Raw genomic sequence first — 48,185 nt, 5'->3', positions numbered from 1 at the left:
TTCTCGCCCTCGTTTTGGTCGCGGGGCGGGAGGAGTTCAAACACGTCGGGCTGTATTTTTTTATCGTATTTTCGTTTTTCTGTACCCCCGGCGGGGGGGGGGCGGGGGGCCGGGCCCGCCCCACTCCGCAGGCAGGTCAGGCGAGCGGGAACTCGTCGAAGAGCACCACCGCCGAGTCCGGCTGACGGGTGTCGAAGCGGTACGAACGCACCACCCCGGCCGCCGAGTCCAGCAGTGAGAACACCGTGATGTCGTTGCTCGCCACGTAGGGCAGCGGCTTCCCGGCGGCGTCGGTCAGCGGCGCGACGGTCGGCACCACCGGGGTCAGGCCTCCCGGGTCGCCCTGCCGGACGTGGTCGGGGCTCTCCGGCAGGTTGCGCGATGTCCCGCTGGACGGGTCGTACGCGCCGTAGCTGTTGCCGACGTTCGAGGTCTCCAGCCAGTTCACCCCGTCGGCGTTGCGGAACCGGTTCCACAGGTGCGAGTGGCCGTTGTGGACCAGGTTCACCCCGCCCGCCGAGAAGAGCGGCTCCAGGTCACGCAGGATGTGGTCGTCGGCGAGCGGGTAGCGGTAGCGCACTCCGGTCACCGCGCCGGTGGCCGGATTCCGGGTGATCTCCTGCACCGGATCGGTGAACGGCGGCGCGGAGTTGTCCCCCAGGCCGTGGCCGGGGTGGTGGTACATCACCACCCGGTACTTCGCCTGCCGGGCCGCGCTGGAGGCCAACTCCTTCTCCAACCAGCGGTACTGCCGCGAGCCCTTCTTCACCGGCTCGAAGATGAACTGCCCGTAGCCCCACTTCGCGTCGTCCGCCAGGTCCGCCGGGTTCTCGGAGAACTTGCCCCGGGTGTTGGCCGCCCCCGACCGCCAGATCTGGGTGGCGAAGAGGGTGACCAGGTGCACGTCGCCGATGGTCCGGGACCACCAGCGCGGCCCGCCCTCGGCGCTGCGCGGGTACGGGAAGATCTCCTCGTAGGTGGTGACGTCCCAGGAGTGCTCAGCCAGCCAGGTCTCCTCGTCGATGCCGCTCGGGCGGGTCTCCCGCCAGCGGCGGCGGGCCACCTCGATCGGCTGCGGGTCGTTGAACTGGCTGTCCAGGCCGGCCGTGTCGGACCAGCGCCCCATCACCTCGTGGTTGCCGATCGCCGGAAAGATCGGTGAGTGCTGGACCAGCGGCGCGCCCCGGTAGGTGCGTCCGGCGACGACGCGCTCGGCCCGGCCGGTCAGCCCGGCGAAGAACGCCAGCCCGGTGGTGCTGTCGAACCACTCGCTGGCCCGGTCCGGCACGTTGACCAGGTCCCCGGCGACGAGGATGCCGTCCAGGCGCACCCCGGCGGTCTCGGCGACCTTCTCCAGGTTGGCCGGGGTCATCGTCTTGAGCTGGTGGTCGCTGGTGAGCAGCAGCCGCACCGGCTTGCGCCGGGGCACCGCCGGGGCCAGGGAGTACGCGGCGGTGACCGTGGCCCGTCCCAGGTGGTCGACGGAGACCACCCGGTACGGCGTGCGCTCGCCGGACCGCAGGCCGGTCACCCGGGCCAGGTGCCGGTACACCGGCCGGTCCAGCACCGCGCTGTACGTCCGGCCGGGGACCGCCGAGGAGGCGTCCTCCCGGGTACGGCTCAGTCGGGTGGTCTCGGCGGCGACCCGACGCCAGCCGGAGCCGGCGGCCCGGCGGCCGGTGGCCGCGTCGAGGGCGGCCCCGTCGTCGAGCGTGGCGACCGCCGAGCCGACCAGCACCACCTGGGTGGTGCCGTGCTCCTCGGTGTGCCAGACGACGTGGACGCCGCTCGACTGCGGGTCGAGCAGGTACGGCTCGCAGAGCAGCGGCCGGCCGCCGAGGCGCGGGGTGGGAGCGTCGTCCGGTTCGGTGGGGCGCGGCGCGGCGACGGCGGGCGCGGCCCCGCCGCCGACCACACCGGCGGCCACGGCGGCACCACCGGCGAGGGCAAGGACGTTACGGCGGGTGAGACTTCCGGAGTCGTCGTCGGTGGCGGAGCGGTCAGTGTGGTTCTCGGTCATGACCTGCACCTCAGCAAAGAGGTCTGACCGGCGTACCCCGTGCGGGTGAACGGCACCGCGCGGCCCGGTGAACCGGTCTGCGCCGACCACCGGCGATCCGTCGACCGCCACGGGGGGTGACCGGCCGACGCCGCCACCGTCGCCGCACGGCCGACGCCCGCAGATCCGGCATGGAATGTTGCCCCGTGCATCTCCCGCTGTTCACATCGATGCCGATAGCATCGCTGGGCATGAATATTAGGAGCATCACACGCTCGCGAACCGGACGGATGATCACTGCCGTCGCACTGACCGTCGCGGTGGCGGTACCCGTCGTGGTGACCTCCGCCTCGGCCGCGACGGCTCTCACCGTGGCCCAGGCGCTCGCCGCCCAGGACGGCCGCACGGCGACCGTGACCGGATACGTCATCGGCCAGCCCACCTCGACCACGACGGTCCTCCGGTCCGGCTTCACCGCCGACACCGCGATCGCCATCGCCGACTCGACCGCCGAGACCAGTGCGAGCCGGATGCTCTACGTCCAGGTCACCAGCGCGTACCGGAACACGTTCGGGCTGCTCACCAACCCGGACCTACGCGGGAAGCAGGTCACCACGACCGGCACGCTGACCGCGTACTTCAGCCACGGCGGGCTGAAGAGCCCGACCGCGATGAGCCTCGGCGGCACCACCGCGCCGTCGCCGACGTCGTCCCCCACGCCCCGTCCGACCAGCACCGCCCCGGGCGGCGACTACGACCCGACGTACTACGCCGACGCGATCGGCAAGACCGGCAGCGCGCTGCGCAGCTCGCTGCACTCGATCATCAAGGTGCAGACGAAGCTCTCCTACGACCAGGTGTGGGAGGCGCTCAAGGACACCGACCAGGACCCGGCGAACACGAACAACGTCATCCTCCTCTACACCGGACGCTCGCAGAGCAAGAGCACCAACGGCGGCGGGGCGAACGACTGGAACCGCGAGCACGTCTGGGCCAAGTCGCACGGCGACTTCGGCACCTCGACCGGCCCCGGCACCGACGTGCACCACCTGCGCCCGACCGACGTCTCGGTGAACTCGACCCGGGGCAACAAGGACTTCGACAACGGCGGCAGCCCGGTCGGCGAGGCCCCCGGCAACTACACCGACGCCGACTCCTTCGAGCCGCGTGCCGCGGTCAAGGGCGACGTCGCCCGGATGATCATGTACATGGCCATCCGGTACGAGGGGAACGACGGCTGGCCGAACCTGGAGCTGAACAACTCGGTCAACAACGGCAGCGCGCCGTACCACGGGAAGATGTCGGTGCTGCTCCAGTGGCACCAGGCCGACCCGCCGGACACCTTCGAGAAGCGTCGCAACCAGCGGATCTACGAGCAGTGGCAGGGCAACCGCAACCCGTTCGTCGACCACCCGGAGTGGGCCGCCTCGATCTGGGGCTGACCCCCGCTCGCGGCCGGTCCCGGACCCCCGCTCCGGGACCGGCCGTGGCACATCGACGAAAGCCGAGGCTTTACCGCGTCGAGATCGACTGTTATCTTTCCGGAAATCGCTGCAAGTTCTTGCGGCACCCGGACCTCGGACGTCGGAGAAGGCCCATGCCCGCACCTCGCGCCCGGCGTACCCGGGCCGCCCTCGCCGCCGGACTCGCCGCCGCGCTGACCGCCGTGGCTGCCCTGGTCGCGCCCATGGTCGCCGCGCCGCCGGCCGCCGCCGCGATCGACGCCCGCGCCCTCGGCGCACGTTACGACAGCAGCGGGTCGCGGATCACCTTCCGGGTCCACTCCGCCGCCGCCACCCGGATGACCGTCAACGTCTACGCCACTCCCACCGGCACCGGCGAGAACGCGAGCTATGTGCTCACCCGGGACTCCTCCGGCGTGTTCGGTGCCACCGTCGAGGTCGCCGCGCTGCGGGCCGCCGGCGTCACCGGCACCGTCTACTACGGCTACCGGGCCTGGGGGCCGAACTGGCCGTACAGCAGCGCCTGGACCAAGGGCTCCTCGGCCGGCTTCGTCGCCGACGTCGACGCCGCCGGCAACCGGTTCAACCCCAACAAGCTGCTGCTCGACCCGTACGCCCGGGAGATCAGCCACGACCCGCTGCGGCCCGGCATGACCACTTCCACGACGTACGCCTCCGGGCCGGCGTACCGGACCATCGACAGCGGCCCGCACGCGGCCAAGGGAATCGTCCTCGCCGCCACCACGGCGAACGTCGGCAGCAAACCCACCCGGGCGCTCAAGGACGACCTCGTGTACGAGGTGCACCTGCGCGGGCTGACCCGCAACGACCCGTCGGTCCCGGCCGCCTACCGGGGCACCTACCGGGGGGCCGCGCTGAAGGCCGGCTACCTCGCCTCGCTCGGGGTGACCGCGGTGGAGTTCCTGCCGTTGCAGGAGACGCAGAACGACACCATCGACGTCGACCCGACCAGCACCGCGGGCGACAACTACTGGGGCTACATGACCCTGAACTACTTCGCCCCGGACCGCCGATACGCCTACGACCGCTCCCCCGGCGGGCCCACCCGTGAGTTCCAGCAGATGGTCAAGGCGTTCCACGACGCCGGGATCAAGGTGCTGGTCGACGTGGTCTACAACCACACCGGCGAGGGCGGGGTCTACAACGCGGGCGGGTCGAACGTCTACGACATCGTCTCCTGGCGCGGGCTGGACAACCCGACCTACTACTCGCTCACCGCCGACCGGCAGTCCTCCTGGGACAACACCGGCGTCGGCGGGAACTACAACACGTACCACCCGGTCGCCCAGGACCTGATCGTCGACTCGCTGGCGTACTGGAAGAACACGCTCGGCGTCGACGGGTTCCGGCACGACCTCGCCTCCGTGCTCGGCAACACCTGCCAGCACGGCTGCTTCAACTACAACAGGACCGACCCGAACACCGCGCTCAACCGGATCACCCGGGAGATGCCGCCCCGCCCGGCCGGCGGTGGCGCGGGCGTGGACTGGATCGCCGAGCCGTGGGCGCTCGGCGACGGGACGTACCAGGTCGGCAACTTCCCCGTCGGCTGGTCGGAGTGGAACGGGCAGTACCGGGACACGCTGCGCCGGGACCAGAACAAGCTCGGCGTCACCGCGGTCACCCCGGGCCAACTCGCCGACCGGTTCGCCGGCTCCTCCGACCTGTACGGCGACGACGGCCGTCGGCCGTGGAACTCGGTCAACTTCATGGTCGCCCACGACGGGTTCACCCTGGCCGACCTGTACGCCTGCAACGGCAAGAACAACAACCAGGCGTGGCCGTACGGGCCCTCCGACGGCGGCAGCGACGACAACATCTCCTGGGACCACGGCGGGAACGCCGCCGACCAGCGCCGGGCGGCCCGCAACGGACACGCGTTCCTGATGCTCTCCGCCGGCACCCCGATGATCACCGGCGGGGACGAGGTGCTGCGCGGGATGCGCTGCAACAACAACCCGTACAACCTGGACTCGTCGGCGAACTGGCTCGGCTGGAGCCCGACCGCCGACCAGACCACCTTCCGGACCTTCGCCTCCCGGCTGGCCGCCTTCCGCCACGCGCACCCGGCGCTGCGGCCGGCGAACTTCTACTCCGCCGCCGACACCAACGGCAACGGGATGCCCCAGCTCGCCTGGTTCACCCCGGCCGGCACCAGCCCCGACGGGGCATACTGGGGCAACGCCGGCAACCACGCCCTCGGCTGGCGGATCGACGGCACCGAGTTCGGCGACCCGGCGTCGGCCGTCTACGTCGGTTACAACGGCTGGTCCGGGGACGTGAACTTCACCCTCCCGTCACCCGGTGCCGGGAAACAGTGGTACCGCGTCACCGACACCGCCACCTGGGCGGAGGGACCCAACCAGGTCGCCGTACCCGGGTCGGAGGCGCTGATCGGCGGCCAGGGCACCAGCTACCTGCTGCGCGGTCGCAGCCTGCTCCTCCTGGTCGCCCGCTAGGGAGATCGCGCCTCGTCGCAGGTGAACCGGACGACGACCGGGGTAGGACAGCCCGGAAGACCGCACGAGGCGCAGAGGGAGCGGCATGGCCACCAACACGATTCCGGACATCACGCTCAACGACGGCAACACCATCCCGCAGCTCGGCTTCGGGGTGTTCCAGGTCGAACCACGGGACACCGTCACCGCCGTACGCGAGGCGCTGCGGGTCGGCTACCGGCACATCGACACCGCCCAGATGTACGGCAACGAGTCCGAGGTCGGGCAGGCGATCCGGACCTCCGGGCTGGAACGGGAGGACGTCTACGTCACCAGCAAACTCAGCAACGCCTTCCACCGTCCCGACGACGCCCGCAAGGCGATCCAGTCGACGCTCGACGAACTGAGGTTCAACTACGTCGACCTGTTCCTGATCCACTGGCCGCTGCCGACGCTCTACGACGGCGACTTCGTCTCCACCTGGAAGGCGCTGGAGGAGTGCCGGGCGGACGGCCGGGCCCGCTCGATCGGCGTGTCGAATTTCCAGGTGCCGCACCTGGAGCGGCTCGCCGCCGAGACGGACACCCCACCGGCGGTGAACCAGGTCGAGGTGCACCCGTACTTCGGCAACGAACAGGTCCGGGCGTACGGGCGGGAGCACGGCATCGTCACCGAGGCGTGGTCGCCGATCGCCCAGGGCAAGGTGCTGGGCGACCCGGTGGTCACCGAGATCGCCGGGCGGCTGGGCCGCAGCCCGGCCCAGGTGGTGCTCCGCTGGCACATCCAGCGCGGTGACGTCGTCTTCCCCAAGTCGGTCACGCCGGAACGGATCGCCGAGAACATCGCGATCTTCGACTTCACGCTGGACGACGACGACATGTCCCGGATCAGCGCTCTCGACCGGGGCGAGACCGGCCGCCAGGGCGCGCACCCCGACACCTTCGACTGGATGCCCGCCTGAGCCCCGGGCTCAGCCTGCCTCGGGCTGCCCCGGCGGTCGATCCGGTCCGGTGGTGAGGTCCAGCCGCCAGTCGTGTGAGCGCATCAGCTGACCGGGCGGGAACTCGAAGTCGGTCTCGCCGAGCAGGGTGAACCCGGCCTTGCGGCAGACCGCGTTCGACGCGACGTTGTCGACCGACGGGAAGGCGTGGGCGTAACGGTGCGTACGTCGGGCGCGGACCTGGGCGACGGCGGCCCCGAGCGCCGCGGTGGCCAGTCCCCGCCCCTGGTACGCCGGCAGGATCGACCAGCCCATCTCGTAGACCGTGTCGCCGTGCCAGACGCGTTCCCAGTAACCGATGCTGCCGACCGCCTCGCCCTCCGGCAGCGACACCACCCGGAACATGCAGCCCTGGCCGGTGCCGGCGAAGTCCACGTACCTCCGGTGCCGGGCGAACACCTTCTCCTCACTCTCCGGGCCGCCGACGTGCCGTTTCATCTCCGGCGTGTTGATCTGCCGAAGCAGGTCGAGGTCGTCCTCCTGCCACGGCTCGATGCGAACCAGGTCCACCACGGCTCCTCCCGTCGGATTCGTCTCCCGACAGTGAAGCCCATCCTCCCGGCGACATCGGTGCCGCCCCCGCGACGGGAGCGGCACCGACGTCGGATCCGTCCTCAGCGGTCGGCGCAGATGGCGTACGACCGCAGGTCCCAGTTGCCGGCGAAGGCGTCCTCCTCGTACGCCCCGGAGATGACCGACGTCGGGGCGGTCGCCGCACCGCCGTTGGGGCTGAAGTCGTCCACCACGGCCTCGCCGGTCGCGCCGTTCACCTCGAACCCCGCGCCGGTCAGCAACGTGCCGTTCGGGCAGGTGGCCGTGACGTTGCGGAAGTCGTCGGAGTTCAGCGCGCTGGTGGCGGCGACCCGGATCAGGCCGGGAACCGGGTTCGCGCAGAGGGCGTACGCGGTGGCCGTCCAGTTGCCGACGAAGGTGTCCGACTCGTACGCCCCCACGGTCACCGCCGTCGGCGCGCTGACGACGCTGCCGTTGGGACGGAAGTCGTCCACGACGCCCTCACCGGTCACCCCGGTCAGCTCGAATCCGGCACCGGTCATCACCTTGCCGGTGGGACAGGCGGCGGTGGCGCTGTGGAAGGGGTTCGAGTCCGTGCTGCTCGCCGCCGAGATCCGCACCAACCCGGCCAGCGGGTTCGCGCAGACGGCGTACGCGGTGACCATCCAGTTCGCGGTGGTCGGGTCCGCCTCGTACGCCCCCACCGTCAGGGCGGTGGGAGCGGTGGCGGGCCCACCGTTGGGACTGAAGTCGTCCACCACCACCTCACCGAGCCCACCGGTGATCTCATAACCCGTGCCGACCAGTACCTTCCCGACCGGGCAGGTGGCGGTGACGCTGCGGAAGTCGTTGGAGTTGCTGGGACTGGTCGCGGAGATCCGCACCAGCCCGGGGACAGCGGCCGAGGCCGGACCCGCCGGAGCGGCCATAACCGCGACGGCGACACCGAGCACGAGGACGAGCCCTCGGGTTCCGAGGCGCCGGAACCCTGTCTGATCTGACATGCGTTACTCCTGTTCCGTCCCCCGGTGACCGCGTGTGTCGCGGGGTGCCGGGGATCGTGGCCGTGGCGCATTGACGTGGGGTGACCAGCCGGCCCGGAGCCGGCTGGGGATCCGACTACAAGGGGTCACCGAAGGCGCGGTGAAACGGCGTCACATCGTCGCGCAGATGGCGTAGGACCGAATCGACCAGTCGTTGCTGTAGGGGTCCTCCTCGAAGGCGCCCGTGATGATGCTGCTCGGTCCGGTGGCCGGGCCACCGTTGGGGGTGAAGTCGTCCACCGCGACCTCACCGAACCCTTCCCGCACCTCGTACCCACCACCGACCAGCACCTTGCTGGCCGGGCAGTTGGCCGTGGCGCTGCGGAAGTCGTCCGAGCCGCCGGTGCTGGACATGGTGATCTGCACCAGGCCGGGGAGCGGATTCGCGCAGATCGCGTAGGCAGTCAACGACCAGGGGCCGGAGAAGGGGTCCGCTTCGTACGCCCGCACGTCGACCGCGGTCGGAGCGGTGATGGACGTGCCGTTGGCACGCAGGTCGTCCACCATGGCCTTGCCGACCACCTCCTGCATCTCGAAGCCGGCGCCGGTCAGCTGCTTGCCCGTCGGGCAGGTGGCGATGGTGGAGTGGACATCGGACGAGTCGCCGCCGTTGGTCACCGAGACGCGTACCAGCCCGGCCACCGGGTTGGCGCAGACCGCGAAGGCCTGGACCATCCAGACGTCGGGGAACTCGTCGACCTCGTACGCCCCCACCGTGATCGCGGTCGGTGCGGTGGTGGGACCGCCGTTGGGACGGAAATCGTCGATCGTCACCTCACCGGACGCGCCGACGATCTCGTACCCCCCGCTCAGGAGCACCTTGCCCACCGGGCAGACGGCGGTGGCGCTCTGGTAGTTGTTGGAGGTCAGGGTGCTGGTCGCGGAGATCCTCATCAGGCCGGGGACGGCGGCCGATGCCGGGCTCGCGGGAGCGACCACACCCACGAAGGCACCGACGAGCACGAAGACGAACGCTGGGGCTCCGAAGCGCCGGAAGCGTGTCTGATCTGACATCGTTGCTCCTTTTCGTCCGTCCGGTCGCGGCACCACGTGCCCCGGAGACCGGACTTCTTGGCTGACCCGATTACCGCGAGCAGTCGGACGCCCCGGCGTCATTCGAGCAATGACCACGCCAGACGATCGACTGCTCCTCCCTCGTCCGACACCACCCGCATGTCGCACAGCCGGCTCGGAAGCCGGAACGCGGGTGGCCGCCCCCGCTCGGGGAGGGTGAACTGGTAGCGACCACCGTGGTCATGGTCGCTCCGACGGCGTTCAACGTCGTCACTGCGAGGGTGCCCGGAGTTGACGGCACCGTGTCGCCCGAGGACTGCGTCCACTCACCCGACGACGGCAGACCGGGTGCACTGTCGAGCCCGTTCCGGCTGGCCCACGGTGTGCGTCCCCTACGGTGGACGGCATGAGCCGCGCACCCGTGCTGCACCTGGTCGTCTCCGCCGCCGGCCCCGCCCGTGGCATCCCCGCCCTCGTCGACCTGCTGATCGCCGACGGCTGGACGGTCTGCCTGATCCTCAGCCCGACCGCGGCGACCTGGCTCGACCGCGAAGCCCTCGCCGAGGCGACCGGCCACCCGGTGCGCGTCGAGTGGCGGCTCCCCGGCGACCCCGAGCCGCACCCCGTGGCCGACGCCGTCGCGGTCGTGCCGGCCACCTTCAACGTGATGAACAAGTGGGCGAACGGCATCAACGACAATGTCGCCCTCGGCGTCCTCAACGGGGCGCTCGGCGCCGGCCTGCCGGTGCATGCCTTCCCGTACGTCGGCCGTGGCCTCGGCAACCACCCCGCCTACGCCGGCAACCGCCGCCTGCTGGAGCAGGCCGGCGTCGTCGTCACCGACCTGCCCGACCCGGACCGGGAAGGCTGGCAACCGGTCGTCGGCATCCTCCGCCCCACCCGTGTACGCCGCTCCGCCGCGTGATGCACCTTCTCCGACCACGGCAAAACCCTCTACAGATCCCCACGATGTGTAGAGGGTTTTGTTGGTGCGCGTCCGGACCCAGGTCGCGCAGCGTCAGTGGGCGTCGGGCAGGTGGATGCGGTGGGCGGGCACGCCTCGCAGTGTCCACGTGCACGACACCCTCGCGGACCACCCGGTTCTTCGTGACCCACGTGATCCCGCCGACGGTGACCGCTCGCGCGAGCGGCGACAACAGAGCGCCGAGGCTGGCCGCCGTCATCAGATACGAAACCTGGCGACTCAACGGCCAACCTCCCGATTGACTTGATCTACGGATCAGCCTCGCGACCCTATGGCCCGACCGGGCACTGTGGAACGGACAGAATGTGCGAATCCTGCCGGTACCGCTTCAGGGCCGAGAGGATTCCCTGGTTGGCTTCCCAGCCGTCCGGGAACTTGACCGGAACGTTGAGGTGGACCGGCTCGGTGGACGGGTGGGCGTCCAGCAGCTCCGCGATCCCGGCCCGTGCGACCACGATGCAGGCGTGCCGATGCCGGGACGTCAGCACGCAGAGTCGCCCCGACTCCAGGTGGAACGCGGTCGCGTCCCGCCGGCCGGAGAGCGGGTGCAACACGATCGTGACGTCGTACTCGCGGCCCTGGAGCCGGTTGGCGGTGTCGACGGTGATGCCCGCCCCGGCCTCGCCGAGCCGCGCGCGGATTGCCGCGACCTGGTCGCGGTGCGCGGCCCCGACGGCGATCCGGGACGCGTCGACCGGGGACGTCTCCCCCGACGAGTACGCCACCGCGCCGCGTTGCAGCACCCGCAGCGCCAGCGCGGCACACGCGGCTGCCGCCTCCCCGTCGGTGCGCGGCGTGTGCCGGGCCGGCAGCTCGTGCAGCGCCCAGCCCGACGACGCGGCCAGCTCCACCGTCGCGTCGAGCGCGTCACCCGGCCCGGCCTCGGTGAACGTCAGAACCCGGTCGTCCGGCCCGGTCCCGGCGCGGAATCCGGTGAACGGATAGAAGGCCGCCGCCACCACCGGGGCCGCCGAGGCGGGCAGCCGCCACGACACCGGCAGCCGGTGCACCGGCAGGTCGGGGTTGTGCCGCAGCAGCACCGCCACGGCGGACTGCATCGGATCCCAGGTCAACCCGGTCCAGCGGGCGGTCTCGACGGTCGAGAACGGATCGAGCTGGCCGGGATCCCCCACGAACAGGGCCCGCTCGAACCTGCCGGCCACGCGCAACAGGGCGTCCGACCGCATCTGGTACGCCTCGTCCACGATCGCCCACGGCCAGGAGCCGTCGGCGACGGTGGCCCACTTGGCGGCCGTACCGATGATGACGGCCGGACCGCCGAGGTCGGCGACCTTCGCGGCGACCCGGACCGTCTCGTGGGCCCTGATCCGCTCGGTCGGCCGGTAGTCGGCGGCCGACAGCCGGCCGATCGGCAGTTCGGCGGCCTTTCGGGCGAGGCGGTCGATCAGGTCGTCGACCTGCTCGTTGGTCTGCGCAATGATGATCAGCGGCTCGCCGGCCTCGGCCAGCTCGACGGCGGCCCGGACGACGAGCGTCGACTTGCCGGCCCCGGGCGGCGAGTCGACCACCACGCCCCGGTGGTCGCCCGAGCGCAGGTCGGCCAGGACGGCGGTGATGACCCGCTCCGCCTCGACCCCCGGCGGCAGATCCAGAGCAGTCCGCATCGTCCCCACTTTCCTCAAGGCGGCCCTGGTGACCTTACCGATGAGCAGGCCATAGACCGGATTCCTGTGCAATGCGGCCAACCTGCTCCCGAGCGGCCCTTGCCGCGCGTGCAGTGGAACCGACACCTCCAGGCCGACCGGGAAGCCGAGGGAGCCACGCCGGAAAACGGGACGCTGTCCAAGATCCGACATCTTGGGCGCATCCTCGGTGGGACCTGGCACTTTCCTCAGCGGCGCGGAGCCAACTCGCATCTTCCCTCGGTGACCGGCGCAGCACAGGGCAACCTCAAACACGACCCCTCGTTATCGTGTCGGCTTCCCAACCCTCACTTCACAAGGACGGCACGTGGGCATCATCCGGGAGATGCAGCGGGCGCATGCACGCCAGGTGCGCGCACAGCGGCAGGCTCAGGCTGCCGCCCACCGGCATCACCAGCAGTTGGTCCGGGCGGCGGAAAGCGCCCGAAAAGCTGCAGAGCGCGCAGCGGCGGCAGACGCGCGGGAACGCAAACGACTTTACGTTGAGGCGCGCCTGGCCGAGGTCGCCGCGAACAACTCAGAACTGCTGGGCCACCTTGAGGAGCTCGACAATCTACTCACGGCTACCCTTACCGTAGATGATCATATCGACTTTGGCAGATTGAAGAAGTCGGTAGAGCATCCGGCCTTCAACCCAGGCTCCCTCGGCAACCCGTTACCACCCCCTGATTGGCGCCATTTCGAACCGCCGCAGCCCAGTGGGCTCGGCAAGCTGTTCGGCGGACAGGCGAAGTACCAGCAACAGGTGAACCTGGCTCAGCACGCGTTCGGTCAGGCTCAAGCGCAGCATGCCACAGCCGAGGCTGACCGACAGCGGCGGCTGGCCGCCGCGTACCAGCGGTACCAGCAGCATCGCGAGAAGGTTGAGGCAGAGGTAGCCACACACAACGCGGAGGTTGAGCGGTTCGCAGCGGCGGTCGCTGCGGGTGATCCGGCTGAGGTCGTCGAGTACTTCGGCATGGTGTTGAGCAACTCCGTGTACCCCGACGATTTTCCTCAGCAGTACCGACTGGCCTACGTGCCGGAATCGCGTCAGCTCATCGTCGAATACCACCTTCCGACCATGGAGGTGGTGCCCGCCATACGCGAGTACCGTTACGTGAAGGCACGAGACGAGATCACCACAACCGCTCGTCCTGCCAAGGAGATCAGGGAACGGTACGCGGACATCGTCGCCCAGGTGACGCTCCGCACGGTGCACGAGATGTTCGAAGCCGATCGGTCGGGGCTCGTGGAAACGGTTGTCTACAACGGCATCGTTCACACGACAGACCCGCGCACCGGCGCTGCCGTCCGCCCCTGCCTGGTGACACTCCGCACCACCCGCGAGGTGTTCGCCGAGCTGAACCTGAGCAAAGTCCAGCCCACGGCGTGCCTTCAGCATCTGAACGCCTCCGTCTCGAAGCGTCCAGAGGCCCTGGCTCCGGTGCGGCCGGTCCTCGAGTTCGACATGGTGGACAAGCGTTTCGTTGACGAGGTCGATGTCCTGGCGGATCTCGACCAGCGACCCAATCTACTCAAGCTGACTCCCACGGAGTTCGAAAGCTTGATCCAGAATCTCTTTGCCAGGATGGGTCTGGACACCAAGCAGACTCGGCCCTCGCGGGACGGCGGCGTCGACTGTGTCGCCTACGACCCCCGCCCGATTTTCGGGGGCAAGGTGGTGATCCAAGCCAAGCGGTACCGCAATACGGTCGACGTCTCGTCAGTGCGAGACCTCTTCGGAACCGTACAGAACGAGGGTGCCTCCAAGGGGATCTTGGTTACCACCAGCGGCTATGGTCCAGCGTCGTACGATTTCGCCTCGGGGAAGCCGCTGGAACTCATTGACGGATCCAACCTGCTTTACCTGCTCGCCGAGCACGCGGAGGTGAAAGCCCGCATCGATCCCAGCGAGCTCGACTGATTCGATGGTTTCGCTGCAGGTTCTCCCGCCGCATCGGGCACAGATCATGCACTTCACCCACATCCACAACCTGCCGGCGATCCTGGCCGCCGGGCGACTCGTCGCCGACAACGCGGTGGGTGAGCGCCTGGCAACCGATGTCGGCTCCGCCGCCATCAAGGCGAGCCGCCGAGCCCGGCAGGTGCCCTGCCCACCCGGCGGCGTCGTCGCGGACTTCGTACCCTTCTACTACGCGCCACGCTCCCCGATGATGTACCGCATCGCCTGTGATCACCGCGACGGCAAACCCAACTGTTACCCCGGCGGGGATGATCCCTTGGTCTACCTCGTGAGTTCGGTCGACCGAGTCCATGCCGCCCGGCTGAGCTGGGTCGCCAGCGACGGCAACTGCGCCGCGGCGCTCACGTCCTTCTCCAACTCGCTGCCAGATCTGGCGGAGCTGGTTGACTGGCCGCTGATGCGGGAAGGCGTCTGGAAGAACACCCCAGACGACCAGGACCGGATGCGGAGGCGGATGGCCGAGCTACTCGTGCACCGGGAGTTCCCGCTCGACCTGATCCTCGGCTACGCCGTTCGGACGCAGGCTCGGGAGGAGCAGTTGAGGCAGGTCCTCCGCGACGCCGGCATCATCAACGCGTACGTTGGTGTCAGACCGGACTGGTACTACGGCTTCGGGCGAAGGGAGGTGCAAGGGTGATAGTCATCAGCCACGGAAACCTGCTCACCGCCGAAGCGGAGGCCCTGGTCAACACGGTCAACACGGTCGGCGTCATGGGAAAGGGAATCGCCCTCCAGTTCAAGCGCGCCCACCCGGCCAACTACAGGGCGTACCGCACTGCTTGCGCGGCGAAAGATGTCACATTGGGCAGGATGTTCGTCTTCGACTCCGGCCTCGTGGGCTGCCGCCGCTATGTGATCAACTTTCCGACCAAGGGCCACTGGCGGGCTAGCTCCAAGCTGTCTGACATCCGCGCGGGTCTCGTTGACCTGATACGAGTGGTACGCGAACGGCAGATCAGCTCGGTCGCGGTGCCGGCTCTCGGCTGCGGCAACGGCGGACTCGAATGGGACGAGGTCCGACCGCTGATCGAGCAGGCTTTCGCTGAATTACCCGAGGTCCGAGTCCTTCTCTTCCCGCCTGAGGGGCCTCCCGAGCCAGCCGACATGCCTGTCGCCACCGAGAAGCCACCACTGACCCGAGGGCGTGCCACCCTGCTCCGCGCGATCGACCAGTACCTGGAACGGTCTCAGGCCGTGGAACCGAGGGACGGCATCACCACCCTGGAGATCCAAAAGATCGCCTACTTCCTCCAGGTACTCGGGGAGCCGCTGCGGCTCTCGTTCGTGCGAGGGCAGTACGGTCCATACGCGGAACGGCTGAACCACGTGCTCGACCTCCTCGAGGGGCACTACCTGATCGGATTCGGTGACCGCTCCGCGCGAACGGAGGAGTTGCGGCCGATCCACGTCACAGAAGGGACATCGGAAGCCGTTTCCACCTGGTTCGAGGTACACAGCCCGGAATCCTCCGATTCGATCGAGCGACTCGTCGAACTTGTGGACGGCTTCGCTGCCCCGTACAGCTTGGAACTGCTCGCCACCGTCCACTACGGGGCCCGGGTTGACCCGGCGACCAACGACCTGGGCGAGCTGATTCACCGGGTTCAGGCATGGAGCGGGCGGAAGGCCAGGCTCTTCACGTCTGCCCACATCACAGCCGCCTACCAGAGGTTGCAGTCCACGAAACTCTTGCCAACCCTGGTGACCGCGTCGTCCTGACCACCGAGCGGCTCGTCGGCGGTACGGTGCGGGAGTGGAACAGCGGATCAGCCTGATCACCCTCGGCGTCGCCGACCTGGCCCGCGCCCGCGCCTTCTACGAGCGGCTCGGTTGGCACGGTCAGGAGGTCGAGGAGACCGTCTTCCTCCAGGCCGGAGGCCTCGCCGTCGTGCTGTGGAGTCGCGGGAAGCTCGTCGAGGACGCCGGTGTCACCGACCGGGGCGACGGTGGCTTCGGCGGGATCACCTTGGCGCACAACGTCCGTACCCGGGACGAGGTCGACGAGGTGCTGGCCGAGGCGGCCGATGCCGGGGCGACGATCACGCAACCGGCCCGGAAGACCTTCTACGGCGGTTACGCCGGCTGCTTCGCCGACCCGGACGGCCACGTCTGGGAGATCGCCTACAACTCCGGGTTCACGCTCGCCCCCGACGGCTCGCTCACCCTGCCCGACTTCGGCCAGCCCTGACCCGGAACGGCGTTCCCGGGCGAAGCCGGCTACGGTGCCCCGGTGATCGAACCGGCCCGGGGCATCTACGAACATCTGATCACCCGTGAGCTCGCCGAGCGCCTTCATCACCTTGATCCTGCCCAGGTCCAACACCGTCGCCTCGATCCCGCCGACGCGCACCAGATCCTCACCCGGCACCTGGCCGCCCTGATCAGCCGAGCCCTGAACGCCGTCCCCGGCGGGGACGATCGGCTCACGCGGCAGGTCGAGTTGGCCAACCGCCTCGCCGACGTGATCGCAGAGCTGGATCCCGGCGCGGCCGATCACGGCGACCAGGTGACCGACGCCCAGAACCTGCTGCACGCCATCGCGGCCCCGCCCGTCGCGCCCGCACAGCCGATCTTCCCGCCGCGTCCCGCCACCCCGCTCTCCACCGGTGCCCTGCTGGTGAACGGGCAGCACCAGCCCCGGATTGGGCACGAGGTCGTCCACGAGATGGCCTCCGCCGACCATGTCGACCTGCTCTGCGCGTTCATCAAGTGGCAGGGGCTGCGGATCGTGGAGCCGGCCGTCCGGGAGCTGATCGGACGCGGCGGCCGGCTGCGGGTGATCACCACGACGTACCTGGGGGCCACCGACCAGCGGGCGCTGGACCGGCTGGCCGAGTTGGGTGCCGAGGTCAAGGTCTCCTACGAGACGCGGACCACCCGGCTGCACGCCAAGGCGTGGCTGTTCCGCCGGGCCAACGGCACCACCACCGCGTACGTCGGCTCGTCGAACCTGTCGAGGACGGCACTGGTCGACGGGGTGGAGTGGAACGTGCGGATCGCCAACCTTGAGCAGCCCCACGTCATCGACACTTTCACCGCCACCTTCGAGGACTACTGGAACGACCCGGCGTTCGAGAGCTACCACCCCGCAGCGGACGCGGACCGGCTCAGGGTGGCGCTGCGCGGTGAGCGTCCCGACCCGGCGTCCACCCAGATCGCGAACCTGGACGTACGCCCGTACCCGTACCAGGCGGAGATTCTGGCCGGCCTGGACGCGGAGCGGCAGGTGCACGGCCGGCACCGCAACCTGGTGGTGATGGCGACCGGCACCGGCAAGACGGTGGTGGCCGCGCTGGACTACCGCCGCCTGCACCGCAGCGGACAGGTCGACTCGCTGCTCTTCGTGGCGCACCAGGAACAGATCCTGCGACAGAGCCTGGCCACGTTCCGCCAGGTGATGGGCGACGGTAGCTTCGGCGAGATGCTGGTCGCCGGCGACAAACCACGAGACTGGCGGCATGTGTTCGCCTCGATCCAGTCGCTGCACCGGCGGGAGGTCGTCCCCGGGGCGTACGACATGGTGATCGTGGACGAGTTCCACCACGCGGAGGCGCCGACGTACGCCCGACTGCTGGAGCGGCTGCGACCGCGCGTCCTGCTCGGGCTGACGGCGACCCCGGACCGGGCCGACGGCGGCGACGTACGGCGGTGGTTCGACGGCCGGGTCGCCGTGGAGCTGCACCTGTGGGAGGCCTTGGAGCGGCAGTTGCTCGCCCCGTTCCAGTACTTCGGGGTGCACGACGACGTCGACCTGTCGCACCTGCGCTGGAAGCGCGGCCAAGGCTACGACCGGGCCGATCTGGAGGGTGTCTACACCGGTAACGACGCGCGGGCGCGGCTGGTGCTGCGGGCGGTGCGGGACGCCGTCGACGTGGACCGGATGCGGGCGCTCGGGTTCTGCGTCAGCATCGGGCACGCCGAGTTCATGGCCGACTGGTTCACCCGGCACGGCGTCCCGTCGGCGGCGGTGACCTCCGGTGTCGGCCGGGAGGCGCAGCACGGGCTGATCCGGGACTTCCGGGCCGGGACGCTGCGTGTCCTCTTCACCGTCGACCTCTTCAACGAGGGCGTCGACCTGCCGATGGTCGACACGATCCTGATGCTGCGGCCCACCGAGAGCGCGACGATCTTCCTTCAGCAGCTCGGCCGTGGCCTGCGGCTGGACGACGACAAGCCGTGTCTGACGGTGCTGGACTTCATCGGCGGGCAGCACGCCAACTTCCGCTTCGACCTGCGCTGGCGGGCGCTGACCGGGGTCAGCCGGCGGGCCGTCCGGGAGGCCGTCGAGCAGGACTTCCCGACGCTGCCGAGCGGCTGTCACATCCAGCTCGACCGGGTCGCCAAGAACATCGTGCTCGACAACCTGCGATCGGCCCTGCCCACCTCTCGCAAGGGTCTGGTCGCGGAGCTGCGGCAGCTCGGGGACGTCAGCCTGGCCGGGTTTCTGCGGGAGACCGGGCTGGAGGTCGAGGACGTCTACCGGTCCGCGTCGCTCGGCGGCTGGACCGGGCTGCGTCGCCTCGCCGGCATCGAGACGTCGACGCCGGGACCGGACGACCGGGAGCTGGGCCGGGCGATCGGTCGGATGCTGCACCTCGACGACGTCGACCGGCTGGACCTGCTGGCCCGGGTCGCGGCGGGCGACCGCCCGGAGCCGGGGCGGCGCTGGGACATGCTGCACTTCGACCTGTGGGGGCCGAACGCCCCGCTGTCGTCGCGGGAGGAACGGCTGGTCCGGCTCTGGGCGGAGCCGGCCCGCTGCGCGGAGCTGCGTCAGGTGGTCGAGGTGCTGCGGGAGCGGATCCACCGGGTCCCAGGGCCGTCGCCGTCGTCCGGCGTGCCGTTGCGGGTGCACGCCCGGTACAGCCGCAACGAGGCGTGCGCGGCGTTCGGCATGCCCAATCCGGGATCGCTGCGGGAGGGGGTGAAGTGGCTGGCAGCGGAGCGGGCCGACCTGTTCTTCGTCACGCTGGTGAAATCGGAGCGCCACTACTCCCCCACCACCATGTACGCCGACCGTGCGGTCACCGACCGGCTGTTCCAGTGGGAGTCGCAGAGCACCACGTCGACCGCCTCACCGACCGGGCAGCGGTACGTCCACCACGCCGCCCAGGGCTCGACGGTGCACCTCTTCCTGCGGGAGAGCCGGGTCGCCGACGGTGACCTGGGCGCGCCGCCGTACCTGTACGCGGGGCCGATGACGTACCGGGAGCACAGCGGGGACCGGCCGATGCGGATCCTCTGGGAGCTGGCCCACCCGCTCCCGGCCGACGTGTACGCTGCCGCCCGCGCCATCGCCGCCTGAGCCGTCCACTCCGGACGGCTGGCATGATCACAGGGTGGCGAGCAGCGGGGACATCAGGCACGAGGTGCTGGCCCGGCTCACCGGGTTGCGACTGCACCAGCACCGGGGCCGGCGGGCGCCGCACAAGCCTCTCCTGGTGCTGCTGGCCCGCGCGGTTGAGCGACCTGATCGCCGAGTTCGGCCCGGCGTCGCGTACCGGGCGGACGCAGAGCGCCGCATACCCGTTCACCCGGCTCCGGACCGACGGGGTGTGGCTGCTCGACCGGGACGTACCGATGGATCTGATCACGCCGCTCACCGGGCGGAACCCGAGCGGCCGGCTGGCGCCGGAGCTGGAGACGGCACTGCGCCGGGACCCGGCGTTGCTGCACACGGTGGCCCGCACCCTGGTGGAGAGCCATTTCCCGACCACCGTCGCACCGGACGTGCTGCTCGCCGCCGGACTGGACCCGGAGGTGGTGCTGGCCGCCGGCACGGCGGTCGGCACCACGCGCGGCCGGCGGCGGGATCCGCGCTGGCGGGGCGCGGTCCTGGCGGCCTGGGACCGGCAGTGCGCCTTCTGCGGGTACGACGGCCAGCTCGGCTCCGCCTCGGTCGGCCTCGACGCGGCGCACATCCGCTGGTTCGCCTACGACGGGCCGGACGAGCCGGGCAACGGGCTGGCCCTGTGCGTACTGCACCACAAGCTCTTCGACCTCGGTGTGATGGGCCTGGACCTGGCGCTGCGGATCGAGGTGTCGGACGCCTTCACCGCCCGTACGCCGGCCGGCCGGGCGGTCTACGAGTTACACGGACGCGAGGTGCGTCCGGGTCGTCCGGGCAACACCGGCCCGGCCGCCGAACACGTCACCTGGCACCGCCGCGAGGTGTTCAAGGGCGCCCCGCTGGCCGTCACCGCGCGGTGACGTCGCCCAGCCGGTCAGGGGGCTTCGACAGCGGAGATGCGGTACTTGTGGACTGAGGCGTCCCGGACCGCCACGGTCTGCTCGTCGCCAGCGCCAGCTGCCCGGCCGGCCGGAGCGCGCTGCTCGCCCGGCAGTACTTCTTCGGCGGGGCCTGGGCCACCCGCCTTGTCCGCGTCAGCTTCGGTCCCGGCTGCTGATCGAACGACACCGTACGGATGCCCGGCGGCACCAGGCCGTCGGGCATCCTCGGGACCACGAGCGTCGTCAGGTGGACGCCCGACGCCGGAAGGCCCGGCACACCCTTCAGGACCGGGTGATCGCGTTGGCGTGGATCGCCTCGCTCAGGTACGCGGTCAGCCCCGGCCTGATCGCCTCGTAGTGCGCGGTGAACCGGGGGTCGGCGAGGTACATGTCGGCCAGTCCGGTCTGGATCTCGTAGCTGCACTCGTAGTACCAGCGGCTGATGTGCGCCCGGTGTTCCTCGGCCAACTCCATCGCCGCCGGGCTGTCGGCCGGGGCGCCGGACTCCATCACCGCCACGATCCGCCGTCCCCAGTCCGCCGTCTCCTCCTTGACCCGCAGCCAGTCGGCCTTGGTGTAGCCGGCGGTGCGCCGGGTCGACTCCCGGTACGCCTCGCTGCCGCCCCAGCGCTGTTCCGCCTCCTCGGCGTGCGCGTCGGGGTCGAAGTCACCGAAGACCTCGAACCGCTCCTCGGGCGTGAGTCGGATGTTCATCTTCTTCGCCTCCATCGCGAACTCGATCGCCGTCACCATCTCCGCCAGGCGCTTGATGCGTACCGTCAGCAGCTCGTGCTGCCGGCGCAGGTGCGCCGCCGGATCGGCACCCGGGTCGTCGAGGATGGTGGCGATCTCTTCCAGCGGGAACCCCAGCTCGCGGTAGAAGAGGATCTGCTGGAGCCGATCCAGGTCCGCGTCGTCGTAGCAGCGGTACCCGGCCGGGGTGCGCCCGCCCGGCGAGAGCAGCCCGATCTCGTCGTAGTGGTGCAGCGTCCGCACGGTCACCCGGGCCAACCGGGCGACCTCTCCCACCGTGTGCGTCATGGTTCCTCCCTTCACCGGAACCACGGTCCCGCCTCCCGTCACGTGAGGGTCAACCCCGGCCGGAGAGATCCCCACCACCACCGACACCCCCGCTTCCGTCGGGAGGCGGGACCGGGGGCGTGCGACTGGCGGGCAACACGTGAACTTCCGCCAAGCAGCGGTACGTCCGGCACGTCGAGCCGCTTCGACGGTGCGCCTCATCGGCCGGAAGACCCGGGCGCCCCAGGGAGACTGGGCGCGCCGCCGTAGCTGTACGCGGGGCGATGGGGTACCGGGAGCACACCGGGGACCATCGGATGCGGATCTGGGCGTCCGCCCATCCGCTCCCCCGCCGACACGGACGCCAGCACCCGCGTCGTCGCTGCCTGAGTCCCCTCCGGACGCCGGTGGGGTCACGCCACCCGCCGACCGCTCTCCTGTGGGGCGCTGGCACCCGGACTGGTGATGCCGCCGGAACCGACGCCCCGCTCGTCGGATGTCGACTGAGGACGGTTCTCGCCGCTATCCGCGACTCGGGTCGGCCTACTCACGGGACACAATCCTGGACATAGGCGCTCTTGACTGTCCATTACCACTGTGAGTACTCTACCCACCACAGGGAGTAACGGATTGGTTCGGTGCGACGGGATGTGAACCGGTAGGGATCAACCCAGGATCCGCTACCTGCTGGCCCGGAAAAATCGATTCTGTATGTCGGTGGAGCATTTCCGCGCACCGACAGGGCTCGCGCGTGCCCCTGAGTCTGCGCACTCGGGCAGCCGCTGCTCGTGTCCGGAATCGACACGGACCGGCCGCACCGCAACTGCCTCCGACCACCACGTCGTGAAGGAGAACGATGCGCAAGCCCAGAGTCCACGCAAAACTTCGCCGGCTCCTGGTCGCCCCCCTCGCTGCCGGCGCGCTCCTCCTCACCATTGTCGCCGCTCCCGCCCAGGCGACGCCAGCCGTAGACGAGAAGGTTGCCCAGGAGTCCGCAATCACGCGATCCGCGACGACCGTCCGGCCTCCGGTCGGTGCCAATCCCAGCGAAATCGCGGCGCAACGCCAGAAGCGTGAGAACAGGTGGGCGGGCGAAATCCCCGTTCGCCCGGAAAACTCGACCGCCAAGGTCACCGGAGAGTTCTGGTCACTTCAACTCAACCTGTGTAACGGCGGTACGGCGGGTTGCTACCGCCAGGGTCAGGCGATCATCGAGGGCGGCGACCTGATCTACTACGTCGCCCCCGACGTCGTCACGCTCAACGAGGTCTGCTCCTCGGACGTCGACGGCTACCTCTGGGAATCTCTCGCGTACGCCTGGCCGAACGACACGACCTACCTCTTCTTCTCCCCGGCCTACAACGCATCCTCGCAAAGCGACTACCAGTGCACCGACGGGCGGGGCGCGTACGGCAACGCGGTGATCGGTCGATTCCCCGCCGGCCACGACCAGGGTGCCTTCGCATACTCCGGGCGTTACACCCCGCAGGACTCCAAGAACGAGAAGCGCACGTTCGGCTGCGTCTATGCCGTCAATCTGCACCTCGCCTGCGCCACCCACCTCTCGGCGGAGAGCGAGCCCATCGCCCTCCAACAATGTCAGATCATGATGTCGACCGTCGTGCCCTACATCCTCTCCCAGGAGGGCTTCACCGGCCGCACCATCATGGCTGGCGACCTCAACATGGAATACGACACCTCCGACCCGGAGAACGTCCAGAACTGCGTCCCTTCGGGGTACACCCGCAAGGGCGACGGGGGCGTCCAGCACACCATCTACTCGAACGACCACGCCTTCATCAGTTCGCAGAGTTTCGGCCTCACCAACACCGACAAGGACGGGTGGCTGGTTCGGCTGAACGCCCTGTAGGCACGACGGAGAGCACCTAATCCGGTGGCCGCGTCGGACAGGGCACCTGACTGTCGGGGCATGCCGGGCACGGGCGCCCACCGGATCCGGGAGAAGTAGCGGTGGGACATGGTGACGAAGTCGACACTTCGTCACCATGTCGCTTGTGCGCCCTCCGACGATCACCAGCCGACGGTGAAGACCGCGTCAGCGGGAAACCCGCTCGGCGGTGTCGGGGTCGACCGGTTCCGCTGGTCGGTCGTCGGCGGTGTCCCGCCCCCCGTGCCTCCGGGCCTGTCGTGCCGCCCACCAGCGTTCGCCAGGCGCGACGACGAGGAAGACCCCGATCACGTACGCCCAACCGACCAGTACGTCGATGACGTAGTGCTCACCCGCGTAGACCAGGGTGAACGTCATGGCCAACGGGTACGCCAGCATCAGCGGCCACCAGCGCCGACGTACCGAGGGCAAGAAGAACAGGACCACGAAGAGGGCGAACGCCGTGTGCAGCGACGGGATGGCGGCCACCGGGTTGGCGGCGTGCTGACCCAGGTTGAGGAGGTTGCCGGCACCGTGCAGGCCGAACGCGTGCCAGCCCCGGGTGGAGACCCGGGCCACCTCGTCGGCCAGGTGACCGTACTCGGCCGCCCACCACGGTGGGGCCGCCGGGTAGAGGAAGTAGGTGACCAGTCCGGCCGCGCTGAGCAGGAACCAACGGCGCATGAACGCCGCCCAGCGGGACCTGGAGGTCAGCCACAGGATCACCGCCGCGCCGAGCGAGGCGAAGAAGTGGGAGAAGTACACCCAGCTGATCAGGACGTCGTACCAGAGGATCTGGTCGGGGTGGTACAGCCGTTCCTGGAGCCAGACCGTCGGCACCTGATCACCGATGAGCCAGCCGAACATCCACAGGTCGGCGTCGATAAGCTCGGTGACGTGCGGGCGGGTGTTCTCGTCGTAGGCGAAACCGCGCGAGAAATTGTAGACGGCGAGCAGGATCACGACCGGTAGCCAGTCACGGGCGAAGCCGATGTGCACTCGCCATGCCAGGTGCGGACGCCACGCCACGGTGAGCGCCCAGAGCCAGAAGAATGCGTACAGGGGATCGGTGGGCAAACCAATGATCAACCAACCGGCGACGAAGGCGACGGTCCACACCGCCATGGCTCGGGCCCGCCGACTACCCCATACGGAAACTGGCGGCGGCGCTTCGGGTTCGGTGATCGACTCAGGGGCCGAGTTCGTCGTCATGGCGGCCTAGGATATCGGGGCCTTCCTGAGACCCGCGGGACGTCTTTCGCCTGTGTCGCCCCCGGCCACGGCGCGGTCGTCCGTCCTGCCGGCCCGGACCGCGACGAAGGGCACGAAGCAGGCCACCGCGATCGCGAGGAGGAGTCGGGTGTTGCCGGTGACGGCCGCACCGGGCAGTTCCGCCCCGACCGAGGTCACCGGCAGCACCATCAATGCCGCGACCAGCGCGGACCAGGCAACATTCACCCACCGTCGGGCACTGACCGCGAGCAAGCCGGCAAGCACCAGCCAGGTCTGGTGGTGGGTCCAGGAGACCGGCGAGAAGACCAGTCCGGCGGCCCCCACGATGACTGCGGCAGCGAATGGCGCGCCGTGCCGGTTCGCGCGTACCGCACGGACCAGGCCGAGCAGCACCACGGCCGCGCCGAGCACACCCGCCACGACGGTACGGGCACCGTCCGGCACCCCCCACCGCAGCAGCGCACCGCTCAACGACTGATTGCCCCCGCCGTGGATGTTGCCCACCCGGTCGACGTTCCAGATCTCGGTGAACCAGTACCGGGTCGACTCGCCCGGCAACACGATCCAGGCGAGGGCGGTACAGACAACGATGGTCGCCGTGGCGTTCACGGCGGTCCGCCGCTGACCGGAGAACCACCAGTACGCAACGAACACCAGCGGGGTCAGCTTGACCGCCGCCGCCACCCCGGTAGCCACACCCCGGTAGCGCAACGGCAGCAGTCCCAGGCAGTCCACGAGGACCAGGGCGACGAGCAGCAGGCTGATCTGCCCGAACCGGATGTTGCTGGAAACCGGAGCGGAGGCGAAGAGCAGACACGCGACCGCCGGCACGGTGATCGCCGCGGGTGCCGGCCGGGACAGGTCGGCCCGGGTGGACAGCGCGGCGAGCAGCACCACGAGCACCAGCGTGGCGACCGTCCAGATCAGTCGCAGCGGATCGGTCGGAACGATCGCCAGCGGAGTGAACAACAGGCCGGCGAAGGGCGGGTACGTGAACGGGGCACCGTCGGCGGCGGTGAAGTCGTAGAGGCTACGGCCGTCGAGTAGGAAGTCCACCGAACTGACGTAGACCTGGAGATCGGGCAGGCGGTTGCTGGCCGGTCGGGTCAGCGCGGCCCACGATTGCAATACCGCGATGGTCGCCGCCAGCACCCACAGGCCGAGACAGATCGGACCCAGCCGCCCTGCCGGCAGCAACCGCGTCCTGACACCCGTCAGCAATCGAATCTCCCTGTCCCACCACACATCGTCACGCGGCGCTATGGCTGCTGCCTGGTGCGCCGCGATTGTATGCCAATGCGTGCGGTGTGCGCAGGCACCGGATTCGTGTCCGGTAGAGGGCCTGACGGGCATTCGTCTCGTATTTCTGGCTCGATACCGACATCGACATCCGCCCTAACGGCGGCGATTTCCCAGCCAGCAGCGACGATCGCCCCAGGGCGTTCAGACTCCCGGTACGCCTCGGAGCTGCCCCAACGCTGCTCGGCCTCCTCGGCGTACGCGGCGGGATCGACGTCACCGAAACCTCGAACCGCTCCTGCGGCGTGAGTCGTACGTTCATCTTCTTCGCCTCCATCACGAACTCGATCGCCGTGACCATCTCCACCAGGCGCCTGATCCGTACCGTCAGCAACTCGTGCTGCCATTGCAGGTGGGCCGCCGGGTCCGCACCCGGGTCGTCGAGAATCGCGACGATCTCCTCCAGCGGGAACCCCAGCTCGCGGAAGAAGAGGATCTGCTGGAGCCGCTCCAGGTCCGCGTCGTCGTAGTGGTGCAGCGTCCGCACGGTCACCCCGGCCAGTCGAGCGACGTCTCCCACCGTGTGCGTCACGGCCCCTGCCCACTGCGCCCACCACATTCCCGCCTCCCGTCACGTGGAGGTCAACCCCGGCCGGAGAAGTCCCCACCACCACCGACACCCCCGGCTCCGCCGGGAGGCGGGACCGGGGGCGTGCGGCTGGCGGGTCAGGCGGTGGCGCGGTCGCGCTCCGGGGCGGCGAACGTCTCGTTCTTCGGGGTACGGGCGGCGTGGACGAAACCGGCGATCGAGAGCAGGAACAGCAGCCCGGCGCCGAGGTACATGGCCAGCGCGCCCTGCTGGGCCTTGACGCCGAACTCGCTGAAACCGTACGAGGTGAGCAGCAGGCCGCGCAGCGTCTCGCCCTTGAAGACGGTCTCCCGCTGGCCCTGGAGCTGGGCGAGCTGCTTCTCCAGCTCGGGCAGGGCCGGGTCGTTGGCCTGCCGGGCCGCCTCGATCTTGCCCTGGATCTCGCGCTCCGGCTCGCCGAGCGAGGCGTACGTCTGGCCGCCGGCGATGCCCCTCAGGTGCAGCCCGATGTACTCGTTGGCGTAGCACTCGGCCTGCTTGCCGGTGGTCATCAGCTTGCCGGCGTTCTCGACCAGGCAGTCGGCCTTCTTCTCCTCCTCGCTGAGGTTCTCCGCCGGGGTGAACCGGATGTTCTGCTCACTCAACTGGTCGCGCACGTAGTCGTTGGCGAAGTTGGCGTTGGTGGTCAGCACGATGCCGATGACGAGCAGGAGGACGGCCAGTCCGAGGCCACCGATGCTGAAGAGGATGTCGAGGGTCCGGCGCTTCATGTCGTTCTCCCCAGGTCGCTGCCGCTGTCGCATGCCTACATGTCGATTACTGATACATGGTCGCGCCGACCGCACGGTGGGAGACAGGGCCGAAGCTCCCCGACCTGACCGGGACCTTCGACCCTGCCGAGGGCGGGTACGACGGCCGGAGAAAGCCCCGAACTGATTCGCGGATCAGGGTCCGGTGAACGCCGAACGCAGGTCGGCGAGGCTGCCCGGCCGGCCGTAGAGGTAGCCCTGGCCCTGGGCGCAGCCAATGGCGGCGACCGCGTCGTGCTGCCGGTCGGTCTCCACGCCCTCCGCCACCACCCGCAGGTCGAACGCGTCGGCGAGGCTGCTGACCATGTTGACCGTCGCGTACGCCCGCGCGTCCTCGTCCAGCCGGGCCACGAACGACCGGTCGATCTTCAACTCGGTGGCCGGGATCCGGTGCAGGTAGCTCAGCGACGAGTAGCCGGTGCCGAAGTCGTCGATGGCGATCCGGATGCCCAGCTCACGGAGCTGACGGAGCCGGTCGAGCACCGCCTCGCTGCCCTCGATGAGCGCCGACTCGGTCAGTTCCAGGGTCAACGCGCGCGGGGCCAGCCCGGCGGCGGCGGTCGCCCCGGTGACCGTGGCGATCAGGTCGGGGCGGCGCAGGTGGGCCGCGGCGATGTTCACCGCGACCGTCGCGTCCGGGGCACCCCGTCGCCAGACGGCCGCGGCCCGGCACGCCTCGTGGATCACCCAGCGGTCGATGGGGAGGATCAGGCCGGTCTCCTCGGCCAGCGGCAGGAACCGGCCCGGCGCCAGCATCCCGAGCCGGGGGTGCCGCCAGCGCACCAGCGCCTCGGCGCTGCGGACCAGGCCGCTGCGCAGGTCGACGATCGGCTGGAACTCCAGTTCCAACTGTCCCTCGTCGACCGCCCGGCGCAGTTCGGCGATCAGCTCGGCCCGGCTCACCGCCGACTCGCGCAACGCCGGGGTGCAGGTCCGGTACGCCGACTTGCCGGCCGCCTTCGCCGCGTACATCGCGATGTCGGCGTCGCGGAGCAGGTCGCTGTGGGTGGCGTGCTGGGGGCCGTACTCGGCGATGCCGATGCTGGCCGACGGGTGGGTGCCGACGTCCTCCTCGTCGTCGGCCGGGCGCAGCGCGGTGAGCAGCCGCTCGGCCAGCCGTTCGGCGGGCACCAGCTGGTCGGCGTCGACCAGGACGGCGAACTCGTCCCCGCCGAGGCGGGCCACCGTACCGTCGCCGTCCACCGCGTCGCGCATCCGGTCGGCGATGCTGACCAGCAACGCGTCCCCGGTGGCGTGCCCGAACCGGTCGTTGACCTGCTTGAAGCCGTCCAGGTCGAGCAGCAGGACGGAGACCGGTGACTCCTCCCGGATGGCCCGCCGCAGCCGGCGGGTGAACATCAGCCGGTTCGGCAGGCCGGTGAGCTGGTCGGCGTAGGCGAGCTGGCGGAGCTGGGCGACCAGTCGCAGGTTCTCGTTGGCGGCGAGTCCCTGCCGCAGGGCCAGGACGGCCAGCAGGCCCAGCACACAGAGCAGGACCAGCGGCGGGGTCTGTCCGGTGGGCCGGCGGGCCAGCAGCACCGCGACGATCGCCCCGCCCACCGGCAGGTACGGCAGGGCCGCCCGCCACCAGGGCGGCGCCGGCGGAACGATGGTCTCGTCGCTGTCCACGCCCTCGACCGGGGGCGGGTACCGGGTGGCCAGGCCCACCAGCAGACAGGTCAGCGGCCAGCCCAGGTCGACCAGGTGCCCGGGGACGTAGCTGTCGTGTGCGAGCAGCCAGACGTAGCCGACGTCGGCGACGGCCCGGACGGCGAGGCTGCCGCCGAGCAGGGTCAGCGGCCGCCACATGACGCGGGCCGATCCGACCACCGCCGCCAGGATCGTCAGCTGCACCAGGTCGAAGGTCGGATAGACCAGGGCGAGGGCGTGGTCCGGTTCGGCGAGTTGGGCGGCGGCGACGTCGCGGAAGACCACCACCCAGCCGATCGGCACCAGGGACAGCCCCACGATCACCCCGTCGAGCACGACCCGGCCCCGGCCGACGGTGCTGTGCGGTGCGATGGGGCTGGACAGGATACCGATGGTGCCGAGGACGATCCCGGTGATGAAGACCAGCCCGACCAGCGGGGTGTGCGGGGTCTCGCCGCTGCCGAGGCGCTGGAGCGCCCACAGTGCCCGGGAGACGGCGGAGAGGGCCATGGTGACCGCGAGCAGCGTCCAGAAGCGGCGCAGCGACGGCGGGTGGCGGCGGGCCACTCCGGCACAGGCGACGGCGGCCCAGCCGGCCACGGCGAGCGCGCCGAGGTCGGCGACGAGCGCGGCGGCGGGCAGTCGGGCGGCGAGCCAGAACGCCTCGACGAGGACGACCGCCACGGCGACGGCCAGACCGAGCTGCCCGGGGCGGGACGACCCAGGCGAGACTCGGGACGAACCGGTCGCCCCCACGGCGTCCCGGTTCACCTCCTGCGGCGGCACGGCGATTCGCTCCGGCTCTCTCTCCTGAGTCCACGCTGGACGGCGCGTACCGGTCACGGGTGGCGAACGAGCAAAGCCTAGCCAGCCTCCCGCGCCCCCGCTAGCACCTCCGACTGACCCCCTGCTCAGTCGGCGTGCCCCGGACCTGCCCTGTCGACCGGTTTGGGATGCCTCACGGTGGTCCGGGCCGGTCAGTCCCACTCCTCGCCGGCGACCGCGTCGTCCGAGGGATCGACGGACTGCGGGTCCACCGAGTTTGGGTCGACGGCGGCGGGCGGCGGGCCGCCGTGCGTCCACGGGGTCTCCTCCACGGTCGGGAACACCCCGGCCGGCAGGAACGCGTCCGACAGGGTCGTGTAGCAGAGCCGTTCCCCGACCTCGGGAACCGTTCCGGGCGGCGCGGTCCGGCCGCGTCCCATCCCGCCGGACAGCTCCAGCACCACCTCGGTCTTCGACTCCCCCACCGGGTTCACGAAGATGACCTTCGCCTTCTGGGCGGGCCGGGTCGGTGACCAGAGGGTCACGCCGACCGGCATCGGCACCGGCTCGTCGGTGACCACCTGGATCCTGGGGCGCAGCACCGGACGCTTGCCGCTGTCGTCCATCCGGGTCGGGTCGGCCAGGGTCACGTCGCCGACGAACGCCTCCCCGGTCAGCCGGTGCTCGGCCATCACCAGCGGGTCGTCGTAGGCGCGCTGGACGGCGTACGCGGTCAGGGCCCGCTCCAACCGGTGCAGCTTCTGCGCGGCGGCCACCGCCCCGTCCCGTCGGGGCTGCGGCGCCCCGCCCGCGTCGACGTGCTCGGCGAACGCGGTGAACGCGTCCCGGTCGCCGTCCCAGCGTCCGGCGACCCGCGCTCCGGGCGGCAGGGCGTACAGCAGCGCCAGTCCGCGCCACATCAGGTCCCAGGTCGGCGCGAGCTGGCCGCGCAGCAGCTCCGCCAGGTCCGCGTACGCCGTCCGGCGGGCCTCCGGGTCGTCGCCGGCCGCCGCGTACGCCTCGATCGCCGGGTGCAGCCGGGCGTTGTCGAAGTCCGGGTCGGTGGCCGGGCCGGCGGGCGGGCAGAGCGACGGATCCTCGGCGCGGGCGGCGGCCTGCGCACCGGTCAGTCCCGGCGGCGGGTCGATCCAGCCGAGCAGCGCCGGCAGGTGCAGGTCCTCCAGCACGCTCTGCCCGGTCGCATAGTGCAGGGTGAGCGCCTCGGTCAGCGCCAGTAGGGCCGACGAGCCCGGGTGCTCGGCCCGGTCGGCGAAGAAGGTCAGCCAGCGGCCGAGCAGCGGCACCGACGGGTGCACCGGATACTCGCCGTCGGCACGGCGGAACCGGGTGGCCCGCCCGAACAGGCGCAGGAACGTCACCCCGGCCGGGTTCGGCACCACCAGCTGGGGCGCGTCGACGTACCGCCGGCGCACGTCCCGGCCCCGGTCGACCGGGACGTCCTCGGTCGCGCCCCGGTGCCCGTCGATCCAGGGCAGCACGATCCCGGCCAGCTCGGCGGCGAAGGCGAAGCGCTGGTCCCGGTTGCGGGGTTGTGGCACGACCAGCAGCCGGGCGTCGTCCGGGGCGGTGCCGACCAGCGCGGCGAGGGGGGCGTTCGCCTCGCCGGCCAACGCCAGCGGGACGAGCACCAGTGGCCGCTCGGCCAGGTGCAAGTGCCGGACGGTGGCGACCGGCTCGGCCCGCCCGGTGGCGAGCGCGCGGACGCGGGCGAGGGCGCGCAGCGTACTCACGTGGGCCGCCCGGCCAGAGCCTCGGCGCGCAGCCGGGCCGCGGCCCGCAGCAGCGCGGCGGCCTCCGCCTGGTCCGGTTCCCCGGGGTGGTCGCCGTCGGCCAGCGCCAGCGCCTCGGCCACGTCGGCCACCCCGCCGAGCGCCTCACGGACCGGCCGGCCCAGCGCGGCGGTGTGCCCGCGTGCCTCGTTCCGGCAGAAGAACGCCAGCTCGCAGGCGGCCAGGCAGTCCGGGGCGTAGTGCGCCTCGACGGAGCCCAGCGCCGCGACCAGGGCCGCCGGTTCGGCGGTCGGATCGGCGGTGAAGTCCTCCGGTACGCGGGCCAGCAGCGCGTCGAGCCGGGCCATCCGGGCCAGTTGCCGGCGAAGCACCAGCAGTTGCCGACGCACGTCGACCAGGCTCGCCACCGGCTGGTTGGCGAAGTCGCGCGGGCAGATCAGCACCACGTCGGCGGAGACCAGTTCCGGGTCTCCTCCGGCGTCGGCGAGGAGTTCGCGCAGGGCCAGCACGTAGACGGCGGACTGGATCGCGGCGGCGGCCACCTTGCCCGGGTCGGCCTGGCCGTCGACCACGGGGAACGACTTGATCTCCACGACGTGGTAGCGGCCGGCGAGCCGGGCGGCGACCAGGTCGGGTTCCAGGTACACCCGCTGCCCGGCGATCTCCAGGCTGAGCAGCGGATGGTCGAACAGGGCGGGTGACGCGTCGTCGGCGGCGGCGGTCAGCAGGTCCCGGGAGCGCTCGTGCCGCTGCGCCAGGTCGTCGGCGTTCAGGTCTGTCCAGGTCGCCGGCGCGTCGGGGGTCACCCCGAGCCGCTCGGCGACCAGGCGCAGCAGCTCCGCGCCGCCGTCGGCCTTGACCTGCGCCTCGAACGCGTTGCCCCGGCTGATCGCGAACCGGGACTGCCCGAACCGGGCGGGGAAGCCGATCCGCTCCGCCAGCCGGGGCTTGTCCACCCCGGCCCCGTCCAGCACGGCCCGCCGGGTGCAGCCCGGGTTGCCGGTCAGCGCGGCGATCGTCCGGGCGTTGTGCCGGCGGGCCGGCACGCCGCCCCGGATGGCGGCCAGTCGCTGCTCGGTGGTCGTCACGACAGGCCACGATAGGCGCTCCGGTGCCCGCCCGCCCGCACCGGCACCCCGGGGCGTCGCGGTGGCGTTCGCGCGGGGTCGGGTGGTAGCAGGGGTCCCCTGCTACCTCTTTTTGATGAGGAGGGGTCCCCTGCAACCACCTCAGCCGGCGGGCGGTCAGCGGCCGGTGGAGCGGTTCCGGGGGGAACGGGGCAGCCGCGCCCCGGCGGACGGCCGGCGTCGGCGGCGGCGTCGCCGCACGGGGGTGCAGGGTGGCCGGGACACCGTGTGGGTGGGCGGGTCGTCGGGCGTGGTCGGGGCGCGGCCGATCAGCCAGCAGAGGAAGCGGGTCATCTCAGCCGACCGGGAGGTGTCGCGCCTCGTGCTTCCCGATGACGTACTCCGCGCCGCAGAACGAGCACTGCCGCACGTAGCGGGTGCGGATCGGGATGAGGGGGACGAAGAACACGCTGAACCTCGTCGACCGCTTGGTGATCACCTGGGCGGCGTGGTTGCCGCAGTTCGGGCAGACCATGGCGACCACGCCCGACCGGCTGACCGAGGTACGGAGTCCGAAGATGAGGAACATCGACGGGCAGTACCCCGATCGGCCGGCCGCTAACGGCGTCAGAGCCAGATCGGTCGCCAGTCGGGCACCTCGTGGTAGCGGCGCAGCTCGGCGAGACCGGAGACCGAGCCACCCCAGGCGCCGTACGGCGGGTTCTGCTCGTCGAAGCCGCTCTGCACGAAGGTCAGCCGGGTCCGGCCTTCGGACTCGTCGAGTTCCCAGGTGGTGACCCCGGTCGGTCCCCAGTCGACCGACATCCGCCGCCCCGGCTCCAGGTCGACGACCTTCGCCGCGTAGCCGGACTCGAACCCGCCCATGGCGTACCGGCCGCCGACCCAGGGCTCGATGCCGATCGGGTACCCGAACCAGGCGCTGGCCTGCTCCGAGTCGGTGAGCGAGGTGTAGACGGCGTCCATCGGCGCGTCGATGAGCAGCTCGCCGCGCAGGTCGGTGGAGGTGAAGTCGACCTTCGGCAGCAGGGTGCGCCCCTCCAGGTGGGCGGCGAGGTTCGCGATGCCCAGCGACCACCAGGTCTGGAGCACGCCCCGGATGTTGCTGCCGCTGATCGCCTCGGCGAAGTCGAAGTGGGTCTGGGTGAGGGTGAGGACCGTCGCGTCCGATCCGTCCTCGGCCAGGTTGATGGTAGTGGTGGTCTCCCCGCCGCCGAGCAGCCAGGTGAACCGCAGGTCGTGGTCGTCGGCGTGCAGCAGCCGCTGGTGCGGGGCGTCCCCCTCGGGGGTGTTCCGGCCCCAGAACGCGTACCGGTCCGGCAGCTCCACCTCGGCGTGCTCGGTGAGCCAGGTACGCAGCTCGGCCGGGTCGGTGAGGGCGTGGTGGACGGTCTTGATCGGCGCGTCGAGGCGGGCCCGGAGGGTCATCGGTTCAGTCACGGTCTTCTTCTCCCTTGGGATAGCAGGCCACGGCGAGCTTGAAGGCGTCGCCCTCGGCACCGCCGTAACGGGTGAACAGGTCCTGGAGGGTGGTGCGGAGGTCGGCGAGGAACTCCTGCCGGCGTTCGGCCGGCACCCGGATCTCCCCGGACACCCCGATGCTGGGCAGCTCGGGGGCGGAGCGGTCGAGCGCCGCCACGTCGGCCTGGACCTCCTCCATCAGGTCGAGCAGGTGGCCGAGGCTCAGCTCGTCGCGGGCCCGGCGGAGACCGCCGAGGCGGCCGACGAGCCGGGGCGAGAGCCAGTACGACCGGGCGGCTGCCTGGTAGATGCCCTCGCTGATGCCGCGCACCCGACGCTCGGACACCTGCTCGGCCAGCCCGGCCGCGACCAACTGCTTGACGTGGTAGTAGACCCGCTGCGGGGTCTGCCCGAGCCGGGTGGCGACCTCGGTGCAGGTGCGTGGTTCGGCGAGCTGCCGCAGCACCTCGACCCGCTGCGGCTTGAGCAGGGTCTCGGCCTGGGTGATCTCTTCGAGGTACAGGACGTCTCTCATGGCAAAAACAAGTTTGTACGTAAAAACTTGCCTTGTCAATGGGGCGCGCGGCATCGGGCGGCCGGAGCCGCCGTGCGCCGTGGATCGCGTCAGGGTGTCCAGTCGGGACGCAGCGGGTAGTCGTCCGCCCCGTCGGGACCGTTCCGGGTCGCCAGCACCTGGTGCAACTGGATGCCGTTGCGCTCGAACGCCAGCCGTGAGCCGGCCATGTAGAGCCCCCACACCCGGGCGGTGCCCCCACCGACCTCCGCCACGCAGGCATCCCAGTGCGCCACCAGGTTGCGGCACCAGGCGGCCAGGGTCAGCGCGTAGTGGCGGCGCAGGTTCTCCTCGTGGTGCACCTCCAGCCCGGCGTCGTGGATCTCGCCGACCAGCCGCCCCGGACCGGCCAGCTCGCCGTCCGGGAAGACGTACCGGTCGATGAACGCGCCGGACCGGTGCGGGGCCCGGTTGTCCGCCCGGGTGATGCAGTGGTTGAGCAGCCGGCCCCCGGGACGCAGCCGGTCCCGTAGCGCACCGAAGTACACCGGGTAGTTGCCCACCCCGATGTGCTCGGTCAGCCCGATCGAGGAGATCGCGTCGAAGGGCCCGGCCGGCGCGTCCCGGTAGTCCAGGTGCCGCACCTCGGCCAGCGAGCCCAGCCCCTCCCGCTCGATCGCCGCCCGCGCCCACTCGGCCTGGGCCCGGGACAGGGTCACCCCGACCGCGCGGACGCCGTACTCGCGGGCCGCGTGCCGGACCATGCCACCCCAGCCGCAGCCCACGTCGAGCAGACGCATCCCCGGCCGCAGCGCCAGCTTGCCGGCGACGAGGTCGTACTTGGCCGCCTGGGCCCGCTCCAGGGTGTCCTCCGGGTCGCGGAACAGCGCACAGGTGTACGTCATCGACGCACCGAGCACCTTCTCGTAGAAGGCGTTGGAGACGTCGTAGTGGTGCGAGATGGCGCGACTGTCCCGGAACCGGGAGTGCCGCAGCCCGTTGACCACCCGCCGCCACCGCGGGACGGCCTCCTGCGGTGGGGGCGGCGGCGGGCGCAGCCGCTCCCAGCCCAGCCCGCGCACCAGGGCCAGCCCCTGCGCCAGCGACGGCGGACGCAGGGTCAGCTCGTCCTTGAGCACCCGCAGCGCCTCGTACGGGTCGCCCGGGTGCACCCCGGCGAGGGACAGGTCGCCGCTGACGTACGCCCGAGCCATGCCCAGGTCCCCCGGCGCGGTCAGCAGGTACGACAGTCCGCGCTCGGAACGGATCGCCAGGGTGATCCCGGCGTCGGCCGGGCCCACGGCGCTGCCGTCGTACCCGGTGATCCGCACGGGCAGCGGCCCGGCGGTGACGGCGCGGACGACGTCGGCCACGGTCGGACCCGCCGGCCGACGGCGTCCCGGCGGTACGGACGGGACGTCCACCGCCCCCTGCTCACGGTCGATCAGGCTCACTGTCGCGCCACCGCCTTCTCGTAGAGTCCGGTGAGCCGGTGTTCCGGGTCGTAGCGGTCCTTGACGGCGCGGTAGACGGCCCCGCCGTAGAGCTGGGCGAACTCCGCCCGGTCGTAGTAGGCGTCGGAGTAGAGGGACTTGTGCCCCCCGGCCCGGGCCACCGCCCGCTCCACGGCCCGGTTCACGTCACCGTCGGCGGCCCCTGGGGCGATCGGCACGCTGCCCCAGAAACCCACGTTGACGTAGGTCTCGCCGCGACGCAGCGGGTACAGCGGCCAGACCCGGGCCGAGCCGGGGCCGACCGGCTCACGCAGTCGCAGGGGGCAGAGCCAGACCGGTGCCATGCCCACCTCACGGGCGAACCAGCGCAGGAAGTCGGCGGTGCCGACGAGCGGGATCTCCACGTCCTGCACCACCCGCTCCCGGGGCGGCCGGCCCCGCCAGCGGCCCATCCGGGCGGCGATCCCGTACCGGTGCTCCAGCCGGACCAGTCGGTGGTAGACGTCGCTGCGTCGCCAGCGGGCCGGCCAGAGCCGACGCACCACCGGATGCTGCGCGCCGAACGCCCGGGAGCACCAGAACCAGTCGGTGTCCCAGCGCCAGAGGTAGTCGTGGCTGCTCAGCAGGTCGTGCCCGCGCCGGGACAGCGACCGGTAGTAGATCTCCCGGCGGGTGTAGTCGCTGGGCCGGCGTAGGCCGCCGTCGGCCGGATGTGTGTCGTCGGTGAAGGTGCCGAGCACCAGGTACGCCTCGTCCGGGGCGAACACCACCCCGTCCATCGCGTCGACCGGACGGCCCGCCCACGCCCGGGTGGCGGTCACCGCGCCGATCGCGTCGACCAGCGCGTCCAGGTCGGTGAAGCGGACGTTGCGCAAAGCGACGTACCGGCGGACCGGTTGCAGCTCGATCCGGAGCCGGGTGGCGTAGCCGAGACTGCCCAGCGAGTTCGGGAAGGCCGCGAAGAGGTCGGCGTGCGGGCCGTCCGGACCGGTGGTGAGCAGGTCGCCCGCGCCGGTGAGGACGTCCATCTCGACCACCGACTCGTGCGGCAGGCCGTTGCGGAACGAGGTCGACTCGATGCCGAGGCCGGTCACCGCCCCACCCAGCGTGATGGTGCGCAACTGCGGCACCACCAGCGGCATCAGCCCGTACGACAGGGTCACCGCGACCAGGTCCTCGTAGGTGCACATGCCCTGCACGTCGGCGGTGCGGGCGACCGGGTCGACCCCGAGCACCCCGGTCAGGCCACCGACGTCCAGCCCCGGGGACGCGGTGGCCGCCCTCGGACGGAACAGGTTGGAGGTCCGCTTGGCCAGCCGGACCGGCTCGCCAGCCGGCACCGCCGCGTACGACCGGCGGAGTGCCTCGACGGCCCGGCCGTGCCGGTCACCTGCCGGTCCGTGCGGGTCACCCACCCGCTCCACACGCAGCGCGCACACGCCATCACCCTACGCCCACCCGACCCGATATGCGTGTTGTCCACGATGGCTTTTCCCAGGTCAGAGGAGTGGAGGCGGGTGGGCGGACCGAAGGGCACGGCCGACCGGGATACCGTCCGCTGATGACGACACCCGCGTTCGCCGCCCTGGACGCCCTGGAACTGCCGTACCGGGTCATCCGGCACGGGCCGGTCCGCAGCCTCGCCGAGGCCGCCACCGCACGGGGCGTGCCGGTGCCCGACGTGGTCAAGACCATCGTGGTCCGGCGCGGCGAGGACGACTACGTCTTCGTGCTCACCCCGGGCGACCGGGTGGTCTCCTGGCCGAAGCTGCGGGCCCTGCTCGGGGTCAACCGGCTCTCCATGCCGGACGCGGAGACCGCGCGGGCGGTCACCGGCTACGAGCGCGGCACCATCACCCCGTTCGGCGCGACCACCGGGTGGCCGGTCGTCGCCGACGAGCGGATGCGCGGTCGCCTGGTCACGCTCGGGGCCGGTGCGCACGGGGTGGCCGTCGCGGTGGACGCCGACGCCACCCTGCTCAGCCTGGAGGCGACCGTCGCCGACGTCACCGACCCCGACCCGGCGCTTCCCGACTCCTGACCGGAGCGGGCGCGACGGCCGATGGCGCCGCACCGGCAGGCGATGGCCGCGTCGGCGGGCGGGGCATAGCCTGGGCGCATGCCGAAAGCCGTCTGGAACGATTTGGTGATCGCCGAGAGCGACGACACGGTGGTGGTCGAGGGCAACCACTACTTCCCCCGCGCCGCGCTCCGGGACGACCTGGTCCGGGAGTCCGACACCCACACGTCCTGCCCGTGGAAGGGCACCGCCTCCTACCTCAGCCTGGAGCACGAGGGCCGGACCAGCGCGGACGCCGTCTGGTACTACCCGGAACCGAAGCCGGAGGCCGAGATGGTCCGTGGCCGGGTGGCGTTCTGGAAGGACGTCACGGTCGTCGACTGACGACGGGGCCGAGCCGGCTGGTCGCGCGGCGGCGGCCGGCTCGGCCGGGTCAGCCGGGTCAGCCGGGTCAGCCGTGCCGGCCAGGTCAGCCGGTGGTGCGCAGGGCGCGCAGCTCGGCCAGGTGCAGCGGCAGGTGCACGCGGCCGTGCAGGTCGAGGGTGCGACCCCAGGGCAGCGCCTCGTCCACCCGCAGCTCGAACCCCTCCCGCAGGTGCGTCTCGACCAAAGTCCGGGACGCCGGGCCGAGCTGGTCGGCCAGCGCGCAGAGCCGCCGGCTGGTCTCCCCGAACAGGGTGATCAGCCCGGCCAGGCCGCCGTGCTGGACGACCACCGCGTCGAGCTGCGGGCGGTGGATGTCCTCCAGGTTGTAGTACGCGTAGGTCGAGCCGGCGATCACCGCCTCGGTCGCCTCGCTCATCAACTCGTCGTTGACGGCGAGATGGGCCACGATCTGCTCGGCGCTCAGCCCGCCGTCCCCGGGCGGGCCGAACCCACCCGCCTCCACCTCGGCGAGCAGGACGTCGTACGTCCGGCGCAGCTCGGCGGTCTCCATCCGCCCAGCGTAGGCGTCGGCGACGCGGCGGCGGGGCGATTCCCGGCCCGGTACGACGGCCGGGGACAGCCGGCGGCCGGCACGACCGCCACCGGGACGGCCGGCGCCGCCACGACAGCCGGCGGGACGTCTCAGCGGCGGCCCCGGCGGGCACGCAGGTAGTCGGAGACCACGTATTCGCCGAGGTCGTCGGTGTCCGGGGTGAAGATCCGCCCCTTCGATCGGCGGGCCACCGCGTCCATGAACCGGCGCAGCCCCGGGTCCTCGCCGAGCATGAAGATGTTCAACGTCGCTCCGTACCGGGTCAACCGGTCCACCTCGCGGATGGTGGCCTCGACCGTCTCGCGCAGCGGCGGCCAGTGGAAAACCGGCTCGCCGTCGTCCGGGTCGAGGTGGGCGGTGGGTTCGCCGTCGGTGACCACCAGCACCACCGGCTCCGCCCCCGGATGCCGGCGCAGGTGCCGCCCGGCCAGCCGCAACGCGTGCTGGAGGTTCGTGCCCTGCACCATCTCCGGTTCGACCGCCGCCAACTCCTGCTGGCTGAGCGGCAACGCCGCCCGACCGAAGCCGACGATCTGGAGGGCGTCCTGCGGGAACCGGGTGGCGACCAGGTGGGACAGGGCCAGCGCGGTCTGCTTCATCGGCCCCCACCGCCCCTCGGACACCATCGAGAAGGAGAGGTCGACGCAGAGCGCCACGGCCGCCGAGGCCCGCCGCTCGGTCTCCATCACCTCGAAGTCGTCGACGGCGAGCCGCACCGGCACCGTCGGCCCGGCCCGGTGCACCGCGCGGGTGAGGGTCCGCACCACGTCCAGCGGCTGCTCGTCGCCGTACCGCCAGGGGCGGGACGCTCCGCTCACCTCGCCGGCCGCCCCGGCGGAGCGCAGGTCGTGCTGGCCGCGCGGCCCGGCGGTCAGGTCGGCGAAGACCCGACGCAGCGCGGTGCCGGCGAGCCGGCGCAACGCCTTCGGGCTGAACGTCAGGCCGTCCGGGCTCCGACTCACCCAGCCCTGCCGGCGCAGCTCCCGCTCCAGCTCCCGCAGCCGGCGTACGTCGTCGGCGGCGTCCCGCCCGAGCGTGCGGGCCACCGTCTCCACGTCGACGTCGTCCAGGGTCGCCCCCGGGTGCTCCTGACCGAGCTGGTCGAGCAGGTCGTCCAGCTCGCCGATCTCGCCGAGCGCTGCCGCCGCCTCGCCGTAGCCCAACGGCTGGTCGCCCCGGACCCGTTCGCCCCGCGACCAGCCCAGGTCCGGCCGCAGCGCCCGCAGGTTGGCGTCGAGCGCGGCCAGCTCACCGGAGAGCCGGTCACCGAGGGACTGCCGCATCAGCCCGGCCAGCTCCTCGCGCTGCCGGTCCGACAGCGACCGCAGCAGCCGCTCCCCCGCCGCCGACCGGTGGGCCAGCACGTCCACCAGCTCGTCGACGTCGCGCGGCTGCTCCGGGAAGAAGTCGCCGTGCCGGCGCATGAACTCGGCGAACGCGTCGGTGGTGTCCTCCGCGCGGGCGTGCCGGGCCAGCAGGTCGTTGAGGTCCCGCATCATCTCGGCGAGCTGCTGCTGCACCCGGGGGTCGGCGGCGGCCCGCGCCGCGTCCCGCAGCCCGGCGAAGCGCTGTTCCAGCACCTCGCCGCGCAGTCCGTCGAGGATCCGCTGGTACGTCTGCCGGGCCTCGTCACTGGCCCAGTCGTACGCCGCCAGTTCCTCGACCGCGCGGGCGGTGGAGCGGGGCAGGTTGTCCAGCACCGCCTCGGCGAACCGGGCGTCGTCGCCGTCGCGCCCGCGCAGCTCGTCCCGCTCGGCGGCGAGCGCCTGGTCGAGCAGCGCTTGAGCCCGGGTCACCGCCCCGTCCAGGTCCCCCCGGCGCAGCGCCTCGCGGCGCAGTCGGCGCGCGCGGGCGGCCAGGTCGTCCAGTCCGCGCCGCCCCTGTGGCCCCCGGCGCAGCAGGTTCCGCAGCGCCTCGCGCAGGCTCCCGCCGGCCAGCACCTCCGCGCCGACCTGGTCGACCGCCGCCCGCACGTCGTACGGGGGCGCGAGCGGGTCGGGGCCACCCCGCCACTGCCCGTACCGGAACCGGTTGCCAGCTATGTCCGGACCGCCCTTCTCGCTCGTGGTTCGCTGTCCCGGCGGACCTGGTGCCTACCGCGACGGGTCAGCCCCGCCCGCCGTAGCGGGTCCGGCCGTCGTCGGTGACGTCCTTGCCGAGCCGGCGGGTCAGGTGCAGCCCCTCCAACACGAACTCGATCCCGGCGGCGGCCTCCTCCGGGGTGGGCGCGTCGCCCAAGCCGAGCCGATCCAGCACCTTGGCCAGCCCCGGGATGGTGCCCACCTGGGCCAGCAGATCGGTCGCGGCGACCAGCTCACCGGTCTCGACCACGGCGTCGTCGGCAACCAGCGCGGTGAACCCGGACAGGTCGATCCCGGCCAGCCGGGCGCGGAACGTCTCGGCGGTGGCGGTCCGCAGCAGGTGGGCGAGGATCTCCGCCTCCCGGCCGTCCTCGCCGCTCTCGAACTCCACCTTGCCCCGCAGCGTGCTCACCACCGACACCGCATCACCGACGCGCGCCACCGGCTGGGTTGGTAGCAGGGTTGGTAGCAGGGGTCCCCTGTTACCGCTTCTTGATGAGGAGGGGTCCCCTGCAGGCACCTCGGACGAACCGGGTGCGGAGGCGGAACCGGGTGCGGTGGCGGCGAGCAGGCCGGCGCGACGCAGGGCGGCGGCGGCCACCGTCTCGGCGGCGGCGATGGCGAACCGGGCGGAGACCCCGGAACGCTGGTCGACCGAGGGCGAGTCCCGCACCGTACGGGCGAAGCGGGCCAGCACTTCCAGCACGTGCTCCGGCACCTCGGCGACGAGCTGCGCCTCCTGCCGGATCAGCGCCAGCTCCAGATCGAGGTCCAGCGGGTAGTGGGTTCGGATCTCCGCGCCGAACCGGTCCTTCAGCGGGGTGATGATCCGGCCCCGGTTGGTGTAGTCCTCCGGGTTGGCGCTGGCCACCAGGAGCAGGTCCAGCGGCAGCCGCAACTGGTAGCCGCGAACCTGGATGTCCCGCTCCTCCAGCACGTTGAGCAGCGCCACCTGGATCCGTTCGGCCAGGTCGGGCAGCTCGTTGACGGCGAAGATGCCCCGATTCGTGCGGGGCACCAGCCCGAAGTGAATGGTCTCCGGGTCGCCGAGCGAGCGGCCCTCGGCGATCCGGATCGGGTCCACGTCGCCGATCAGGTCGCCGACGCTGGTGTCCGGGGTGGCGAGCTTCTCGCCGTACCGCATCGATCGGTGCAGCCAGCCGATCGGCAGGTCGTCGCCGGCCTCGGCGACGGCCGCCCGGGAGGCCGGGGTGAGCGGGTGCATCGGGTGCTCGTTGAGCACCGAGCCGGGGATCACCGGCGTCCACTCGTCGAGCAGCGCGGCGAGACTCCGGATCAGCCGGGTCTTGCCCTGGCCCCGCTCACCGAGGAGCACCAGGTCGTGCCCGGCGAGGAGCGCCCGCTCGACCTCGGGCAGCACGGTGTCGTCGTAGCCGACGATGCCGGGGAAACGGTCGCCGCCCGTCCGCATCCGGGCGAGGAGGTTGTCACGGAGTTCCTGCTTGACCGTACGGTGCTGGTGTCCGGCCGCGCGCAGCTCGCCGAGCGTGCCGGGCAGGTCGGCCGGAGGGACCGGAGATACCGAGGAAGGGGCAGTCACCCGACCAAAGCTAGCTCACCTTGGGGAGGTATCCGTCGCACCAGCCGTCCGCTGAAAAGCCGTTCGGTAACGTTCACACATCTGTCGCCCGTCCGCAGGGAGTGTCAGCATGAACGATCCGGTCGTCACCCGGTACGCCACGCTCGCCGACCTGGAGCACATCGTCGACATCCACACCCGGGCCCGGCTCGCGTACTACCAGGCCGGCGGACTGACAGCCGACGCCGTCCAGGATCCGACGGTACGGGAGGCGCAGCGGGAAGGCTGGACCGAGGCGATCGAGTCGCCCGACAAGCGGGTGCTCTGCGCCACGCTCGGCGACGACGTCGTCGGCGCGGCCGCGATGGGACCGCCGCTGACGTCCGCCCCGGACACCACCCGGGCCGGTCAGCTCTACCAGATCCACGTCGTCCCCGGCCGCTGGGGACACGGCATCGGCAGCGTCCTGCACGCCGCTTTCCTCGACTACCTGGTGGAGGCCGACCTGTCCCTCGGTCTCATCGAGGTCTGGGAACGCAACACCCGCGCCCTGGCCTTCTACACCCGACACGGCTGGCAACCGGACGGCGGATCCCGCCCCGGCCCGGACGACTCCCGGTTCCTCTTCCTCCGCCTCGACCCGGTGGAGAACCTCCGCTGACGTGGTAGTGCTCGACCAACTCACGCCGGCTGGGCAGTTCCACCTCCAGCTGATCCGCCCTACTCGGACGACCGATCCACGACGTAGACGCCTTTGCCCTGACGCCCGTCGATCAGCTTCTCGGCCTTCAGTAGCAGCATGGCCGCCCGGATCACCGTGTTACTGACCTCGTAGTGCTCGCAGAGCGCGGAAAAGGACGGCAGCTTGTCGCCCGGCTTCAGTCGGCCGGACCCGATCTGATCGCGGATGTCTCTGGCGACCTGGAGGTAAGCGGCTTCTGACATTCGTGGTGCTCCCAGCTTGGCGGCTGACCCAAGCAGACCACAGGTAGCGGCCGACTTACAACGCCATGCGTCATGAGCTGTTGACTATGCGCACATTGCGTCTTAAGTTGCTCGTGGGGTCGCCCAGCTTGGCGGCCGGAGGCCCCACCGCCGTGGATGCCTGCCCCCCGGCCAACCGCTGGACGGGCATCCACGGTGTCCAGGGACGGACCGGCAGGAGAGCCATGGTCTTTCGCACGAAATGGGACCGGTACAGCAAACAACGGGGAAGGTGGGGCTTACCACCTCGGCACCGACACGCACCAAGCGAACGCCTGATCACTGTGGCCGGGCAGCATCGGCCCGTCTGGTCGTGGTGGAGATGGCGACACGTCTGCCGGTGTGGGGCCGGTCAGCCCTGTCGTGGCCGACAGCGGTTGCCGGTCAACCGGGGCCACTGGTTGGAGTCGCCGACCCAGCGCACGGCCCAATCCTGGCAGTGGTGGTGTCGTGCGCGGGGGTGAGGTGCCGGTCGGGCGTCGGGTGGCGCAGTGGCGGGCGCGGCGGCGGATGACGCAGCAGATGCTCGCCGACCGGCTCGGGAAGTCGAAGAGCTGGGTGGACAAGGTCGAGCGAGGTGTCCGCGCCCTGGACCGGGTTTCGGTCATCGAGGACCTGGCCAAGGTGCTGCGCGTCGATCCGGCGGTGCTGCTGGGCCGCCCGGCCAGGCCCTCGACCGTCACCATCGCCGTCGACGGGATCGACGCGGTGCGGGCTGCGCTCGCCCGCCATGACCCCCCGCCGGCCCCGTTCACCTGTCAGCCTGCGCCGCCAGTCGCCGAGCTGGACCGTCGGGTCGGGCATGCCTGGTTGACCTACCAGCACGCTGACTATCCGTACCTGCTTCGGCTGCTGCCCGACCTGCTCGGCGACGCCCGGCATGCCGGACGCGACCACGACGCCGCCGGACTGCTGGTTCAGGTGTACCGGCTCACCGCGTCCGTGCTGGTGAAGCTCGGCGAACCCGACCTGGCCTGGCTCGCCGCCGACCGGGCGATGACCGCCGCCGGAACTGATCCGCTGCGCGCCGCCATCGCCACCATCCCCCTCGGCCAGGCGTTACGTGCCCTCGGCCGGGGCCACCTCGCCCACGCCGCGACGGTCAGCGCCGCCCGGTGGGTCGCGCCACCGACGCCGGACGAGACACCGGCCGACCACCTGTCGGTGCTCGGCACACTGCTGGTCGAGGCCGCCCTGGCCGCCGCTGCCTGCGGTGACCCGCACGGCGTCCGGAAGCTGACCGGATGGGCAGCCGACATCGCCGAGCGGATCGGCGACGGCCACGACCACCACTGGACGACCTTCGGCCCGACCGCCCTCGCTCTGGCTCGGGTCACGGCGGCCGTCGCCCTCGGTGATGTCGGGGAGGCGGTCGGCCTTCACGAACAGCTCGCCCAAAGGGCCGGGTGGGCACGGCTGCCCGCCGAGCACCGGGCCGCGCACCTGATCGATGCCGCGCGGGCGTACCTCCTGCTCGGTGATGTTGGCCGGGCCGGACGCCTGCTGGTCGAGGCGGACGGTGTCGCGCCGGCCGAGACCCGCGCCCGGCCCGCCGCCCGTACGGTGATCGCCGGGGTCGTGCGCGGCGGACCGGCCGGTGCCGGTGTCGCGCGGCTGGCCACGGCCCTCGGGATCGGGTGAGATGACCGCGCCGTTCCGGTCTCTCGCCCAGATCCGCAACCGGCTCATCCTCACCGCCCGATGGATCCTCCGCGACCATCGGCCCGCTTCCGACGGCCGCTGCCCGGTGTGCCGGGTGCCGGACTGCGCGGCAGTGGCCGCCGCCCGCGACTACCTGGACGCGGTGGCGCTAGCGGACGACGACACCCGCAGCGGCTGACGATGCACTCGGACTGCCGCCTCTGGTGTGGTTGCAGGGGTCCCCTGCTCATCAAAAAGCGGTAGGAGGGGGCCCCTGCAACCACCTCAGCCCCCGGCGGACAGTTCAGCGGGTGGTGCGGGCGCGGAGCAGGCGAGGCAGGGCGGCCAGGCCGGTGACCGGGTGGAAGCTGCGGGCGGCGGTGAGCAGGGCGTCGTACTCGCCGTCGTTGAGGTCGATCTCGGCGGCGGCGGCGTTGCGTTCCATCTGCTCGACACTGGACGCGCCGGGGATGGCCACCACGTTCGGGTGGTGCAGCAGGTAGGCGAGGGCGATCTGGCTGGGCGTGGCGTCGTGCGCGTCGGCCACCTCGCGCAGCGTGCCGATGAGCGCGGCGCCCCGCTCCAGGTTCTCCGGCAGGAAGTACGGGTTCGCCCTGCGGACCGCTCCGGCGGGCGGGTTCGCCGCGTCGTACCGCCCGGAGAGGAAGCCCTGGGCGAGCGGGCTGTACGCCATCACGATCCGTCCGGTCCGCTCGGCGTACGGCAGCAGGTCGTCCTCCGGCCCCCGGTCGACGAGGCTGTAGCGGACCTGGTTGCTCAGCACCCGCCGGCCGAGGGCGACCTCGGCGAACTGCCACCGGCGGAGGCTGTAGTTGCTCACCCCCACCTCGCCGACCAGGCCGACGTCCTGCAACGCACGCATGCCGCGCATGGTGGTGTGGTCGCCGACCACCGGGTTGGCCTGGTGGACCTGGTAGAGGTCGATGTGGTGCACGCCGAGCCGGGCCGCCGAGGCGACCGCCCGCTGCTGCACCACCGGGGCGATCGGGAGCGCCGGGAAGACCTTGCTGGCCACCACGGCCTTCGGCCGGTCGTCGCCGAGCGCCGCGCCGAGGATCCGCTCGCTGCGGCCGAAGCCGTACACCTCGGCGGTGTCGAAGAGGGTGACCCCGAGTTCGAGCGCCCGCCGGACGATCTGGGCGGCCCGCTGCTCGTACTCCGGGCCGTAGCCCCACTCCTTCGAGCCGAACTGCCAGGTGCCGAGGCCGATCTTGGAAATGGGCTTGGGGGTGTCCAGCGGAACGTAGCGCATGATCCCGACGCTACCCCGGACACCGTCGGTCACCACCGGCTTCGAGCGGGGTACGGGAGGGCGCTCCGGACCTCGGGGCGCCCTCCCGCCGGTCAGTGGTAGACGGTGTCGGTGCCGGCGTCGCGGATCGCGCCCAAGAGGTTGCCGGTGAAGTCGTTGCCCGGCCCGACCACGGTGGCGGCGCACCGGCTGGTGGCGATGTGCAGGCCGAAGCGCTGGGTCCGGACCGCCTGGTCGTCGGTGGCGACGTTGCCGGCGACGACGTTCTCGGCGCAGGCCACCCCGGCGGGGGTGGTGATCCGGATGCCGTCCCGGCCGACCGCGTCGTCGGCGCTGTTGGTGACGCGGTTGTTCATGATCTGGTTGGCGGTGCCCCCGTCGACGTTGATCCCGTCCTGGCCGGCCTGGTCGACGACGTTGCCGGTCACCACGTTCCGGTCGGAGGTCTTGTTCGGCTGGTCGGCGTTCTCCGACGAGCGGTTGACCTGGATCCCGTGCCCGCCGACGTGGCTGATCGCGCAGCCGGTGACCGTGTTCCGGCTCGACGCGAGCAGTTCGATCCCGTCGCTGGTGGTGCCGGTGACCACGCAGTCCCGCACGGTGTTCCCGGTGGAGCTCCAGCCCTGGTTCTTGCCGTCGAAGACGATGCCCCGGCCCCGGGCGGCGGCCACCCGGACCCGCTCGACCAGGACGTCCACCCCGTCGTCGAAGTCGAGGGCGTCGCTGGTGGACCGGGGGGCGCCGCCAGCCGAGACGGTGAGGTCCCGGACGGTCATCCGGACGGCACCCTTGGTGTTGAAGGGCTCGGTGTCGGCGCTGGCGGTGCTGTGGTTACGGATGAGGGTTACGTCCATGCCCGACCCGGCGAAGGTGATGTCGTCGATCTGGACGAGCTTGAAGAACTCCCCGCCGAGCTCGAACGTGCCGGGGCCGAAGGCGACCGTGCCGCCGCCCCGGCCGTCGAGCTGGCTGACCGCGCTCTCCACCACCGTCTTGAGGCTGCCCCGGTAGCTGTGTCCGGTGACCTGGGAGACCGCCTGGTAGGTGGCCGCCCCGATCCGGGTGACCAGGTACGGCGACGGGTTGGGTGGTGCCGGCACGAGCAGTTCCGGCTTCGCCGTCCCCTCCCGGCTGGTGATCCGTACGCCGGTGTCGTTGCCGGTGGTCAGCGCCACCGTGACCGGACCGTCGCCGGTGACCAGCGCCGACACGTCCACCGAGACCCACGTACCGGCGGAGACCGGGCCGCTGCTGCCGACCACGGCCCCGAGCGGCGGCGCGTCGTGGTACGTCAGGGTCGTCTCCTGCCACGGCTCGTCACCGACCGCGCGGACCTCGACGCCGGTGCTGCTGGACGTCTCGACGTGGAAGCGGAGCAGCGCGGAGGGGTCGGGGTCGACACCCTGCGCGTCGAAGCGGAGGTACGCCACCGCGACGGGCAGGCCGTCCACCTTCAGGCTGCCGGTGCCGTGGTTGGTCGCCGGGTCCATGCTGTCCACCCAGGCGTCGGCCACCGGGGTGACCGGCGCGGCACCGGTCGACGGGCCGGGCCGGACCAGGCCCGCGACCACGGCCGGGGGCGGCGCGCCGGGGGGAGCCGGGGGTGGGACGTGGGGTATCGCGGCGGCTGCCGGGGTGACGGGTCCGGCAACCGCCACGACGACCGCCCCCAGCACCGCCACCGTCGGCCGGACCAGCCGGCCACGTGTCGTCCGCATCATTCCTGTTCCTCCTCACCGGCCCCGGCGGGGGGGGGGGGGGGGGGGGGGGGGGGGGGGGGGCCCGCCCCCGGGCGGGCCGGGCCGCCAAGACGTGCGAAGCAGTGCGGGCGGGGCCGGCCGCGGGGGGGGGGGGGGGGGGGGGGCGGGCGGG

38 protein-coding genes and 2 pseudogenes are annotated in these 48,185 nt (G+C 71.4%); 16 read left to right on the top strand and 24 right to left on the bottom strand.

Annotation, left to right across the window (positions count from 1 at the left end):
• Nucleotides 1–136: 136 nt before the first annotated feature.
• Complete coding sequence (locus ACIBJE_RS30335; RefSeq protein WP_396753701.1) at nt 137–2,020, bottom strand: metallophosphoesterase family protein; 1,884 nt, start codon at nt 2,018–2,020, stop codon at nt 137–139.
• A 269-nt stretch (nt 2,021–2,289) separates the two neighbouring features.
• On the opposite strand from ACIBJE_RS30335, the gene ACIBJE_RS30330 reads away from it, so the two are divergent.
• The 3 genes from ACIBJE_RS30330 to ACIBJE_RS30320 all read left to right on the top strand — a co-directional run bounded on the left by ACIBJE_RS30330 (nt 2,290) and on the right by ACIBJE_RS30320 (nt 6,882).
• Nucleotides 2,290–3,441, top strand: coding sequence for an endonuclease (locus tag ACIBJE_RS30330; protein ID WP_396753700.1), 1,152 nt, complete (start codon nt 2,290–2,292; stop codon nt 3,439–3,441).
• 155 nt (nt 3,442–3,596) lie between these two features.
• Nucleotides 3,597–5,942, top strand: a complete 2,346-nt coding sequence (locus tag ACIBJE_RS30325; RefSeq protein ID WP_396753699.1) for an alpha-amylase family glycosyl hydrolase — start codon at nt 3,597–3,599, stop codon at nt 5,940–5,942.
• 85 nt (nt 5,943–6,027) lie between these two features.
• Nucleotides 6,028–6,882 carry an aldo/keto reductase gene (locus ACIBJE_RS30320; protein ID WP_396753698.1) on the top strand — a complete coding sequence of 285 codons (855 nt, stop codon included), beginning with the start codon at nt 6,028–6,030 and terminating at the stop codon, nt 6,880–6,882.
• 9 nt (nt 6,883–6,891) lie between these two features.
• On the opposite strand, the gene ACIBJE_RS30315 is transcribed toward ACIBJE_RS30320, so the two are convergent.
• The 3 genes from ACIBJE_RS30315 to ACIBJE_RS30305 form a co-directional block, all read right to left on the bottom strand.
• Nucleotides 6,892–7,431 carry a GNAT family N-acetyltransferase gene (locus ACIBJE_RS30315; protein WP_396753697.1) on the bottom strand — a complete coding sequence of 180 codons (540 nt, stop codon included), beginning with the start codon at nt 7,429–7,431 and terminating at the stop codon, nt 6,892–6,894.
• Nucleotides 7,432–7,535: 104 nt separating this feature from the next.
• Complete coding sequence (locus ACIBJE_RS30310) at nt 7,536–8,438, bottom strand: hypothetical protein (RefSeq protein ID WP_396753696.1); 903 nt, start codon at nt 8,436–8,438, stop codon at nt 7,536–7,538.
• Between the two features lie 150 nt (nt 8,439–8,588).
• Nucleotides 8,589–9,491: a hypothetical protein gene (locus ACIBJE_RS30305; RefSeq protein ID WP_396753695.1), complete on the bottom strand. Its 903-nt coding sequence runs from the start codon at nt 9,489–9,491 to the stop codon at nt 8,589–8,591.
• A 406-nt stretch (nt 9,492–9,897) separates the two neighbouring features.
• Between ACIBJE_RS30305 and ACIBJE_RS30300 the strand changes: the two genes are divergently transcribed.
• Nucleotides 9,898–10,416 (top strand): flavoprotein, encoded by a 519-nt coding sequence (locus ACIBJE_RS30300; RefSeq protein ID WP_396753694.1) that lies wholly within the window; start codon nt 9,898–9,900, stop codon nt 10,414–10,416.
• A 329-nt stretch (nt 10,417–10,745) separates the two neighbouring features.
• Here ACIBJE_RS30300 and ACIBJE_RS30295 read toward each other — a convergent pair whose 3' ends face one another.
• On the bottom strand, nt 10,746–12,101 hold the full coding sequence (locus tag ACIBJE_RS30295; protein WP_396753693.1) for an AAA domain-containing protein: 1,356 nt from the start codon (nt 12,099–12,101) through the stop codon (nt 10,746–10,748).
• Between the two features lie 346 nt (nt 12,102–12,447).
• Here ACIBJE_RS30295 and ACIBJE_RS30290 point away from each other — a divergent pair, with 346 nt between their 5' ends.
• The 6 genes and pseudogenes from ACIBJE_RS30290 to ACIBJE_RS30265 all read left to right on the top strand — a co-directional run bounded on the left by ACIBJE_RS30290 (nt 12,448) and on the right by ACIBJE_RS30265 (nt 20,316).
• Nucleotides 12,448–14,046 (top strand): restriction endonuclease, encoded by a 1,599-nt coding sequence (locus ACIBJE_RS30290; protein ID WP_396753692.1) that lies wholly within the window; start codon nt 12,448–12,450, stop codon nt 14,044–14,046.
• Nucleotides 14,047–14,050: 4 nt separating this feature from the next.
• Entirely contained in the window at nt 14,051–14,743 is a 693-nt protein-coding gene (locus tag ACIBJE_RS30285; protein ID WP_396753691.1) for a DUF4433 domain-containing protein, read from the top strand.
• Complete coding sequence (locus ACIBJE_RS30280) at nt 14,740–15,825, top strand: macro domain-containing protein (RefSeq protein ID WP_088980447.1); 1,086 nt, start codon at nt 14,740–14,742, stop codon at nt 15,823–15,825. The genes ACIBJE_RS30285 and ACIBJE_RS30280 overlap by 4 nt, the downstream gene beginning before the upstream one ends.
• A gap of 34 nt (nt 15,826–15,859) precedes the next feature.
• Nucleotides 15,860–16,294, top strand: coding sequence for a VOC family protein (locus ACIBJE_RS30275; protein ID WP_396753690.1), 435 nt, complete (start codon nt 15,860–15,862; stop codon nt 16,292–16,294).
• Nucleotides 16,295–16,336: 42 nt separating this feature from the next.
• Nucleotides 16,337–19,411 (top strand): DUF3427 domain-containing protein, encoded by a 3,075-nt coding sequence (locus ACIBJE_RS30270; RefSeq protein WP_396753689.1) that lies wholly within the window; start codon nt 16,337–16,339, stop codon nt 19,409–19,411.
• 34 nt (nt 19,412–19,445) lie between these two features.
• A pseudogene (locus ACIBJE_RS30265) lies at nt 19,446–20,316 on the top strand (phosphorothioated DNA-binding restriction endonuclease).
• A gap of 303 nt (nt 20,317–20,619) precedes the next feature.
• On the opposite strand, the gene ACIBJE_RS30260 reads toward ACIBJE_RS30265, so the two are convergent.
• Entirely contained in the window at nt 20,620–21,378 is a 759-nt protein-coding gene (locus ACIBJE_RS30260) for a MerR family transcriptional regulator (protein WP_396753688.1), read from the bottom strand.
• Nucleotides 21,379–22,213: 835 nt separating this feature from the next.
• Between ACIBJE_RS30260 and ACIBJE_RS30255 the strand changes: the two genes are divergently transcribed.
• Nucleotides 22,214–23,227 carry an endonuclease/exonuclease/phosphatase family protein gene (locus ACIBJE_RS30255; RefSeq protein WP_396753687.1) on the top strand — a complete coding sequence of 338 codons (1,014 nt, stop codon included), beginning with the start codon at nt 22,214–22,216 and terminating at the stop codon, nt 23,225–23,227.
• Between the two features lie 186 nt (nt 23,228–23,413).
• On the opposite strand, the gene ACIBJE_RS30250 is transcribed toward ACIBJE_RS30255, so the two are convergent.
• The 12 genes and pseudogenes from ACIBJE_RS30250 to ACIBJE_RS30195 all read right to left on the bottom strand — a co-directional run bounded on the left by ACIBJE_RS30250 (nt 23,414) and on the right by ACIBJE_RS30195 (nt 37,210).
• Nucleotides 23,414–24,370, bottom strand: coding sequence for a phosphatase PAP2 family protein (locus ACIBJE_RS30250; protein WP_396753686.1), 957 nt, complete (start codon nt 24,368–24,370; stop codon nt 23,414–23,416).
• Nucleotides 24,371–24,463: 93 nt separating this feature from the next.
• Nucleotides 24,464–25,606: a glycosyltransferase 87 family protein gene (locus ACIBJE_RS30245; RefSeq protein WP_396753685.1), complete on the bottom strand. Its 1,143-nt coding sequence runs from the start codon at nt 25,604–25,606 to the stop codon at nt 24,464–24,466.
• A gap of 302 nt (nt 25,607–25,908) precedes the next feature.
• Nucleotides 25,909–26,309 (bottom strand): annotated as a pseudogene (locus ACIBJE_RS30240) (MerR family transcriptional regulator); the annotation flags it as partial.
• Nucleotides 26,310–26,443: 134 nt separating this feature from the next.
• Complete coding sequence (locus tag ACIBJE_RS30235) at nt 26,444–27,076, bottom strand: hypothetical protein (protein ID WP_396753684.1); 633 nt, start codon at nt 27,074–27,076, stop codon at nt 26,444–26,446.
• 174 nt (nt 27,077–27,250) lie between these two features.
• Nucleotides 27,251–29,551, bottom strand: coding sequence for a putative bifunctional diguanylate cyclase/phosphodiesterase (locus tag ACIBJE_RS30230; RefSeq protein ID WP_396753683.1), 2,301 nt, complete (start codon nt 29,549–29,551; stop codon nt 27,251–27,253).
• A gap of 191 nt (nt 29,552–29,742) precedes the next feature.
• A complete protein-coding gene (locus ACIBJE_RS30225) occupies nt 29,743–31,281 on the bottom strand; it encodes a hypothetical protein (RefSeq protein ID WP_396753682.1) in 1,539 nt (512 codons plus the stop codon).
• Nucleotides 31,278–32,369, bottom strand: coding sequence for a hypothetical protein (locus tag ACIBJE_RS30220; RefSeq protein ID WP_396753681.1), 1,092 nt, complete (start codon nt 32,367–32,369; stop codon nt 31,278–31,280). Before ACIBJE_RS30220 ends, ACIBJE_RS30225 begins: the two co-directional genes overlap by 4 nt.
• Before the next feature lie 334 nt (nt 32,370–32,703).
• A complete protein-coding gene (locus ACIBJE_RS30215; protein WP_091457706.1) occupies nt 32,704–32,937 on the bottom strand; it encodes a zinc-ribbon domain-containing protein in 234 nt (77 codons plus the stop codon).
• Nucleotides 32,938–32,975: 38 nt separating this feature from the next.
• On the bottom strand, nt 32,976–33,806 hold the full coding sequence (locus ACIBJE_RS30210; RefSeq protein ID WP_396753680.1) for an SRPBCC domain-containing protein: 831 nt from the start codon (nt 33,804–33,806) through the stop codon (nt 32,976–32,978).
• Complete coding sequence (locus tag ACIBJE_RS30205; RefSeq protein ID WP_396753679.1) at nt 33,799–34,362, bottom strand: helix-turn-helix domain-containing protein; 564 nt, start codon at nt 34,360–34,362, stop codon at nt 33,799–33,801. The genes ACIBJE_RS30210 and ACIBJE_RS30205 overlap by 8 nt, the downstream gene beginning before the upstream one ends.
• 89 nt (nt 34,363–34,451) lie before the next feature.
• Nucleotides 34,452–35,795, bottom strand: a complete 1,344-nt coding sequence (locus tag ACIBJE_RS30200; RefSeq protein WP_396753678.1) for a class I SAM-dependent methyltransferase — start codon at nt 35,793–35,795, stop codon at nt 34,452–34,454.
• Nucleotides 35,792–37,210 carry an FAD-binding oxidoreductase gene (locus ACIBJE_RS30195; protein ID WP_396753703.1) on the bottom strand — a complete coding sequence of 473 codons (1,419 nt, stop codon included), beginning with the start codon at nt 37,208–37,210 and terminating at the stop codon, nt 35,792–35,794. The genes ACIBJE_RS30200 and ACIBJE_RS30195 overlap by 4 nt, the downstream gene beginning before the upstream one ends.
• 146 nt (nt 37,211–37,356) lie before the next feature.
• Between ACIBJE_RS30195 and ACIBJE_RS30190 the strand changes: the two genes are divergently transcribed.
• Nucleotides 37,357–37,836: an aminoacyl-tRNA deacylase gene (locus ACIBJE_RS30190; protein WP_396753677.1), complete on the top strand. Its 480-nt coding sequence runs from the start codon at nt 37,357–37,359 to the stop codon at nt 37,834–37,836.
• A gap of 78 nt (nt 37,837–37,914) precedes the next feature.
• Entirely contained in the window at nt 37,915–38,199 is a 285-nt protein-coding gene (locus tag ACIBJE_RS30185; RefSeq protein ID WP_088980460.1) for a DUF427 domain-containing protein, read from the top strand.
• 85 nt (nt 38,200–38,284) lie between these two features.
• Here ACIBJE_RS30185 and ACIBJE_RS30180 read toward each other — a convergent pair whose 3' ends face one another.
• The 3 genes from ACIBJE_RS30180 to ACIBJE_RS30170 form a co-directional block, all read right to left on the bottom strand.
• Nucleotides 38,285–38,752: a hypothetical protein gene (locus tag ACIBJE_RS30180; RefSeq protein WP_396753676.1), complete on the bottom strand. Its 468-nt coding sequence runs from the start codon at nt 38,750–38,752 to the stop codon at nt 38,285–38,287.
• A 131-nt stretch (nt 38,753–38,883) separates the two neighbouring features.
• A complete protein-coding gene (locus ACIBJE_RS30175) occupies nt 38,884–40,836 on the bottom strand; it encodes a VWA domain-containing protein (RefSeq protein WP_396753702.1) in 1,953 nt (650 codons plus the stop codon).
• A 64-nt stretch (nt 40,837–40,900) separates the two neighbouring features.
• A complete protein-coding gene (locus tag ACIBJE_RS30170; protein WP_396753675.1) occupies nt 40,901–42,436 on the bottom strand; it encodes a magnesium chelatase in 1,536 nt (511 codons plus the stop codon).
• 109 nt (nt 42,437–42,545) lie between these two features.
• Between ACIBJE_RS30170 and ACIBJE_RS30165 the strand changes: the two genes are divergently transcribed.
• Nucleotides 42,546–43,076 (top strand): GNAT family N-acetyltransferase, encoded by a 531-nt coding sequence (locus ACIBJE_RS30165; RefSeq protein WP_396753674.1) that lies wholly within the window; start codon nt 42,546–42,548, stop codon nt 43,074–43,076.
• Nucleotides 43,077–43,135: 59 nt separating this feature from the next.
• Here the strand turns inward: ACIBJE_RS30165 and ACIBJE_RS30160 are convergent, their stop codons facing one another.
• Nucleotides 43,136–43,360 carry a winged helix-turn-helix domain-containing protein gene (locus tag ACIBJE_RS30160; RefSeq protein WP_396753673.1) on the bottom strand — a complete coding sequence of 75 codons (225 nt, stop codon included), beginning with the start codon at nt 43,358–43,360 and terminating at the stop codon, nt 43,136–43,138.
• A gap of 489 nt (nt 43,361–43,849) precedes the next feature.
• On the opposite strand from ACIBJE_RS30160, the gene ACIBJE_RS30155 reads away from it, so the two are divergent.
• Both ACIBJE_RS30155 and ACIBJE_RS30150 read left to right on the top strand, forming a co-directional pair.
• Complete coding sequence (locus ACIBJE_RS30155; protein WP_396753672.1) at nt 43,850–45,040, top strand: helix-turn-helix domain-containing protein; 1,191 nt, start codon at nt 43,850–43,852, stop codon at nt 45,038–45,040.
• A 1-nt stretch (nt 45,041) separates the two neighbouring features.
• Complete coding sequence (locus tag ACIBJE_RS30150; RefSeq protein ID WP_396753671.1) at nt 45,042–45,239, top strand: hypothetical protein; 198 nt, start codon at nt 45,042–45,044, stop codon at nt 45,237–45,239.
• Nucleotides 45,240–45,344: 105 nt separating this feature from the next.
• On the opposite strand, the gene ACIBJE_RS30145 is transcribed toward ACIBJE_RS30150, so the two are convergent.
• On the bottom strand, nt 45,345–46,313 hold the full coding sequence (locus tag ACIBJE_RS30145; protein WP_396753670.1) for an aldo/keto reductase: 969 nt from the start codon (nt 46,311–46,313) through the stop codon (nt 45,345–45,347).
• A gap of 92 nt (nt 46,314–46,405) precedes the next feature.
• Nucleotides 46,406–48,034: a right-handed parallel beta-helix repeat-containing protein gene (locus ACIBJE_RS30140; RefSeq protein WP_396753669.1), complete on the bottom strand. Its 1,629-nt coding sequence runs from the start codon at nt 48,032–48,034 to the stop codon at nt 46,406–46,408.
• Nucleotides 48,035–48,185: the final 151 nt, after the last annotated feature.

It is taken from the genome of Micromonospora sp. NPDC050187 (assembly GCF_044459745.1).
GTDB lineage: Bacteria > Actinomycetota > Actinomycetes > Mycobacteriales > Micromonosporaceae > Micromonospora.
The sequence above is the reverse complement of the archived record's forward strand: the minus strand, read 5'-3'. Positions and strand labels throughout refer to the sequence as shown.

Bases quoted from the DNA above. Each gene is read 5' to 3' on its own strand.
- ACIBJE_RS30250 (WP_396753686.1), bottom strand. From the start codon at position 24,370: ATGGCGGTGTGGACCGTCGCCTTCGTCGCCGGTTGGTTGATCATTGGT.
- ACIBJE_RS30305 (WP_396753695.1), bottom strand. From the start codon at position 9,491: ATGTCAGATCAGACACGCTTCCGGCGCTTCGGAGCCCCAGCGTTCGTC.
- ACIBJE_RS30160 (WP_396753673.1), bottom strand. From the start codon at position 43,360: ATGTCAGAAGCCGCTTACCTCCAGGTCGCCAGAGACATCCGCGATCAG.
- ACIBJE_RS30165 (WP_396753674.1), top strand. From the start codon at position 42,546: ATGAACGATCCGGTCGTCACCCGGTACGCCACGCTCGCCGACCTGGAG.
- ACIBJE_RS30320 (WP_396753698.1), top strand. From the start codon at position 6,028: ATGGCCACCAACACGATTCCGGACATCACGCTCAACGACGGCAACACC.
- ACIBJE_RS30215 (WP_091457706.1), bottom strand. From the start codon at position 32,937: ATGTTCCTCATCTTCGGACTCCGTACCTCGGTCAGCCGGTCGGGCGTG.
- ACIBJE_RS30310 (WP_396753696.1), bottom strand. From the start codon at position 8,438: ATGTCAGATCAGACAGGGTTCCGGCGCCTCGGAACCCGAGGGCTCGTC.
- ACIBJE_RS30145 (WP_396753670.1), bottom strand. From the start codon at position 46,313: ATGCGCTACGTTCCGCTGGACACCCCCAAGCCCATTTCCAAGATCGGC.
- ACIBJE_RS30295 (WP_396753693.1), bottom strand. From the start codon at position 12,101: ATGCGGACTGCTCTGGATCTGCCGCCGGGGGTCGAGGCGGAGCGGGTC.
- ACIBJE_RS30185 (WP_088980460.1), top strand. From the start codon at position 37,915: ATGCCGAAAGCCGTCTGGAACGATTTGGTGATCGCCGAGAGCGACGAC.
- ACIBJE_RS30190 (WP_396753677.1), top strand. From the start codon at position 37,357: ATGACGACACCCGCGTTCGCCGCCCTGGACGCCCTGGAACTGCCGTAC.
- ACIBJE_RS30300 (WP_396753694.1), top strand. From the start codon at position 9,898: ATGAGCCGCGCACCCGTGCTGCACCTGGTCGTCTCCGCCGCCGGCCCC.
- ACIBJE_RS30205 (WP_396753679.1), bottom strand. From the start codon at position 34,362: ATGAGAGACGTCCTGTACCTCGAAGAGATCACCCAGGCCGAGACCCTG.
- ACIBJE_RS30180 (WP_396753676.1), bottom strand. From the start codon at position 38,752: ATGGAGACCGCCGAGCTGCGCCGGACGTACGACGTCCTGCTCGCCGAG.
- ACIBJE_RS30235 (WP_396753684.1), bottom strand. From the start codon at position 27,076: ATGAAGCGCCGGACCCTCGACATCCTCTTCAGCATCGGTGGCCTCGGA.
- ACIBJE_RS30255 (WP_396753687.1), top strand. From the start codon at position 22,214: ATGCGCAAGCCCAGAGTCCACGCAAAACTTCGCCGGCTCCTGGTCGCC.
- ACIBJE_RS30285 (WP_396753691.1), top strand. From the start codon at position 14,051: ATGGTTTCGCTGCAGGTTCTCCCGCCGCATCGGGCACAGATCATGCAC.
- ACIBJE_RS30150 (WP_396753671.1), top strand. From the start codon at position 45,042: ATGACCGCGCCGTTCCGGTCTCTCGCCCAGATCCGCAACCGGCTCATC.
- ACIBJE_RS30260 (WP_396753688.1), bottom strand. From the start codon at position 21,378: ATGACGCACACGGTGGGAGAGGTCGCCCGGTTGGCCCGGGTGACCGTG.
- ACIBJE_RS30140 (WP_396753669.1), bottom strand. From the start codon at position 48,034: ATGATGCGGACGACACGTGGCCGGCTGGTCCGGCCGACGGTGGCGGTG.
- ACIBJE_RS30335 (WP_396753701.1), bottom strand. From the start codon at position 2,020: ATGACCGAGAACCACACTGACCGCTCCGCCACCGACGACGACTCCGGA.
- ACIBJE_RS30330 (WP_396753700.1), top strand. From the start codon at position 2,290: ATGATCACTGCCGTCGCACTGACCGTCGCGGTGGCGGTACCCGTCGTG.
- ACIBJE_RS30325 (WP_396753699.1), top strand. From the start codon at position 3,597: ATGCCCGCACCTCGCGCCCGGCGTACCCGGGCCGCCCTCGCCGCCGGA.